This window comes from Candidatus Accumulibacter propinquus, assembly GCF_056856495.1.
In genome coordinates this window covers 114,614-171,149 of the sequence record NZ_JBSEHC010000005.1, presented here as the reverse complement: position 1 = coordinate 171,149, position 56,536 = coordinate 114,614, and the positions used below count along the sequence as shown (strand labels likewise).

Here is a 56,536-nt window from a genome sequence, read left to right as displayed (position 1 = left end):
GGCAAAGGCCTCGTAAAGATACCTGCCGGTCGGATCGACGGTGATGTCGGTCGGCGCACGCAGATTGGTCCAGACGTTGGTGATTTCGGTCAGGTCGCTTTTGGCGCGCCAGACGCGGATGTCATCCTGCCAGAAGATGTAGCCGCCGGCGGCGGTCAGGTGCGTGGCATGCGCGCTGGTCTCAGCGGTTTCGGTGAGGGTGCGCAGGTCGAGCGTGAATAACTGTGTGGGAAAGGCTTCAAAGAGGTAGGTGCCGGTCGGGTCGACGCTGATGTCGGCCGGCGCACGCAGGTTGGTCCAGATGTTGGTGACGCCGCTGAGGTCCTTGTTGGCGCGCCAGATACGGATGTCGTCCTGCCAGAAAACGTGATCGCCTGCGGCCACCAGATGGGTGGCACGCGCGCTGATGACCCCGGTTTCGGTGAGCGCTCCGAGGTCGAGCGAGAACAACTGTGTCGGGAAGGCCTCGTACAGCGTCCCGGCAGGTACAGCCTCGACAGACGTGGCAGTGAGCAGCGAAAAAGCGGCGATGGATGCGATGCGGGCAGAGAAATTCATGGTTTGATCCTTGAGAGGCGGCAAAAATGGAAATGCTTCTGTGCCTGTAGCAGGCGTTGAATTGACGCAAGGCCAACAACTGTGCTGCCAAACCGGGACAATCTCGCAAACCTGTAGCATGTCCGCTGCGCCAAGCACAATTCATACCATTTTCTCCAACTCCATAAATATCCTTGACATTCATGAAAATTCATGGTGTTTTCGCTACACGGCTGTAAAATTTTTCGACATTTCGAGCGCACTTCCCTTGGTTGGAGGAAGGCGCGCTGGCCGACCTGCTGCTGGTGGACGGCGACCCCCTGGCCGACATCCGGCTGATCGAAGACCCGGCGAAGAACTTCGTGCTGATCATGAAGGACGGCAAGGTCTTCAAGAACACCTTGCGCCCCTGAGGCCTGGCCGGCAACCTTCGCGCTCCCGACGATTGCACCGGCCTGCCGCCTGCGGCGGTGAATCAGGGCGGGTCATCGTGGCACCCTTCGCTGGCAGGGGGCGCTTGCAATTCAATTGCCTTTCAGGCGGTCGAGAACAAATTTCGTGACCGGGCCGGCGATGCCGCCGAGAATCGGTGTGGCGAAGGTGCTGAGAACCGAGGCGACGGCGGCGGGTGCCATCGCCGCCAGGCCGTCGATTAGGCGGCCGATGCGGCTGTCGTCGGCTTGCTGGCCCCTGGCGACTTCGGCCTTGAGTTCCTGGACCTGCTGTGCAGCCTCCGCCTGCCTGGCCGGTGGGGCGGCTTGCGCAAGCACCGCCAGCAGTGGCGCGAACAGCGCTTCCAGCTCGCGCGCCGTGACTGCCGAGGTGATCGTCTGGTCACGGCCGGCGAAATGGCCACCACCGGTAGCGACGTTGCCACCGAAATAGTTGCCGCCGCCGGTATGGACGACCTGCTGGCCGCTCCGGTCGCCAAGCACCTTGTCGCCGTGGACGAGGTCGCCGCCGATCTGCGTGCCGGCGTTGATGGTGCGGGTGTTGATGGTGCCGGTGTTGCTGCCGCCGACATGCACGCTGCCGGCGCCGAGGGCTGTCGCACCCAGTGCTTGCGCGATCGCGCCGTCGCCGGTGAGCGTGGCCTGCTGGCCGCTGCCGGCGACCGCGGCGGTAGTGTCCGTAGTGTCTGAAGCAGGTGTGAATTCGATGAAGCCGTTGGCGGCCAGCTTGTCGAGTTGCTCGCTGAAATGCATCTTGAGCTCGGCGGCGTTCCGGTATTCGGTCTGGAAGTGTCCGAGGGTCTGGAGCTTGTCCTGAAACGCCCACAAGGTCTGCAGGTCGGCCCTCGGCGCGGTGTTCGGCGCGCTCTTGAAATAGGTGAATAGGAAGGGCCTGCGGGTGGCCTGAAATGGTCCGAAAGCGGTCTCGAACGCTTCCTCGGTGTAGCGGCCGACCTTGGTGAAGAAGAGCATCACGAAGAGGTCGCACTCGCGGATCGCGCGCTTGTACTCGTCCTGCAGCCGCATCGGCGAAACGGCGTCGAGAAAATCCGCCCAGAGCACGAGTTCGAGAAGGACGCCCTTCTGGACCCAGTCCTTGTTCTGGCGATTGATGAAGATCTCGAACTCGTTGCGGTCCTCCTTGAGTTCCGCGGACGAGGCGAGGAAGATTCTGATGTTGGTGGTCATGACGCGTGCTCCCGGCTCGTGAGGTCGGGCAAAACGTACGCCACGGGGGCAAGAAAATCAAGGGCGTGGACGGCTGCGGCGAGGGAGCGCGGCCCGGATCAGCGTGCTGAGCCGGCGGAAGAACGCCACTTCGCCCCAGACCCGACAAGGTAGACCGGATTGCCGGGGGATCTCCGTTGCGGGCGAGGCGGCCGGGAACCCAACGGTCAGGGTTTGTCGGTCGCGAGGATCCCGATCCGATAGCTGGCCAGCATTGCGTCGGCAGCGGCGGAATGCCGGCGCCCCCTGGTCTTGGTCTCATAGGCCTCGGTCGCCTCCTTGCCGCACCAGGGCAGAACGATGTCGGGTCGCGATGGATGTTCGGGCAGGTAGGCGCCAAGATCATGCACCTGGCCGCGAATCGCCATCCAGCAATCCTCGGCAAGCGCGTGCCGGGCGAGCTCTGCCGTCGAGATCACTCTTTCCGGCGCGTCGGCGACGCCCCCGTCGCTGCGTGGCAGCCAGACGCTGCCGGCCCAGAAGGCCGACACCAGCAGCCAGAAGATCAGGGTAGCGGACAGGTACAGACGGCGCATCACCTGAATCCGAAGTTTTCAAAATGGATGTGGCGCGGCGTGACGCCGCGTTTGCGCAGCGACAGTCTGACGGCGGCGATCATCGCCGGCGGGCCGCACAGATAGCACTCGATTCCGGCCAGCGCGGGTGCCACGGGCAGCAGCGAATCGAGATCCGCTGGCGCACTGCCGGTTGCCAGGGCCTGCAGCGAGAGTTGTGGATCGCCATCGGCCAGCACACGCAGTTCCTCCAGGAAGGCGGCATCGGCCGGTGAGCGGTGGAGATAGACGAGCGTGGTCGGCTGGCTGAGCGGACCAGCTCGCAGCAGTGCCAGGAACGGCGTGATACCGATGCCGCCGGCCAGCCACAGTTGCGCGGCCGCGGGCCGTTCGGCCAGGAAGGTGCCGAACGCGCCATGCACCCGTGCCGGCACGCCCGGTTCGATGCCCTGAAGGCGTCTCGTGCAGTCTCCCAGAGCCTTGACGCCGATCCGGATTTGGCCGTCGGCACCGATCGCACTGACGGTGAACGGATGAAATTCGCCACAACCCCGGAACGTCGGCCCGGCGAAGAACGCCACCAGCACGAACTGTCCGGCCGTCACGGCAATGGGCTCTGCCAGCGGTTTCAGGGTGATCTCGACCATTTCGTCGGCCACCGGCGTGGCCGATTGCACGAGGAACGGTCGCGCTGCCAGTCCGGAATCCTCGCCGATCAGCCGCCATCCCAGGAACAAAACAGCCAGCGCCAGGATCGGCAGCACCGGTTCGTCGATCCCGAGTTGCAGGCTGACCATCCCTGGTGCGAAGGTAGCGCTCGAAAACATACTTGCCGCACACAGTGCATTTGGTCTTGTTGAAACGAGGCGAGACAGCTTGAATCAGCGAGGAACGAACCGAACGGGAAGCGACCCTGCCACGCTTTCTGGCTGAAAGGTGACATGGGCGATTCCCTGTTGACTGGCCACTTCGGTAACCGATTGAAGCATCTGCGGCCAGGCTACGTAATTGTCGACGCGAACCTGCGCAGACAGTGCCAGTCGCTCGGTGGCAATTGGCCCGTTTGAGCTCCAGGCCAGCAACCACCAAGACCGGAGATGAAACAACGAAAACCGTCTGCCACCTAAACGTGCTCGGCTTCGCCGAGCATGTCGGCCGAGAGCAGGATGATCTCGATTTCCTCGGTGATTTCCTCCTGGCGTTGGTTGTTGTAGCGGAGTCTGAGCCGTGCGCTGTCCTCATCGAGCCGCTGCAGGGCGCGATCCATATGCGCCTGCCGTTGCTGGTTCTCGGCCATCAGCGAGCTGTACAGCACTTCGTTCAGTACCGCGTGCAGATAATGCCCGGTCAGCTCGCGCAGGAACTCGATGGGAGGCAGATTCAGTTCCGCCGGGTAAGGATACGTCCGCTCGGGAGCAGGCAGGTCGCGCAAGGGCAGCAAGTGACGCATGCGGATATCGCCAGGGGCATCACCATGATAGAGGGCCGAGAGCCCGTAACCGGCGTACTCCTCACGGGCCAGCAAGCCGCTCAGTTCGCGCGTCAAGCGCAGCAGGACGGCCGGGACTTCGTCGGCGACAATGGCCCCCGGCTGTGCCAAATCGACGCAGTCACATTCGCCGATTCGAGTTGCCAGACGGCTGCCGACGACAAGCCAACGAACCAGCGCCTCCTTGTCCTGACACAGTGCCTGCATGCGCGCCAGCAGCGCTTCGTTGAAATCGCCGCAGAAGCCCTGTTCCGAACCCACCAGTACGCAGAGTTCCCGCCCTGGCAGCGGTTCGTCGACAAACTCGGCGTGTCCGGCCAGAAAATCGGCGGCGGCCGTTTCGATCCCTGACACCATGCGTTGCTGGCTGACGAGGAAATCGCTCAGGATGCGGGTTTCCATCAGTGCCAGGCCTTTCATCGCCGACAAGATGCCGCCGATATCGGACAGGGCGTCCAGCCGCCTGGCGATCTCACGCCGGCGGCTCATCGCCCGCCTCCCGCAACCCTGCACATGTAAAGGGCATCTGCCTTGCCCACTCGCTGCAAAGCTTCCGAAAAGATCGGCTGTGGGCGAATGCCTGCTGCAGGTCCATGCGCGCCGAAAAAGCCGGCTGGTCGGTCGTTTCTCCGTAACTGCCGCCGCACATGCGCGCCGTGATCCACCCCTTGGCGTTGCGCGGACCTTCGGCATCAATCGCTTCAGCAGGCTTGAATGCGAAACCGCGTTGGCCATCGAGCGATTCAGCTGCGGCGATGAACCAGGCCTCGTATTCCCTGTTGGCCAGCACGACCGACACCCGACGGTGTGGAACGTATGCAGTTGCTCGCTCGAGAATCTGTTTCCCCAACTCAGCCGGACAGGCATCATCGGCATCGAGCAGGACGAGAATCCAGCCGCTTTCGCCACACTTTGCGGCTGCCAGCAGCAAGTGCCGGCGGAATTCATCGTCCCGATTCAGGAATCGATCGCGATGAACGCGAATCGGCGGCAGCGCCTGCAAATGGACATCCGGGGTACGCCAGGCGTTGATCCGTCGCAGCAGAATCGGCAGCGCGGCCACCTCGCCGGCGCCCTCGACGATCGCGGCGACGGCAATCATGGCTCGACCTCGCCAAACAGATCAGCCTGTTCCTGTGCCTGGGCCGCAAGTACCGCCCGATCAGGCGCCAGTTGATTCAGCCGCAGGAGCTCTCCAGCCGAAAAAAGCTGGTCGCGCATGGCCATGCGCCCGGCTTCGTCCAGCGGTGCGATGCGCGTTTCCCCGCCCTCGGAAACCACTGCCAGCAAGGTGTCGGCACTCAAGGACAGATCGTCGAGCAGGTCTGGGCTGTGACTCGTGACGATGACCTGGGTGTCTTGCGAGGCGCGCGCAAGCGCCTCGCGCAAGGCCGCGCTGGCGGCCGGGTGCAGCGCCGTTTCGGGTTCCTCGATACCCACCAGCGATGGCGCGTAATCGCGGTTTCCCTGGAACAGCGCAGTCAACACGCCAAGCGCTCGCAGCGTGCCGTCAGACATGTTCTGTGCCGGAAATCGCCACGGATGTTTTGCCCCAGCCATGTCCTGGCGGAACTCCAGGGTTTCCATCGGCCCGATCGGCTTGCGCTCGACGCCGTGAACCATCGGCGCAACCGTCTGAAGGTATTCCTGGATGATCTCCAGCCTGTCGGCGGCGACCCGTTCCAGATGTCCGATCACGCTCGCGATGTTTTCCCCCACGGGCTTGAGCAAGCGCCCCTCCTGCGGCTTCTGCAGCTCGCGCATCAACTTCGGATTCAGGTTGTAGAAACCCATCGCCGTCAGGGCATCGAACACCGGGCGAAAGACCGCCATCCCCGACGCGGCCACCAGCGCCAGACGATCGGCGGTTACCGCTGGAAAGGTCGTCTCGCTGCTCGCCTTGAGGTTGCCGCGTTCGATACGGAAAAACGGACCCTTGCCGACACTGCCCAGTACGCACTCCTCGCTTTGTACCTCGTAGCCGCGTCCCGCCAGCGCGCCGATGTTGAAAGCGTAGTGGCCGGCTTGCCCGTTGCTCAACGCGAACTCCAGTCGGATGCCGAAGTTCGTCGGGTGACCACTGGAGCGCCGCCGGACCTCGTTCAATCCGCCACGTTCGTTCAGGGCATTGTCGAGAGAACCGGCCAGAGCGTCCCGTACCAGGTGCAGGGCGTCCAGAAAGTTGCTCTTGCCCGATCCGTTGGCCCCCACCAGATAGGTGAGCGGGTTGAGGCGGACGTCGCAGTAACCAATGCTCTTGTAGTTGCGCAGGACCACACGCGTGAGAAAAACCGGGTCAATCATTGTCTTGCCCCTTCAAGTTCAGTGCGGGTTGAAGCGAAGCTTCGCTGCGCTCGGCTGATGCCACTCCTAGCTCCCCCCGGTTCCGCACATTGCGGCTGATAATGTATCGGACAGGGCTTCCAGCCTTCTGGTTATCCCACGCCGGTGGCTCATCGCCCTCCGTCCGCAACCGGCCGGTGGCGGCAACCCGCCCTGCTTGCCCACCAGCGGCAAGCAGGGCATCAATCTGGAGACCGTGGGCATGATCTTTGGTCGAGACCCGGGCGTAGCCTATCCTCACGTTCGCCCCTACGGTAGCGCCAAGCCGCGCCCAGCCCCAGGTAGCGCGGTTGCACACCCGAGATTCGTGCTGATGTGGTCAGAAGAGTGGGATTTTGGCAACTCATCAGATAACAACACATACTGCAAGCCATTGATTGCGAGTGAATTGATCGTTAAATCGTCTTTCTTTTCCTGAGCGTGAGAAAACAAACAGCAGATAGACGCGCTTTACGAACGGCATGGGGGGAGAACCTCGAGCGTTTTTCCGTCCCTTCGCCATTGCTCCACGAGCCCGGCGAGAAGGCCTGACGAGTCGACGTGGCCCAGCACAATGCGGCTGGTGTGGCTGGCAATCCTGTGGTTGCGCTTCGTCGCAATCGCCTCCGACAAGCGTTGGCTGGCTGGGGCCATACTTACGACAACGGCGCAGCCTTCGTTCAGGGCGGTGTGCCATGGCAAGGGCAGACGTGCATTGTCCAGAGCTCGCGCCAGCACGATCACCACCGGTGATTTCGCAGCCAGGACAATCTCCAGGACTGATCGTTCCAGTGGAGATTGGAAACCGCCGATCAGCGGCGTCTTCTTGCGGGCCTGCTCCACAGCCCAGTCCATCGTGGCCCGGATGGCGCTTCCGGGACATTTTCGAGAGGCGAAGAAGGCGGTCAGGCGGCGCGAGACCAATGTCTGCTCACCGATCCCTTGCGCTCCATCCTCCAGAAACCAAGTAGTGAATAACGCTTCAGGCATCGTATTGAATTATTAGGAAAATCAATCGTCCGCAGATTTGTTATCCATACCTTCAGATAACAAGTCCGGTTCCTCGACGGGTTTCCTGTACGCCATGTTGCGCTTGGCCCGGTCAGGCAGGGGCACCAGCAAACCCTGCTCTCGCCAGGCAGCAAGCATTTTGGATGCCTTGAGCGTATCCACTTTCGCAATGCGGCAGAGGTCGGCATTGGCAATGGAGCGGTGCCGGTCAAGCCAGTCGCTCACCTCGTCCCAGGCGCTTGGACGTTCCAGGTTCAACAGCGTCACCGTTACGCTCTCCACCGCAGTCCCGGTATTCTGTCGGTACTGCGGTGGGTAGAGCTTGGCGGCGGCCATTTCGGCGAACATCATTTTGACGCCCTCGCCAGCGTCGATGTTCGGAGCTACCGGAAATTCCCGCAGGTTTTGGGCCAGCAACGGGTTGCGCGCTTTCGACCCGGCGCGAGCGATGTTGGCTTCAGTGATATGACCGGGAAAAACGCCGGGGCTTTCGACTTCGATACGGTCGTCGAGGATGCGGATGAAGATGTCGCGATTGAGGCGGTAGTCGCGATGGATGACCGCGTTGACGATGGCCTCTTTCACCACACGCTCTCCGGGTAGACATGTCTGGCCTTGAAACCGCTACCCGAGAGGGTAAGGCCTTGTGCCAGTTCGTCCAGCACCATCCTCACCGCGATGTCAATCTGTTCGATCAAGGGGCCGCGAGCCGTCTTCGGCGCCTTGCGCAGGTTGGGCGTCGCGCCGGGCACGGCGGCCTTGCCGTCGTACACCATGACGCGGATATCAGCGCGGGTATCGTAGGAGGTCAGCAAACCCCCTGGCTCGTCGGCAAACAATAGCACCGCCGCGCGGGTAGGCAAGACCTCGCCGCCGGCGCGCGCGGCCAGGCCGATGCGCATCAATTGATCCGGGAAGTCGCCACTCCTGAGGCCGCGTGCCGCCACGAAGGTACGCCAGGTGTCGGTTTCCAGCAGGTCCAGGGCGATCGGCACCGTTTCGCTCACCGCGCTGCGCACCCCGCGTCGGTAGGCCAGTTCCGCGATTTCGCCGGCATTCAACTCGCGGTTGCTCGCATCCATGCGGGTCCATGTGCCGTCGCCGAGCACCGAATGCACGTGGTCGCTCTTCTCCACGCGCAGCATGACGATGTGGCCGGGGCTACCGTTGTGCAAGGTGCAGGGCAGACGCAACCAGTGCAGGCGCTCGACGGGCGGCAAGAAGCGCTGCATCACCTGGCGGCGGAAATCGTCAAAGGCCTCAGGGTTTTCCTCGATCCCGAACAGGCGCGACGGCGGCTTGGATCCCGGCTTCAGATCCTTGGCGTCCCCCACGCCGATAACCAGCAGACCACCCTCGGAATTGGCGAACGCACACACCGTTTCGATCATGCGGCCATGCCTGGCGCTGATGCGTTTGAAGTCCAGGGTGCGAGTCTCCGGCGTGGACAGCAGGGTGGCGATGCGCGGCGCGGCTTGGGTGGGGGTGAGATCAAGCATCGTCGTCGCCTTGGCCGATGCGGTACTTGATGTCGTAGTTGACCAAAAAATCAAGTTGCTCTTCAGTTAGGCCAAAATGGTAACTTAAAGCACCGTCAATATCATCGATAATAGCCTTTGAATGCTTTGGAATAATGCACTGCACCCGCAAATGATCATGTGCGAATTTCATTGAGCGAAACTCACTATTCGATTTCAGCGATTTGCTTAGGCTGTCGGCAAAGGACAGCCAGCTACCATCCGGCGTCTGAGCAATATCCGTTACAAGCGGGAAGTTGTCTACCTCACGCTTATTGACGTGCCGACAATCAGTAAACACCTGGATATACCAGCGAAATAGAGATGAATTAAGAACGCAAAGTACCAAAGAGGCGATCTCACGGGAAGCAAAACGCAACGGCTTCAATTCGCTTGGTGGTCTTAGTATTCCGTCAGAGCCAGATACCTCTGGGATGAAATCAATAGCTTGCAGGAAATTGTGCACCTTGCGAGAATAATTGACCGAGTACCTTCCGGAAGTAGAAAGACATGTCACCAAGGGGCGTTTCATTTGACTTACTTTCCACCAAATGTCAGCTTCAAGTGCAGATTTGATCTTTGGTATGGTATGCGGTAATGCATGCTCCGGCGGGCGCGAATAAGACATTGTTGCAAAGAGAATTTCTCTCTCAGCTGCCGACCACCTGCGGCAATCAGTCACCCATATCTGTGGCGTGGCAACAACATTGTTGTCCAACAGGTGAATAGTAAGCTGGATGTGTTCAAGGCCATCAAAAAGACGCGATGGGCGATCATCAAATGAACTCAAATGCCCATTCCGCATAAACACTAGAGCTTGCAGCGATTTATACCCTTCCGTTGATATCGACGAAACAGGAACGATCAGCCCAATCCTTGATTTCTGACCGCCAATTTTCAAGGAGCGTTCAAAACACAGTGGGTAGAGGTTTTTTGTTCCAATGGTCGTGTACCCGCGCGTGTCTTCAGCGCCACCGCTTTTTAAGTCCTTGTAAGGCGGATTCCCAATCACCACATCAAACCCACCCGCCGCCATCAGCGGATAGAAATCAACGAACCAGTGAAACGGTTTGTGGCTGGCTTTCCAGGTGTCGTACCCTTTCGTCTTGTTCGGGTCTACCCCGTATTCGCGGGCCAGGTGGTAGTTCAGGGTCTCTTCCAGCTCATATAGCGTGTCGGTCAAAGCCTGCTTGTCCTGGGCGGTGATGTGGCCACCCTTTTGAACCTGCTGAATCTGGAAATTGTTGTACTGCTGTTCCACGGCGCACAACCGGATGCGAATGTCTTCCCAGGCATCGTTGAACAGATTGCCTTGGGTCTTGCCCATGACCGCGCGCTCGGTTTCGTCGGCGCTGGCGTAACCCACCAGCGTGTTGCCGTGGCGGATGTTGAAGTCGATGTCCGGCAGGGGTTCGATAGCGTCGCCCGGTTCCAGTAGAGCCACCAGTTTCAGGAACAGGCGGAGCTTGGCGATTTCGGTGGCTTGTTCCTCGATATCTACGCCGTAGAGATTGTGCACGATGATGTGCTTGATGACCGCGTAGTCCTGTTCCCGGTCGATGCGCGTGGTGGCGAAGCGAGTGAGGATTTCGTCCACCTCGGCCCATTTTTCCGGGTGGGTCTTTTCACCAGCGATCAGGGCGTCGCTACGCACCGCATGCAGGGTCCGCAGGGTGGCGTCGTAGAGTGGCTTCAGGATATTCAGCGCGGCGAATAGGAAGGCGCCCGAGCCGCAGGTCGGGTCGAGTACCGAGAGGCCATGGCGGAATTTCTCGTGACTCTTGCGCGGCAGTCGCCCGGCCAGGGTGAACCAGAAACTCTTGAGCAGGGCCGCGTCGGTGCAGCGCTCGATGAGGTCCTGGGCGAACTGGCGGATATCGAGGTTCCAGGTGATCAGGTCACTGACATCGCGCAGTTCGCCGGCGGTGATCCTGGCGCGAATCTCGCGTGTCCGCTGGTGGCGGGTGATGGTTTCGCGCCAGATTTCGGTCGGCAGGCTGGCGGCGTCGTTGGCGCGCTTGTTCCAGGGATTGCGACGGGTCAGCAGATCTGGGGCCTGGGTGTCCAGACCGGCGGCGATTTCCGAGGGGTAAGGCAGATCGACGCCCTTGAGCATGGCGGGGTAGAGGTAGGCATCGCCGCTTTCCTGGAGCAGTGGCCAGGCCAGGGCGTCGAAGGCGCCCTGATGTTCGGCGCGTACCTTGGCCAGCACGCTGGGAATGATGGTGTTCTTGCCAATGTACTCGGTGATATCTTCCTTGGTGTAGTAGGCCCCCATCTGTTTCTGGTTGACGAACTTTTCGAAGATGTAGCCGAGCACGTCGGGATTGATCGGGTCGCGCTTATCCGCTTTGCCTGCCTTCTTTTCAAGCGGACGGTCGTCCAGGTGCCAATCCCACTGGGCGAAGAAGGCAAACAGCTTTTCAAAAGCGGCGTCGGCGACGTCCAGGGCCGCGCAGTGGCGTTGCTCCAGTTCGTGCCGGGCGAAAAGGCCACCGTTGAGAAAGGGCACGTCGCCAAACTCGGCCCGGATGGTGGCACGGTTGGCCTCCGTGCGCTCCTCGGCGAAGCCACGGAAAAACAGTGGGCAGAGGAAACGTCGGTAGAAGCTGATGGCGTGTTGTGCGTTCACGTGGTCCATCAGGCGCTGTTGCAGGTAATCCTTCTTGTCATCCAGAAAACGCTTTTCCTGCAAGAACCAGAGGAACATGAGGCGGTCGATGAGTACGGCGGTATACCAGCGCAGGTCTTCTCCAGTGTCCGGGATCCCCGCGATGAACTCGGCGAAGGACTTGCGCTGTTTCTCGAACTCCCCGTAAAACTTCTTGGTGACCTTGTCGCGGTCGAAGCCGGCTTGCAGCCGCGCCGCAATGCCCAGCACCGAGAGAGTTTCCTCCTCGCCCAGCGTGAAGGTGATGGCGGACAGTTTCTGGCGCAGCAATTCGGTGGATTCGCCGACACGCCAGTGCACCTCTCGGTATTGATTGGGTCGCCCTGGCGCACGGGAAACCCATTGCCAAATTTGCGTGCTGTGCTCCGCATCGGTGAAGACGATGAGGTGTTCGCGTGCCTGGGCAGTGATCTTGCGTTCGATCTTCTGGCGAGTGGCGTAGGGCGGGATGTGGCCCGCGTGGTCCGGCAAGGCGTGCAGGATTTGGACGCCGCGCTTGTGCGCGACCACGGCTAGAGCATGGAGTTGCCCGTCCAGTTCGACCTGATAGGGCTCGCCCTGGCCGGGATAGTCCCAGCCCATGTCGACGAAGAGTGCCTGGAAACTGAACTGGCGCAGGAGTTGAATGTTTATATCGGGCATGACTTATTGATCCGCTTCTTGGCCCGGTATGAGCCCCAGCGAACACACCACGCGCGGCTCGCGTAACTGTGCATCTTCTTCCGTGTAGGTTAGGCGGCCTTCCTCGCGCAAGGTCTTCACTGCCCCGGCAAGTTCCTCGTCGTTGACGCCACCGCGCATGAGTCGATTGAGAAGGTCGGAGGCAGTTTCCAGCAGGGGACGGGCGTAGAGGTCGTCGAGCGCACGTTCCAGTTCTTCGTCGCGAAACAGGGTGTGCCTCTGGGCTTCGGCATAGCGTTTGAGGCGCTCGTAGGCACGGCGGCGTGGGCTGGAGGGCCGACCCAGGCCACCGCCGATCGCCCTGTCCTGGCGCACCGCCAGTTTCAACCCCTCGGCGACCAGTTCGTGGTGGTTTTCGGCACGGGGCACGGCGGGGGTGTCTGGCGCGCATTCAGCCACGCGCAGGATGGCGAACTGGGATTCGGTGACGGTCTTGCCATCCGGGCTGATCCAGGCGAGGTGGTCGTTGCCTTCGGGTGACTTCACATACACCAGCGTGCCACCACACGCGGCATCGCCGCCGAGTGAGGACAACGCAGTCTCGTCGAACGCGAAGGCGCGCGCCGAGTACACCACCGGCGGCATGGACTCGACGGCGTGCGCGAGTTCAGGCTTGTCTTGCGTCGCTTGTTTCCAGATCTGCCAGGCGTAGGAAGCAAGATCGACGTCGTCGTCACTATCGTCAAGGACACCGGATTTCTCCGTGTAGAGGTCGCGGATGGTGTTGGCGTCGTCGTCCTCGAAAAAGGCTTCGTCGGTACCCACGACTTCGGCGTTTTCCAGCAGGCGCTGCTGGATGCGGGCACGCAAGTTGATGAGACGTTCGACGCCTTCGGCGGGCAAGAAAGAGTAGCAGTGGATTTCCTCTGCGCGCTGGCCGATGCGGTCCACCCGGCCGGCGCGCTGAATCAGCCGGATGATCGCCCACGGCAGGTCGAAGTTGACGACCACATTGCTGTCTTGCAGGTTCTGGCCTTCTGAAAGCACGTCGGTACAGATGAGAACTCGCACCTCGTCGGACTTGCTGACGCTCTTGTTATTCGACTTGGGCGAGAAGCGACACGCCAGCGCATAGGGGTCGGCGCTGGCCCCGGTGGCGACTTCGACCTGAGCAATGCCGGCGCGGCGCACTTCCCGTGCCAGGTAGCGCGCCGTGTCGGCAAACTGGGTAAAGATCAGCACCTTGTCCTTGGCGTGCGTACGTTCGACAAGACGCTGCAGCGCGATCAACTTCTGGTCATGTTGTGGATCCCATCGTCCGTGCGCGCGCAGCAGATCAAGGAGGGCTTGCGTGTCCGCAGCCAGATGTTCGGAAAGCGACCGTTTGAACAGTGTGGGGCGTATCCACTTGAAGCGCTTCTTGTATTCACAAGTATATTGCTGATAGACGATCCTGGCGCGCGCCAGACCGTCGGGTGCGGCGTCCGCCTCGGCCACGGGTTCAACCAAGCCGTCGAGCAGATCTTCGGGGTCGCCTTCCAGGCCTTCAGCGTCTTCGTCCACCCGACCCAGGTCGAGCAAACCGGCGTCGAGCACACCTACCGGCAGGTCCAGCGCGTTTTCGATGGCATAAAGGTAAATCTGGTTGCGCAGAATGTGCCGGTCGATCGATTGCAGGAATGAAAAGCCGTTGGATTCCAGGCGCTTGAAGAGGTTGGTGCGGCAGAACCCCATCAGCCGCTTGCCAGCGCGGCCCAGGTTGTCGATCAGCTTGCGCTCCGCGGCCGTGGCGGTCTTTTCCGCCAGCGGGTCGACATACAAACCCATGCCGTAGCGGGGCACATGCAGGGCATTGATCTGATCGACCATTTCGGCCGAGTAGAGCCTCGCATAGCGGTCATCCGGGTCTGCCTCGTCGACGGCGAATTTCAGCGAAATGGGCATGCGTTTCGGGAAGTAACGTTTCTCGCCATCGTTGTCGGCGATGTAACGGCGGCCGTTGTCATCTTCCGCCGTGTAGTGCTCGATAATGAAGCTGCGCGTGCGTCGAACCATGTACAGGCGGATCAGCTCGCGCCAGTCGTCAAACTCTTCGCTCTTTTCAATGGCGAGAATCGAATTGGCTTTGCACTGGTGCCGGCGCTCGAACTCGGGTTCGCTGATGCCATGTTTTCGCATGTGCCGCTCGGGTCGAATGCCGATGTTGGCCTTTTCGTCGATAAACAGCCGTAGCTGGCTCGACAGGTCGGTCTTGGTCTTGTTGTAGGGAGTGGCGGTGAGCAGAATTGCTTTCGCATCGCAACTGCGGATGTAATCGGCAATCGCTTTGTAGCGTCGCCCCTCTCGGTTGCGCAGATTATGGCTTTCGTCGATGAGCACCAGACGATAGCGCTTGAGGCTGGGCAGTCGTTTGGAGACTTGGCTGATCGGCACGACCATGCCGCGCAGGCCGTATTCAGTGCGGTAGCGTTCCCACATCGGTTCCAGGTTTTTCGGGCAAATGATTAGGGTCTCGTAGCCGAGATCGTCTTCAAACATACGCGCCAACGCGGTTGCCATCATGGTCTTGCCCAGACCGACGACGTCACCGATCATCACCCCGCCGCGCCGATGCAGATGGCGCGCGGCAATCTTCACCGCGCTTTTCTGAAAATCGAATAGTTCCTGCTCAAAGCGTGCCGGCAAACGGAACTGGCTGAGACCGGCGCGCGCCTCGGTGCTGAGGTGATAGGCGATGTTGAGGTAGATCTGATACGGGGGAATGCTGGCTTCGCGCGCCCAACTCGATTCGATGATGGCTGCGAGGTCTTGCGAGACGTCGATGGCCCAGCGGTCTTTCCATCGCTCTTCGAACCATTCCGACAAGCGCTGGGCGGCATGATGTTCCAGCACATCGACGTTCAGTTCGCCCTGCTTGGAGAGCCCTTGCAGCGTGAGATTGCTGCTGCCGACGAAGCCGGTGATAGGGTTGTTCACGTCGTCGCGAAATAGCAGATAGAGCTTGGCGTGCAGTGGATACGGCAGAAATAGTTTGACGATGGCCTGGCCCGCTCGCAATTGCCGGGCGAGTCGACGCAGGCCGGCCTCATCCTTGCCAGAGGGAATGCCCAAGGTGATCTGTTCGCGCAAGTGGGCCCCGAACTGGGTCTTGAGCCGGGCCGCCGTGCCTTGGTCAATCAGGTTGTCCGCTGCGACTGCGCGGTAGAGATCCCGAACCTCCTCGTGAGGCGGGCGTTGCATGCCCACCAATACACGGCAAACCTGGCCGTTAGCCGGTTGCCAGGGCTGTATCAGGTCATCGATGGCCTGCCAGCCGCGCAGATTGAGGTAGCCCACACAAAAATCGGCCCGGTTCGAGACTTGCAGCGTGGCTCGTAAGGCTTCGAGCAGTTCTTGTTGGATGTTGTCGAAGATGCGAGGCATGGACGGGAAATTCCTACTTTGATTCGCCGACGGAAGGTAGCACGAAAAATGTCACGGCCGACCAAGGATCCGCCGTGACAGGGCGCATTCCACGTCACGCCGGCGGCTCATCGCCCGCCTCCTGCAACCAGCCGGCGACGGCATCCCGCCATATGTCCCGGCCTGCAGCCAGCCCGGGACACCCTGCCGACGCCTTGTGCAGCAGACTCGCCAGCCGTGTCTGGATCGCCACGCCCGCCAGTGCGTCGAATGCGCCCTCGTTGTAGGCCACCAACCAGGCTAGCTGCTGTTCCGGCGACAGGGGTGCGAGGCGTTCCTGCTTGAGTAGTTCCCGCAGCAAGCGGCCGCGCCGGATCTTGGCGTCGACGCCGGCTTCCAGCCGCGAGCCGAAACGGGTGAATACCTCCAGTTCGAGAAACTGCAGGAAATCCAGCTTCATGCGCCCGGCCTCGGCCTTGATGGCCGGCAACTGGGCCTTGCCGCCGATCCGCGAAACCGACCGGGTGATGTCGATGGCGGGCAGAAAGCCACGCGCGTAGAGTGCCGGGTCGAGGTAGATCTGGCCGTCGGTGATCGAGATCAGGTTGGTGGGAATATAGGCGGCGATCTCGCCCTGTTCGGTTTCGACGATCGGCAGGGCAGTCATGCTACCGCTACCGTAGCGCGCCGCCAGGCAGGTCGAGCGTTCGAGCAGGCGCGCGTGCAGGTAGAAGATATCGCCGGGGTAGGCCTCTCGCCCCGGCGGGCGACGCAGTAGCAGCGAAAGCTCGCGATAGGCTCGCGCATGGGTGGTGAGGTCGTCGTACACCACCAGCACGTCGCGGCCGCTCCACATCCATTCTTCCGCCAGGGCGCAGCCGGCGAAGGGCGCGAGGAACTTGAGCCCGGGGGTGGTGGTAGCCTCTGCGACGACGACGCAGCTGATGTCGAGAACGTGGGCCCGGCGCAGGGTCTCGATGGTGCTCACTACCGCCGAGCGCTTCTGGCTGATCAGCACATAGACGCAGAGAACATCGCTCCCTTTCTGGGCGATGATCGTGTCCATGGCCAGCGAACTCTTGCCGGTGCCCGCGTCGCCGATGATCAGTTGCCGCTGGCCTTTACCAATCGGGATCATGGTATCGACCATCTTGCTGCCACTCAGCAATGGGCGCCTGACGAAATCGCGGGCGGTGATCGGTGGCGAGGAGACTTCGAGGGGGCGTCGGCGGCTGAATTGCGGTTGCGCACCGCCATCGAGGGGATTCCCCAGCGGGTCCACCACGCGGCCGAGAAAGCCGTCACCGACGCCAATATCCAGTCGCCGTCCGGTCAGGTGGGCCGCCGCGCCGGCGGCGAGGCCATCCTCCTGACCGAGCAGGATGCCGCCGATGCGCCTGCTGCCGAGGTGAAACACCAGCGCCTCGCTGCCATTCTCGAAACGCAGGATCTGGTCCATCGCCGCCGAGGGCAGCCCCTCGATCCAGGCGATGCCGTCGCCGATCGCTGCCAGCTTGCCGATTTCGCTGATCCGCAATCGTGGCTGGTAGTCGGCCAGCCACTGGCTGCGCCGGCCACCAGGGTTTGGGGCAGAAGGCTCAGTGATCAAGCCCGCCTGCCTCCGCGAAAACGCCCAGTTCGCCGGCCAGACTGAGATCCAGTTGCCAGGCCCCGAGCGATAGCCGGACGCCGGCCAGCAACTCGCTGTCCTCGACGAAATCGAGGTCGACGAGCTTTCCCAGCCGGGCATCGACGGCACCGGAGATCTGCCGGCGTTGTTCCTCCGAGAGCGGGTGGGCGCTGCTCAACACCCCTTGTCCATGACCATTCTGGCCCGCCCGCAAAGGCTCCAGACGTTCTTCGGGTAGAGCCGAGAGTTCCTCGACGAAGATTTCTACCAGCAGTGCTTCGATCTCCGGTCCGGCCAGCCGGGCCAGCAGTGCACTGGCGAACTGTCGGGCGAGTGCGCCGGACTGGCTGGCGAGTTCGCGCTGCAGGGTCTCCTGCCGGTGTGCTTCGCGGGCGGCGCTACGTTGCCGCTCGGCAGCCAGATCCCGGTCCAGCGCCTCCATCTGTCGCGCGTACTCTGCCGCCATCTGGGCATCGAACTGGCTGCGGGCTGCCGCCTTTTCTCGCTCCCAGTCCGCCAGACGGTTTTCAAACTGGCGCTGCAGGGCCGCGGCCCGTGCTTCCGTCGCGCGTGCTTCGTTGAGAGAGCCCTCGATGCCAGCGCGACGCTCAGCCAGGGTCGCCAGCACCGGGCGGTAGAGAAAGCGCTTGAGGATCCAGATCAGCGCCAGGAAATTGATGATTTCGAGGGCAAAGGTGGTCCAGTCCAGACCCATCGCCGCCTCCTACTTCAAGAGGTATTCAAGCAGCGGATTGCGGAAGAGGATGATCAGCACGATCACCAGGACGTAGATGGCCAGCGACTCGATCATCGCCAGGCCGATGAACAGGGTGCGGGTGATCGACTTCTCCGCCTCAGGTTGCCGCGACAGCGCTTCAAGCGCCTGCGTGATCGCCCGGCCCATGGCAATGGCCGGGAAGATGATGCCGATCGCGATGGCCAGCGCTGCTGCCACGGTGGAGACCAGGACAAACCAGTGCATGTCGCTCATAGGGTGCTTCCTTTCGTGTCGTTCGATGAGGGCTCTTCGCAGTGCTCCGCAGCGGCGTGGGATTGCATGCCGCCGGCGATGTAGATCAGGGCCAGCGTGCCGAAGATGTAGGCCTGGACCAAGGCTTCGACGATGTGCAGCATAAGCACCGGGACCGGCACCAGCAGCCCCGCAACCAGGAGGACCAGCAGCGCGGCCATTTCGAGGCTCATGATGTTGCCGAACAAGCGCATCGCCAGCGCGATGGTGCGGGAAAACTCGCCGAGCAGATGAAACGGCAGGAGGATCGGGCTGGGGACCAGGTAGTGGCGCAGATAATTCTTCAGGCCTTCGCTGCGGATGCCGAACCAGTGCACCGAGACAAAGACCAGACAGGCCAGCGCGGCGGTGGTCGACAGGTTGCCGGTAGGCGCATGCAGACCGGGCACGATTCCCGTCAGATTGGCGACAGCGACGAACAGCCAGAGGGTGCCGACGAAAGGCAGCAGCAGGCCGGCCCGACCCGGTAGCACGCCTTCGATGGCCGCCTCGATCGACTGGACGACACCTTCCAGCGCGGTTTGCACAAGACCGGGGTGGTCGACCGAGAGTCGTCTGGTCGCCAACCAGCAGGACATTCCGAAGGCCATCAGGATGCCCCAGGTGGTGACCACTGTCGAGGTGATCCGCAAGCCTCCCAGACTGAAAACAACGCTTGCCGCTTCCATTACCAGTATTTTCGGATGAAGAGATAGACGTTGAAGACGCCGATCGCGAGGCCGATGAGGATCAGATTCACCGTCCACCGCACCGTGTACCCCTCACCCAGGCTATCCAGCCAGCGCCCGAGATAAGCGCCTGCCAGCAAGGGCGCCAGGAACAGCACCGACAGACTGCCGAGGAAGACAGCCTGTGCGAGCAGCGAGCGCCGACTCCGTTCGGCCTCCTTGAGTCTTTCGCTGTCGCGGGAAACCTCACGACGCCATCTTTCGTCGTTCATAACGACTTGCAACAATGGTCGTTCACAATGACTTGCGGTGATGGTCGTTCATCACGGCCACCGATCCAGGGTGCGCAAGCGCCGGAAAAGCTCCTGCTCCAGCTTCTGCAGATTGTCCTTGACGCTCCGGAGTTTTTCTTCTTCCTGTGCCAGTTGCCCCGCCAGCAGATCCGAGATCCGCTCGTAGTCCTCGTCATAAAGGTAACGCCGGGTGTTGACAGTCAGTTGATCGTCGGCAAAGCGCAATACGGCGCCGGGGCAGGCGAGATACTGCCACGCACCCTGCGTGCTGCGAAAACGCGACAGTCCATAGTCGAGGATCGTCATGAAGCGGGCGCGTCCCGGCTGAATGCCGAAGCTGCCGCTGGCATCGCTGCCGACAAAGCTCTGCACCTTGTCGATGCGCTCGCAGCGCAGCGCGCTCTGCAGATGCAGGGTAATCGCGCCGCTCACCGCACGCCCTCCATGCCGGCGCGCATGTAGCAGCGATCCTCGGGCAGGTCGTCGTAGGTTCCCTGGATAAAATCTTCGCAATCGGTGAGGGTCGTAGCCAGAGGGACCGAGGCCCCGGCGATGCCGGTATGGTCGGCAACGACAAAGAACGGCTGCGTGAGATAGCGTTCGAGCAGGCGCGCCCGCAGCACGGTGCACCGGTCGGCTTCCGACAGGGCCTCGACGCCCAGCATGGAGATGATGTCCTCCAGTTCGCGGTAGCGCGCGAGATGCTCGCGCACCGTTTGCGCGACCCGATAGTGACGGTCGCCGAGGGTGACGCGATCCATCATGCGACTGCCCGACGACAGTGGGTCGACCGCCGGGTATATCCCCTTGGCCGCCTGGTTGCGCGAGAGGATGACGGTGGTGTCGAGGTGGGCGAGGATCGCCCCGACTGCCGGGTCGGTCATGTCATCAGCCGGTACATAGACGGCCTCGACAGCGGTGATATTGCCGCTGCGCGTGGAAGAAATGCGCTCCTGCAGTTCCGCCACTTCGGAGAGTAGTGTCGGCTGGTAGCCGACCGTCGCCGGCATGCGCCCGAGCAGCCCGGACAGCTCGCTGCCCGCCTGCACGAAGCGGAAAGCGTTGTCCATCAGGAACAACACTTCCTTGGCGACATGGTCGCGCAGGTATTCGGCGTAGGTCAGTGCCGACAGCCCGATGCGGAAGCGGACTCCCGGCGATTCATCCATCTGGCCGAACACCATCAGCGAGCGCGGCATGACGCCGGCGTCCTGCATGTCGTGCCACAACTCATGTCCCTCGCGAATTCGCTCACCGACCCCGGCGAAGACCGATACCCCCTGGTGCAGACGGACGATGGCGTTCATGAATTCCATGATCAGCACCGTTTTGCCAACGCCTGCGCCACCGAACAAGCCGGTCTTGCCGCCGCGCACAAAAGGGCACAGGAGGTCGATCACCTTGATGCCGGTCGGCAGGATTTCTCCCATGCCCATTGCTTCCGAGAGCGGTGCCGGGGCAGCGACGATGGGGCGAAATTCCGTCGACGCGAGCGCCGGGCCGCCATCCAGAGGGTGGCCGAATAGGTCGAGCAGCCGGCCCAGGCAATCAGGGGTCACCGGTATCTGCAGCGGCCCACCACTGTCGAAGACCGGCAGCAGCCGGCGCAGACCGGCCGTGCGATGCAGGGCGATCGCTCGTGCCCGCGATTCGTCGAGATGGCGATGCACCTCGAAGGTGTAGCGCTCGCCATCGAGGCAGACATACACCGCCTGATGTAGCGGTGGCAGGCGGCTGCACAGGATGTCGATGACCGGTCCGTGCACCTCCTCGATCACCCCAAGCGGCGCCTGCTCGGGGATGGGACAGGGTGACCTTGCCGTTTCGATGGCAGAAGGCAAAGCCAGCAGCCCTTCCGTCATGGCTTGTTGGCGGCCAGAATGCCGATCCGATACTTGGCCAGCAACTCGTCCGCATAGGCGGAATGCGGACGTCCTTTGGTCTTCGTGTCATAGGCCTCGGTTGCTTCCTTGCCGCACCAGGGCAGAACGAGCTCGGGGGGCGACGGATGCCGGGGCAGATAGGCGCTCAGATCATAGACCGTACCGCGAATCGCCATCCAGCAGTTGTCCGGCAGTGCGTGTTTGGCGAGTTCGGTCCGGGAAATGACCTTTTCGGCCGCTACCGCAACGCTTTCATCGGCCGGCGGCAACCACAGGCTGCTTGCCCAGAAGGCTGACACCAGCAGCCAGAAAATGATGGTGGTGGATAGGTAGAGTCGGCGCATTATCGGAATCCGAAGTTTTCAAAATGGATATGGCGAGGCTTGATGCCACGCTCGTGGAGGGACTGTCTGACCGCGGCCAGCATGCCCGGCGGCCCGCACAGATAGCACTCGTGCCCGGCGAGCTCGCGGGTAGCGGGAAGGAATGAATCAACATTCGGCGGCTGGTTACCGGTGGCCAGAGCTTGCAGCGACAGTTGCGGATCCTGCGCAGCGAGCGCGCGCAATTCTTGCAGAAAGGCAGCATCGGCCTCGGCGCGATAGAGATAGACGAGTGTCGTCTCCTGACTGACCGGGCCCGTCCGCAGCAGCGCCAGGAAAGGCGTGATACCAATACCGCCGGCCAGCCACAGTTGCGGCGCTGCGGGTCGCTCGGCCAGGAAGGTGCCGAATGCGCCATGCACCCGCGCCAGGACACCCGGTTCGATGCCCTGGATGCGTCGGGTGCAATCGCCCAGCGCCTTCACGCCGACGCGGATTTCACGGTCGGCACCCATCGAACTGACGGTGAACGGGTGAAACTCGCCGCAACCCCTGAACGTCGGCCCGGCGAACAAAGCAACCAGGACGAACTGCCCTGCCGTCACGGCAATCGGCTCTGCCAGCGGTTTGAGAGTGATCTCGACCATGGCGTCGGCAACTGGCGCAGCCGACTGCACGATGTACGGCCGGGCAGCCAGGCCGCTATCGTCCCGCAGGATTCGCCAGCCGAGGAACAGAGCGGCCAGCGCCAGGATCGGCAATACCGGTTCCTCGATACCGAGCTGCAGCAGATGCCACAGACCGACCAGCACGCCGACCCCCAGCGAGACATGCAGCCAGCGCCAGCTTCGATAGGGTATGCGCGTGGCGAAAGTGGTGGCGAGTCCGAGCATCAGCAGCAGCAGCGACAGCCAGCCCAGCCGGACCGGCCAGCCCTGGCTAAACGGTGAAAGCGTCTGCCACGCCAGAGTGGGAGACGCCGGCCAGGCATCGGCAGCAAGCGCCAGCGGATGTGCCAGCAGCAGGACGTAAGCGGCCATGCCTACGTGGTGATGCCATTGGTACATCCTCTCCAGCCCCCCCAACCAGCGGGACAGCCAGGTTTCCCGCAGCATCAGCAGCAGGCTGGCGAGCAACAGGCCGCAGCCTGTCCAGCCCAGGACAATGCCCAGACTGCGTGCGGGCGACAGGCCCTCCGGAAAGGCCCAAAAAACGGGGCCTGCGGTAGAAACCAGTACGAGTAGCGGAATCGATAGCCAGCGAAGGAGGAACATGGTGGGCTCGCGCAGGAATCAACTGGAGGGCTGGCGAGAGTCGCTTGCCGGCTGCAGGTGCTCACAGATGTCACGTCCTCCCTGCGGCATCGCCATGCCGCGCGCTCTGGCGCGTTCTTCCATGAGTTGGTGATGCGCGACCTGGTAGCTGCGGCACTCCTCGTACGTCCTGAAGCCACGAATTTTCGATTGATGTTCGATCCGTTCCTCCGGTGTCATCAACTGCCAGCCGCGAGTATTCGCCTCGCTGGCCCGCACGGGGCCGCGCGCCTGCGCGGTTGCGGCGACAGACAGCAGCAGCGTGATGATCAAGACTCTATTATTCATTGTTTCCACTCAGCACAGGCTTCCTCAGCCAATGGATCAGCCCGGAAAGGCCGATCGAGCCAACCAGCAGGACCAGCGCCACGCGCAGGTCGTTGAGTGCCGCCGGGGCGGCGATCAGTAGAATGCCCAGTCCCAGCATCATGGCCCCCGAAGCCAGTTTGAGCAAACGTCCCTCGGTCTCCGACAGCTTTCGCGAGCCGATGGTGTAGGTGAAGACCACGGTGATGACCAGCAGCGGGATGACGTAGACAACGTTGTAGAAGGCCAGATAGGCGTAGTGTTGCCACGGCGGCAGCTCTGAAAGGGTCAGCAGCCGCGTATAGATCATGGGGAATCCGGCCGTACATAGGAGTTCGTAGGAATTGGCGGCGATCGCCAGGGCGATGGTTCCCAGCGTCAAGGCCGGCATGCTATCCGCTCGCAGAAGGCCGCGCACGCGCTGGTAGAGACCGGGCTTGGCGGCATCCGGGATACTCAGGGAAATCCCTTTTTTGAACCAGAAGTAATCCTTGATGTTGATCAGCGCGATGACGATCGCCAGACCTCCGGCCGCGGTGGTGACCAGAGTGATTTCGCCGAGCCAGCGGAAAACGTTGAGCCAAGCGGCCATGAACAGGAAGTAGATAAGGCCCGAGAAAAACAGGAAGACGCTGCCGATGAACAGCATGCGCGCGCGACTGCGGGCATGGATCAGCAGCGAGAGCAGAAACAGGAGAACGAAAAAGGCACAGGGATTGAAGGCATCCAGCCCGGCGATGACCGCGGTGAACACCGGTAGCGAGAGTTGGTCGGGCGCCATTGTGCCGAGTAGCGGGAGATCGAGTCCGGGAGCCGGGCGAGTTCCCGCAGCAGGCCCCCCAAGCGCCTTTCCCCCGGATTCACGGCAGAACTGCAAGGCTTTTTCCAGTGCCTGCCCGGTCGTTTCCGGCCGATCGAAACCGACTTCGAGCTGTCCGCAGAACAGGAAAGCCGGCACGCTGCTGGCTTCCTGGCCGAGGGATTCGGCCATCGAAACGTAGGCGTCGGCGGCGTTCTGATCCGCAGTGAGGTTGCGGCTGTGCAGCACCAGCCAGGGATGGCGTGCCGGCAGCGCTTCGACAAAAGGCCGGGCAGCCTGGCAATGCGGACAGGTGCTGGTCCAGAAGAAGTACAGATGAACCCGCCGTTCGCTGGCAGCATTGTTGTCGATCCACACCGGCGGCTCCATCGCGGCGGCAGAGGACAAAACGGCGGCGAGCGCGAGGAAGCAGATCAGGCGGAATACTCTGGTCAGATCCAGGAAATGTTGGGTCATCGCTAACTCCATTCCGTGCCTGGTAGCGGATTCGATCTCCAAACAGATGATCGTTTTCCGGCCCCGCTACGAAGCGGCGGGGTGGAGCGATAGTTGCAGCCCTACTTGAAGAAACCGCGTGCCTGCATACGATCGCAAGCGTTTTGCCGTGGTGCCATCAAGGTCGTGCCTTTTTCCTTGGCGCGTGCCTCCATGGCCTGATGGTGCTCAACCTGGATCGCCTTGCATTCGTCTAGGGTCTTGGCGGCGAGCATCTTGTCGTGGTAGGCGGTACGCTCCTCGGTCGTCATCAGCGACCAGCCGCGGGTGTTGTCCTGATCGAAGGCGAAGCGCATTCCCTGACCCTGCCCTTGGCCACCCCCCGGTCCCATGCCACTCATACCTCCCGGCCCTCCTCCCATGCCGGGGCCGGGTTGTGCGAAGGACGGTACGCCCAGCGAGGCGCCAAGAAGGGCAAACAGCGTGAAGTGGGAGAGTTTCATCGTCTTTCCTTTCAGGTTTATTGAAAGAATCTGATCAACGGCTGGCGCCGGACCTGGGGCCATGCCGCTGGCGTGGGTTGAGAAGTGAAACGATCAACGCGCTGGGCGACCATCGCTCCCTGTTTGTGAAGACGAGGAAGCCGCAAAAAGGAGGCAGGCGTCAAGGCACCGACCGTCCCCGATTTCCAATGGACCGAGTGGAATGGATGGCTATGCAAAAAAACAACTGACCAGGTAGTTGCGGGCGGCACTGAGAGCGCTTGTCCAAGCCGACCTTGCCTTGCTCACCGATGCCCCAGGAAGAAGGCGCTACAACGGCGGTCGCGGTGTAAAGCTACAGACCTTTCCGTCTTCGTCGAAGCGCACCTGACACGCGCTTGTCATTCGTTCCTTCAGGCGCCGACGGGCACGCTGAATCCGCGACTTGGCTGCGGAGAGCGAGATGCCGAGACGGTCGGCGAGTTCCTGTTGCGAGTGGCCCTCGAGGTCGCACAGGGTAATCGCCAGTCGATCGTCTGCGGAGAGTTCGCAGAGCACCCGGGACAGGCAGGCGCTCAGGTCATCGACCACCGGGGCCAGTTCGTTCTCGGGGGAAACCAGGTCGTCCGGCAGGGGGACGTGTTCACGCGACACGCGCAGGCGATCGGCCAGCGCATTGCGCGCCACCTGGAACAGCCATGCCCGTCGGTTATCGATCGCGCAAAAGTTGCTTCCCTGCCGCAAGGCCTTGATGAACACCTCCTGCAGTACTTCGTCTGCATCGTCGATCTGGCCGATCCGATGACGAAGATAGCCACGCAACTGCGCTTCGCACATCGACCAGGCCGCCAGCAAGCAGGGAGTGCTCATGCCTTGGCACTTTCAGAGGCGAAGTAGCGCTTCTGGAACCACAGCGAAACACTCACCAGGCCGATCATCACCGGTACCTCGACCAGAGGACCGATGACGGCAGCGAAGGCGGCGCCGGAGTTGATGCCATAGACAGCGACGGCGACAGCAATCGCCAACTCGAAGTTGTTGCTGGCGGCGGTAAACGACAGGGTGGCGCATTTCCCGTAGCCGGCGCCCACCTTTTTGCTCATGTAGAACGAAATCAGAAACATCAGCACAAAGTAGATCAGCAGGGGAATAGCGATGCGCACGACGTCCAGCGGGATGGTGACGATCAGCTTGCCCTTGAGGCTGAACATGACGACGATGGTAAACAGCAGGGCGACGAGGGTGATCGGGCCGATCCTGGGCACGAACTGTTCGTGATACCACTGCTTCGAGACAAAGCGCAGCAGGATCACCCGCGTCAGCACACCGGCTACGCAGGGAATGCCCAGGTAGATGAAGACGCTCTCGGCAATCTGCCCGATCGAGACATCGACCACGGCACCCGAGAGACCGAACAGTGGCGGCAGCACGGTCACGAACAGCCAGGCGTAGACGCTGTAGAACAGCACCTGGAAGATCGAGTTGAAGGCTACCAGGCCGGCGGCGTACTCGGTCGAACCTTTGGCGATCTCGTTCCAGACGATCACCATGGCGATGCAGCGGGCCAGACCAATCAGGATCAGGCCGACCATGTACTCGGGCTTGTCCGGCAGGAAGAGGATCGCCAGCGCGAACATCAGGATCGGCCCGACGACCCAGTTCTGCAGCAGCGACAGAACGAGCACCTTCCTGTCGACGAAGACGTCGGGCAGTTCCTCGTAGCGGACCTTGGCGAAGGGCGGGTACATCATCAGGATCAGGCCCAGCGCGATCGGCAGGTTGGTCGTGCCGACCTGGAAGGAATTGATCAGATCCTCGATGCCCGGAACGAAGAAACCCAGGCCCACACCCAGAGCCATCGCGGCGAAAATCCAGACAGTCAGATATCTGTCGAGGAAGGACAGTTTTCCGGTAACGGCGCTCATGGCAGACCTCTGTTCCGACGGTTCGATGTTGCAGGGCCCCGCTTGTCGCCGTGCGTCGCCGTCTGACGCAGATCAATGTCACGAGTGGGGGTTTACAGAATTTCAAGATTCTAGCAATATAAAAGCGTTTCGCAAAGCAACGCCGTGGGCGGCGTTCAATTCTTTGGCTCGCCGGGTGTCCAGCCGGGCAGCACTCACAGGAGGAACAGCAAATGACGGTCAGGGTTGGCATCAACGGTTTCGGTCGCATCGGCAGGCTGGCGCTACGCGCGGCCTGGAACACCCCGGAACTCGAGTTCGTGCACATCAACGAAGCTAACGGTCCGGTCGAGTCGGCGGCACACCTGCTCGAATTCGATTCGGTGCACGGTCGCTGGCCGCATGCCATCGGAGTCAGCAACGGGCGCCTGCTGGTGGACGGCAAGTCGATCAGCTACAGCACCGCCAGGGACGTGGCCGGCGGGCCTTGGCGCGACGCCGGGGTGGACATTGTTCTCGAAGCCAGCGGCAAGTGGCGCACGGTCGACGAGTTGTCGCCGTACCTGGCGGCGGGGGTCAGGAAGGTGATCGTTGCCGCGCCGGTCAAGGGGGGCGACACGCTGAATATCGTCATGGGGGTGAACGACCAGCTCTACGACCCGGCGCGCGACCACATCGTTACCGCCGCGTCGTGCACCACCAACTGCCTGGCGCCGGTGGTCAAGGTCGTGCATGAGGCGATCGGTATCTCGCACGGCATGATCACCACCATCCACAGTTCGACCAACACCCAGAGCGTGCATGACCAGATGCACAAGGACCTGCGTCGCGCGCGCGCGTCGAGCCTGTCGCTGGTGCCGACGACCACCGGCTCGGCGACGGCGATCGCGCTGATCTTCCCGGAACTGAAGGGCAAGCTCGACGGCCACGCTGTGCGCGTGCCGCTGCTCAACGCCTCGCTCACCGACTGCGTCTTCGAGATGCAGCGTCCGACCAGCGTCGAAGAGGTCAACGGCCTGCTCAAGGCGGCCGCAGAAGGGGCACTCAAGGGAATCCTGGGGTTCGAGGAACGGCCGCTGGTGTCGATGGACTACTGTGGCGATCCGCGTTCGTCGATCGTCGACGCCGCGCACACGCGGGTGATCAACGGCACGCTGGTCAAGATCTACGCCTGGTACGACAACGAGTGGGGCTACGCCAACCGCTACGTCGAACTGGCGCGCAAGCTTGCCGCGTCGCTATAGCCGCGCGCTTCCCGACATCGCCAGCGGGGCCGGCGCTGCCGTGCCGGCCCCGGTGAACCGGAACCTTTCAGGAGAAGCCGCATGAGCGATCCATCCCCGGCCAGGAGCGACGCCGCGCGCGCGGGCCTGCGCAATTACATTTTGGTCACCGCCGCCTACTGGTCGGACACGGTGACCGACGGCGCCACGCGCATGCTGGTATTGTTCTATTTCTACAACCTCGGGTACACGCCTTTTGCCGTCGCTTCGCTGTTCATCTTTTACGAAGTCTTCGGGATTCTGACCAATCTCTTCGGTGGCTACGTCGGAGCCCGTTTCGGCCTCAAGACCACGTTGTTCATCGGGCTCGGTACGCAACTCGCGGCGCTGTCGATGCTCGCCTTCGCGCCGCAGGGGTGGCTGGTCGTCGCCTGGGTAATGGTTTCGCAGGCCCTGAGCGGGATCGCCAAGGACATGACCAAGATGAGTTCGAAGAGCGCGGTCAAGCTGATCGTCCCCGAGGATTCGTCGGCGACGCTGTACCGCTGGGTGTCGATCCTCACCGGATCGAAGAACGCCCTGAAGGGCGTCGGCTTCTTCCTGGGGGGACTGCTGCTGACCGTGCTCGATTTCCAGACCGCGCTCAAGTGGCTCGTCGCGCTGGTCGGGGTCACCCTGATCCTCGCGGCCCTGCTGATGCGCGGCGGTCTCGGTGAGGCCAACCGGAAGGCGAAGTTCGGGCAGATGTTCTCGCGAAACGGCGCGGTCAACAAGCTCGCTGCGGCGCGCATCTTTCTCTTCGGCGCGCGTGACGTCTGGTTCGTCGTCGGTCTGCCGGTGTTCCTGTCGAGCGTGCTCGGGTGGACCTTCTGGCAGTCCGGCGGTTTTCTGGCGGTCTGGGTGATCGGTTACGGAATCGTCCAGGCGGCGACGCCCGGCGTGTTGCGCAGTCGCGTCGAGGGGCAGCACGAACCCGACGGGCGGACGGCGACGATCCTCGCCTTCGTCCTTGCCGTGTTGCCGGCCGGCATTGCCCTGGGGCTTGGCGCCGGCGTGGCGCCGAGTACGGTGGTCGTCAGTGGATTGATCGTCTTCGGAGCAGTGTTTGCCCTGAACTCGGCGGTGCACTCGTACCTGATCCTGGCCTATACCGATAGCGACAAGGTGGCGATGAACGTCGGGTTCTACTACATGGCCAACGCCGCCGGTCGCCTGGCCGGCACGGTCCTGTCGGGCGCGCTCTACCAGTGGGGACTGCAGAGCGGGCCGAGCAACGGCCTGATCGCCTGCCTGTGGGCCTCGTCGGCGTTCGTGCTGGTGGCCGGCCTGCTGTCGCTGCTACTGCCACGTCACCTCGGCCCGCGCTCGAAACCGATCAAGCTCGGCGATCTCGGCGAATAGCGTGGCGCGTTCGCCCTGGCCGCGCTGAACAAGCGGGCAGAACCAGCCTCTGCCGTCGGCTGGCCTCCTGGCCATCGTCGGAGCCACTCCGGCGATGGCTTGAAGCCTTGCGGATTTGCATGCACACTCGGCGATTCCTGCATTGCAGTTCGGCCACGTGAGTCCCTCCTCCTGCCCCATGCGATCGCCAGCACCAGCCGCAACCGGATTTCTTGCGGGGACTCCCCGTGCATTGCGCGTCGCCGCGACCAACCTCGCCCTGTTCCTGGCGTTCTGTTCGCCAGCGGCTGCCACGCAACCGCAGAACATCCTGGTGATCTATTCCTTCGGCCGTTTCCTGCCGGTCAACATCGCCGTTGACCAGGGGCTCCGCGCCGCGATCCAGAGCCCCACTGCCGAGCCGGTCATCGTCTTCGACGAGTTCCTCGACGTACCCCGTTTCGCCGGAGAGAAATATCTCGACAGCCTCGCTGCCTTCATCCGGGAAAAGTACCGCGAACAACAGCCGGCGGTGATCGTTGCCGTCGGGGAAAAGGCGCTGGATTTCGTGGTTGACCGCCGCGCCGCGCTTTTCCCGCAGGCCCCCGTCGTGCATCTCGCCGTATATCGGACCCGGGCCGGCAGCCGACCGCTGCCGGCCGATGTTGTCGGCTCGTGGGTCGCCTTCGATTACGACCGCACCATCGATCAGGCGCTGCGCTGGCACCCGCAGGTCCGCCGACTGCTGATCGTCATCGGGACGCGCACGCCCGACCGCCGCTACGATGATGATCTGAAGGCCGCGGCGCAGCGATTTGCCGGACGCCTGGCCATCGAGATCCTCGAAGGACTACCCAACGTGGAACTGTCGAAACGCCTGCGCGAAGTCGAAGACGACGCGGTGGTATTGACCAATGGCTTCTATCTCGACGAAGACGAGCCGCGCGGATCTCCACGCGAATCCGCCCGCAGAATGGCGGCCGCGACCCGTGCGCCGGTCTACGGCCCCTACGAAACCTGGCTGGGAAACGGCATCGTCGGCGGCTACATGACCGACATTGCGGCTGTCACGGAGACCGCCGGTAAAGCGATCAGCCAATTACTGGCCGGCGCCGCGCCGGCCACGCTCAGCTTCCCCGCCATCGCCGCCACCCGGCTGAATGTTGACTGGCGCCAGTTGCGGCGCTTCGGGATCGCCGCTGAAGCCATTCCATACGACGCCGTGGTGCACTTCGGCGACCGCTCCGTGCTGGAGGAATACCGGCCCGTGGTCATCGCCACGGCCCTGGTCATGGCCCTCCAGGCCGGACTGATCCTGCTGCTGATGTACGAGCGCCGGGCACGTCGCCGCGCGGAATCGGCGATGCAGACCCAGCGTGCGCAACTCGCCCATGCCGCCCGGCTGGCGGTGGCCGGGGAACTGACCGGGGCGATCGCCCACGAGATCAACCAGCCGCTGGCCGCCATCCTGAGCAATGCGGAAGCCGCGGAACTGATGCTTGAGTCCGGCCCTGGCCGGCCGGACGAACTGCGAGCCATTCTTGCCGACATCCGGCGCGACGATCTTCGGGCCAGCGAGGTGATCCGCCGGCTGCGGGCGTTGCTGGCGCGCCAGGCCGGGCCCCCGTTACCGTTCGAACTCAACGAGGCACTGCGCGACGCGGTCTCGATGCTGGGCAGCGAGGCGCGACGCCGCGAAACGCCGCTGGATTTTCGGCCAGCGGAAACGGATATCGTGCTGTCCGGCGACAAGGTTCAACTCCAGCAGGTAGTCATCAACCTGCTGCTCAATGCAACGGATGCCGTCGCCGACCTGCCGCCGGATGAGCGACGCATCATCCTCGAAGCGCGACGGGTCGGGAAAGAAGCGGAGATTGTCGTGCGCGACAACGGCCACGGCATCTCGCCAGAGGCTCTTGGACTGCTCTTCGACTCCTTCTATACGACCAAGGCGCAGGGCATGGGTCTGGGTCTGTCGATCGCGCGCACACTTGTCGAAGCGCATGGCGGGCGCATCTCGGCCGAGAGCCATCCCCGCAAAGGGGCCAGGTTCCTGGTCCGTTTGCCGCTGGGCGACAAGAACAGTGGCGAGGCAACGTGCGGGGCACCGGATCCGCGATGAACGCGAAGCCGCTCATTCATGTCGTCGATGATGACGAATCGCTGCGTGCCGCGCTGCTCCGGTTGCTCGCCGCGGCCCGTATCGACGCACGCGGCTATGCGTCGGCCGGCGAATTCCTGCTCAACCCGCCGGAGGATCGGCCCGGCTGCCTGTTGCTGGACCTGAAGATGCCGGGACCGTCGGGAATGGCGTTGCATGCCGCGCTGCCGTCGCTCGGCATCACCCTGCCGGTCGTCTTTCTGACCGGCCATGGCGATGTACACACCGGTGTACGGGCAATGAAGGGCGGCGCCGTCGACTTTCTCACCAAGCCGGTCGAGCGTGAGACCCTGCTCATCGCGCTGCAGCGTGCGGTCGAGCGCGACATTGCTCAGCGCGCTGCCCGCGACGAAGCCAGGAAGCTTGCCGCGCGCTTTGCCGTACTCAGCGAACGCGAACGCCTGGTCTTCGATCGGATCGTCGACGGGCTGCTCAACAAGCAGATCGCCGACTACCTCGGCGTCAGCGAGCGGACCGTCAAGGCCGATCGCGCGCAGGTGATGGCCAAGCTGGGGGTCAGCTCGACGGCCGAACTCGGCCGCATCGCCGAACGCCTCAAGCGATCGGCAGCCGATGGCTGCTTGCGACTGATGCAAAGAAACGTCACGCCGGAACGGGATTGAGCTGATTGCCGGTTTCCGCCCCGGTGGTCGGCCGCCAGTGAAGATCGTTCACCGTCGGCGCGGCCCCTGCGGGCAAGCGGTTCGCAACCCGCCAACGCTGCCTGCCGGGCGGCAGCGTTGGCCTCCCGCCCCGATCAGCGAGTCACTGCACCGGCACCACGCCCGGCGGGCCCTGGAAGTTACGGAAGTCCCTGGACAACGCCTCCGCGACTGCGGGGGCCGGAGCGTAATTGCGGAAGATCAGATAGAACGGCCCCTTCGCTGACGGCAGCCAGTTCTGCTCCTTGTCGGCACCGGGATTGTCGGCCTGCAGATAGAGCGTGATGGAGCCGTCTGCATCCTTCTTCAGCTTGTCGTAACTGGCCAGGTGATAACGGTTGATCGGATTCGGCGTGGTATAACCCGTCGCCTTGTCGTACATGGTCACCGACCAGAAGCCCGGCGGCACCGGCTGGGCGTAGGCCATCGGCGGCTTCAGCGTCAGGGTGTATTTCTTCTCGCCGGTCATCGGCTGATTGTTGGCATCGACCACGCCGGAGTAGTAGATCGCCTGCGGCACGGTATTGGCCGTCAGGCCGAATACTGCGACGTCGAGGCGCGACAGGTAGTCGGTCCCGCCAAATCCAGTGTTCGCCGGCGGAATCACCCAGCCATCCTTCAGGGCACCGGCCAGCGGCATGGTCCCCAGGGCCAGCTTGCCGATCTGGGCCGACGCCTTCTTCATTTGCTCGAGAATCAGTGGATTCACGCTTGCCGGCTTCCATTGCTTGCCAAGCTCGATACCCAGATACTTGTACTGTGGCAATACTGCCCTGATTTCGTCTGCCGGCGGGGGGTTTTCATTCAGGGCCGCCGAGAAGATCGACCAGAACTGCAGCGGATCATCAAACTGCATGTGACTGGTGGCCACGCCAGCCTTCATTTTCGGGACTTCGTAGTTGTAGCTGACCGGCTTTGGCGCAGCGCCGCCGAGGTACTGCGAAAGGGGTTGCAGGGTGATGGCTTCCATGACCTTGCGTGCGGCTGGCAGATCGGAGTCGCCCTTGACGTTGACGCGAGGCTGCAATTCGACCCAGCGCGTCGGGCTGTCGATGCGCTTCACGCCAGCCGGCAGCTTGCCTTTCCAGCCCGGGCCGACCAGCGCAAACCGGCCTCCCTTGTAGCCAGAAGCGCCCCCCGCCGGATAGGCAAAGGCGTTGGTCCACATATCGACGATCTCGATCATGTAGTAGCGGCCTTGGGAATCAGGCGCCGTCAGGATGATCGGCTCGGCGTTGAGATCGGCAAACCCGAAGCCGTAGATCACGTCGAGGTTGGGCGACACATAGCCTGACTCCGCCGCCAGCTTGGGCGTGGAAATGTCTACCATCTTCCAGACGGTGTTGGGTTTCGCCTTCGGGTCCGGGCCCACGGATACCGTGGAGCGCAAGTTGTACATCGCGACGAGCGGCGCACCGTAAGTCGCGGCCTGCAGAGCCAGCGAGTAGGTCCAGTTTTCAATGGCTTCGATCTGTTCCGGGGAAGCCTGCGGACGCGGGCTGTCTGCCCAGAGCGGGCCGGCACACAGCGCGATAGCGATGGATGCCGCGATCAGCCGCACACGGTTCTGTTTCATGCTTTTTTCTCCTGTTCCGGAAATAACGCAAGGCAATCTATTACTACCAATCTCTCCAACTGGTGAACACAGGCTAGCACATTGGAACTGGAAGTCTTCTGCCCCTTCGGGCAAAACGGACTACCCGAACCGCCACTGGCCGTCCAGCCTGGAACGGTGCAGAATGCCAGCCGACAGGATTGGACCAGTAGCCGTCGCATGGCGATTCGTGCTTCCCACTGAACCATCGACCGGGTAGCTGTCCGGCGTGGGTGCCGGGGACTGTCGGCCCGGAGGAACTGCCCGGCGCAGTCGCCATGGTTCTCCTGGCCCCAAAGGCGCCGCCAGGACCACTTTTCACAGGAGTCGCAAGTGACCATTCGTACCACAGCAACAATACACGCTCTGGCGGTGGCGGCCACCGCACTGCTCGCCGCAGCGCCCGCCCATGCCGAACTGAGCGCCGAGGAGTTGGCCAAACTCGCGCAGAACCCGGTCGGCAACCTGATCAGCGTGCCGTTCCAGAACAACAGCAATCTGAATTCAGGTCCGGACAAGCGGACGCAGAACATCCTCAACATCCAGCCGGTGATCCCGATTTCGGTCAGCGACGAGTGGAACATCATCACCCGCACCATCGTGCCGGTCATCTCGCAGCCGCTCCCGGATGGCGAACGCAGCAACGGCATCGGCGATACGGTGCTGACGGCCTTCCTGTCGCCGGCCAAGCCCGGCAAGTGGATCTGGGGTGCCGGGCCGGTGCTGCAGATCCCGACCAACAGCAATTCGGATCTGGGTAACCGGAATTGGGGCCTCGGCCCATCGGTGGTGGTGCTGCATCTCGACAAGGGCGATCCCTGGGTTTACGGCGTGCTGGCCAACAACATCTGGTCGCTCTCCGACAGTGGAAGCGGCGGTTCCTACAACAATGGCCTGATCCAGCCGTTTGTCAATTACAACTTCCCGGGCGGCTTCTACGTGACGAGCGCGCCGATCATCACCGTCAACTGGAAGGCCGACAGCAGCCAGCGCTGGACGGTGCCGCTGGGCGGCGGCGTGGGGAAGATCTTCCACCTCGGTCGGCTGCCGGTGAATACGCAGCTATCGGCCTACTACAACGTCGTCACCCCGGATGACGGACCGAACTGGCAGATTCGCGCCCAGGTGCAGTTCATGTTCCCGAAGTAGTTCGCCTCTGAAAGCACAGCATGTGGTTCATGCTGATGTTCTTCGCGGGGCTGGAGATCGACCTGCCGCTGTTTCGGCAGAAGATCTATCGCTCGCTCGCTTTCGGCGTGGTCACTCGCTGCCCTTGCTGCTGGGAACGCTGGTCGCGTTCTGGCTCGGCTATGAGCTGTTGCCGGCCATCGTCGTCGGATCGCTGCTCGCCTCGCACACCATCCTTGGATCGACCATCATCGCCAGATTGGGGGCGACGAGTCTCGAACCCGTGGTCGTGACGATCGGCGCGACGATGGTTTCCGATACCCTGTCGCTGCTCGTCTTCGCCGTCTGCGTGCCCTTGTACGCGAGCGGTTTTTCCGTATCCGGGATCGCCATTCAGGTGATCGAAATCGTCGTCTTCATCCCGCTCGTATTGCTCGGCTTGGGCCGTGCCGGGGCCTGGCTGTTGCGGCGCGTGGAGAACGAGGAAGAGACCTATTTCGTCCTGATGTTCGGCATCCTCGCGGTCACCGCACTGCTGGCGCAACTGATCAACCTACCAGGAATCGTCGGCACCTTCCTCGCCGGCCTGGCGGTGAACGCCTCCGTCAAGGACAAACCAGCCAAGGGCAAGCTGGAGTTCATCGGCAACACCGTGTTCCTCCCGATCTTCTTCATCGTCACCAGCTTCCTGATTGACCCGATGGCGCTGATCGCCAGCATCAGTGAAGATTTTTTCCTGGCGGCGGGAATTATCGTGGCGCTCCTCATCGGCAAATGGATCGCCGCCGAGTCCTGTGGCCGCGCGTTTGGCTATCCTGCGGCTGCGCGTCGAACGGTATGGTCACTGACGTTACCGCAGGTCGCGGCGACACTGGTCGCCTACAAGACGTTCAATGCTGCCGGCCAGGCACTGCTCGACAGTCGCATGCTCAACGCCGTGCTGATCATGGTGCTGGTCACGGCGATCCTCGGGCCGATACTGACCCAATACTACGCGCCACGGATGCTGGGAGAGGTCGCGAAGGAACCCGTCGGCGGCCGCTGAGAGGGCGTACTTTCGCGCAGACCAAACGACATGGCGGTGTCGCTGCTCTGCAGACCGTGCGTCGTGTTGCCACCTCAGCCCCACTGATTCTTCAGTTCTTCGAGCTGTTCACGCCATCGGCCAGAACGCCGTACAGCTGACCCATGGCTTCCAGCGAGTAGTCGGCGCTGGTCATCAGGATCGCATATTCTCCGGCCACACCTTCCCGCCGACGTACGCCCCCGTCCGCGTGAATCACTCCCTGCAGGGCGGATTCATCCCGGCCTGCCAGCAGGCTCATTCAGCGCCATGCTGATGGCTTCAAACCTGTTGTACCGGGCAGCTGCTGACAATTCTCTGCAAAAGCGCCAACAAAGTTTCGCCATGCGGCCGCGTGGAGGCTCGGTGGGAAACGTGTAAAGCGGCCAAATCGCGGCCAAAGCAGAAACTGGGCACTTTGTGCTGAAACGATGGACCGACGCAGCCGGTCAGGGTAAACTATTCGGTTGGAGTATCGCGCACAGTGCCTTTTGAGGGAAGGATCGTCATGCAAATCAATGTGGAAGCCAAGCCACCTGCATCCGCCGCCTACGACACGAGAAAAAAGCGGCTCGTTGAAACGATTGACCGGCTGTATCTGCGCGACGCCAAGGGCTCACTGCAGAAAATGATCTCGCGCATCCACCCGGCGGACATGGCGGCAATTCTCGACGACTTGCCTCCGGCACACATTGTGGATGTGTTTTACGCGATTGCCGACAGCGCGATGGCGGCCGATGTTTTCAACCAGTTGTCACCCGGTCTACGTACCCAGGTAATGACCGAATCGCCGATCGAGAAGCTGGCGGGCGTACTGGAACATCTGCCTCCGGATGACCTCGCCGACCTCATCGGCGATCTTCCCGAGGACCAGCGGGCCGAACTGATGGCATTGCTCGGCCGCGAGAGCAAGGATGAAGTCGAGAGTCTGCTGCAGTACGACCCGAACAGCGCCGGCGGGATCATGACCACCGACTTCTTCTCGCTGTCGCACACCCTGACCATCGAAGAAGCGATTGAGAACATTCGTAACCGCGAAGACGTGGAGATGGTTTTCTACCTGTACCTCACCGACGAGGCCGGGCGCCTGGTGGGTGTCGTGTCCTTGCGACAGTTGCTGCTGACCCGCTCCGGCACGCCGCTGCACAAGGTCATGAACCGGCGCGTGATGAAGGTCACGACCGACGCCGACCAGACAACTGTCGCCATGCTGGTCGACAAGTATCGCCTGCTCGCCATCCCGGTGGTGGACGAGGACAATGTGCTGGTCGGCATGGTCACGGTCGATGACGTCATCGATGTCATCGAAGAGGAAACGACCCGCGACATGCTGAAGATGGCGGGCACCAGCGAGTCGGAAACGCTCACCCACTCTGCGTTCAAGATCGCCGGAATCCGTCTGCCCTGGCTGCTGGCAGCGTTCGTCGGCGGTCTGGCGGCGACGGCGGTGATCGGTCAATACGAAGCAATTCTCGGCGAAGTCCTGGTGCTCAGTGCTTTCCTGCCGGTGGTCATGGGCATGGCCGGCAACGTCGGCGTGCAATCGGCCACGGTCGCCGTGCGCGGTTTGGCCACGGGCGCGATCGACGTCAGGGATACCGTACCGCTGGTACTCAAGGAGTTGCGCGTCGGCTTGGTTCTGGGCAGTTTCTACGGCGTGATCCTGGCCATCTACGGCTACCTGGTTCACCACAGCCTCCAGCTCGGCCAGGTTGTCGGGCTGACCATCCTCGGCAACATGACTGGCGCCGCATTACTCGCGGTGCTGCTGCCGATGATCTTTCAACGCATGAAGGTAGACCCGGCGGTCGCCACAGGACCGTTCGTGACTACCGCCATCGACATCCTTGGCGTCCTGAACTACTTTGTAATCGCCAGTTGGATTTACAAGTTGTAACCGTGTCGCCGCCGGGCCTGGACAGCCAGCGGCGACACGTTCAGCGCACACCGCGGCCAACGAGCGTAACCAGCGGATACCGTCCAAGCAATCTTACGCCACCTGCCAAGGCTCTCGCTGCTGCTGGAAATCATTCAACGCCCTGCTGAATTCAGGCAGCAAGGACTCGGTCTGTGCTGCCAGCCAGCCTGCTAGCCGTTTACCCTTCCTGCCGGGCAAGGCCTCCGCAATAAGCTGCTCGGCAACCGCCAGGTCGTTCAGACGGCCCAACAGGTCCTGCAGACAGCTTGCCGAGTGATGGTAGTTGGACAACACGGGTCCTTCAAGGATCGGGGTAAAAAACTCAAGCGCGTAGCGCAGTTGCTTGAAGGCCACGCGCAAGCGGTGACGGGCGGCAACGCCAGCGCCCAGCGCGTCCGCAGCGCGCTCCTTGACCCGCTTCGCAGTTTTCTTCAGGCAGCGCGGGACGAACTTTCCGAGCGGCCCGCCACCAGCTTCCGGCAAGGCCAGGAGCGCGGTGGAGAAGTCGATCAGCAACCGCGAGTAGTCTGCCATGCCAAGCGCTTTCCCGGTGGCCCTGCGGCTGCTCGCCGAGCGGCGACGGGCGTAGGTGGACAGCCGTTCGACCTCGCCGCCGCCTGCAAATGCCTTGTCCAGCACCGGCAAGGTTTCCGCAAGAAAAACATCCCAGTTACGAGTATCACCAAGTTGTCTGGCGAGTCCCTGCCAAAGCGGATCGAAGCGTGCGACGAAGTGCTCCGGCAGCAGCGGCTCCCACAGACGAATGGCCGACCGTAGTCGGCGGATTGCAACCCGCGCCTGATGCACGAACTCCGGCAGGTCGCTCCGGCCAACACTCTTTTCGTTGCCTTGCAGGTGGTATAGACACGACAACGCAATCATGCGAAAAGCGCCGATGCAAGACATGCCCGCCTCGGTCGCGATGGGTGGCGCCTTCACCGCCGCCAGCGGCGCATCCGCCAACAGGCGATAGGCCCGTTCCGACTTGCTGCTGACCTCCGGGTGCAGCGGCAGGCTGTCCTGCAACTGCCCGGCCAGCGCGAACAGGTCACCAAGTTCGCCGGAGAGCAGTTCCAGTTCAACCTCGCGGATGGTCTGGCGTTGACCGCGTGCGTCGATCCAGCCGCGGTCGAGAGCCAATTCGATGCGCACGCCGTGGCGTGGCTCCAGCAGCCAGATATGGCGTCGGAAGTGGGTGGTGAACAGCGGCTGCAATTCGTCCCGAAGAGATTCCAGCAGGTCGCGCAGACTATCGCTATCGACATGCGAAAAATCGAACGCTCCCGGCCGAGCTGGAACCTCCCATTCGCTGCGCTGGGCCAGACCAGCCGTGAGTTGCGGGGCCGTCTTGACGGTCAGCAACCACTGGCTCCCCTTCTGCCGGTAGCGGACGACAATTCGCTCGCGCCTGAGGCGCAGGTCAGGCGTGTCGTAATAGGTGTTGATCAGCAATTGCCGCTGCGGTTCGACGCCGGCCAACAGGGCCTGTTTGGCCACCTGACTGGCGGCGTGCGCTGGCAGCGACAACTTGATTTCGGTTTCTGTAGCCACGGCAAACCCTCCTGGAGGGAAAAGCGATGCATACCCCGGATTAGTATCCTGCTTCACCTGACGCCGGTTGCCGTCAGGACATCTTCTCGATCAGGTGTGCCTTGAGCTGGGCACGCCCAGACGGATTGGCCAAGGCGATGATCGTGCTACCGGCATGGATGATGTCATCGACCTTGGGATTGAAGACCCATGCGCCATCCTGCTCGCGCACGGCCAGCAGAATGTAATCGGGACTGCGCAGGCGCAGGTCGCCCACCCGGGTTGGTGGGAAATTGGCAGGTACCGGTACCTCCTCGACGCGCACGTTCTTGTCCGACCGGATCATCTCGTCGAGAAAGCCGACGACATGCGGCCTGACCATCGCCGACGCCAGGCGGATGCCGCCGGTGAAATCAGGGGAAATCACCGCGTCTGCACCGGCCTTGCGCATCTTTTCGACATTCCGCAACTCCTGCGCGCGCGCCACGATCCGCAAACCGGGATTGAGTTGCCTGGCGGTGATGATGATCATCAGATTCCGCGAATCGTCACCGGTGACGGCGAACAGTCCTCTGGCGTCTTCGATATCAGCCGCTTCCATCAGATCGTCGTCCGAGGCATCGCCCTGCAGATAGAGCAACGCCGGAAACTTTTCGAGATTCTCCTCGAAACGCTCCTCCTCGGTATCGATGGCGACGAAGTGGCGTCCCGTATTCAGCAGTTCCCGCCCGACACTGCGACCGACACGCCCGAAACCGCAAATGATGAAATGCTGCCGCAGCTTCTGGATGCGCTTTTCCATCCGTCTTCTCCGAAGGGAATAATCAAGGTCCTTCTCGAGGAAGAACACTGACAGACTGGTAAACAAAAAGGTCAGCGCGCCCAGACCGGCAATGGCAATGAATCCGGCAAAGAGGCGATCCTGAAGGGAATGGAGAGGGACAATCTCGCCGTAACCCACGGTCGAAATGCTGATCAGAGTCATGTACAGCGCGTCGGACCAGTTCCCGTTATCGCCGGCAATATGATAAAAGCCCAGCGTTCCGACGCCGATCAGCACCAGCACCGTCATCCCGGCCCAAACGATGCGCAGGATGATGCGCTGCAACTGCGCGGCCACCCGGACTTCGGATTCACCGAGCCGTCGCATGCGGCGAAGTCGCCGACGAGCCAGCAGCGCGTTATCGGCCATGCGGAAGAAGATTCTCTATCTGGGCTCTGGAGGTCATCGGCAAGACAAGGGCGAGCAAAGGTCCGGGCAGGAAGCAAACAGCTCGCGCCGCATATGCTGAGCGGGCGAGATTCGCACATTCCCAGGGGATTGTCCACGATTCCCGTGGCCCTGGCCGACACCAGGCGGCAGTTCGATGGCAGGGGGTTGCCAACGGCGAAAGTTGCTTTACCATCGCCGGCAGGACCTGCCAGAATCGCCACTGTACACCAACCGGCCAGGCTACTACCGATGCGGCTCCATTCCGACGAACTCGAACAAATTTCCGCCCACACGCTGGCCCACTATGACCAACGTGCCGAAGAGTTCCGCGCAGGCACGCGCAGCCACGATGTCAGTCAGAACATCGCCGCCCTGTTGCGACATATTCATGGCCACCCGCCGTTTGCGATCCTCGACTTCGGCTGCGGGCCCGGCCGTGACCTGAAGGCCTTTGCCAGTCTCGGTCATTGCGCCATCGGACTGGACGGGGCGCGGAGCTTCGTGGACATGGCGTGTGCCGATACCGGCTGTGAGGTCTGGCATCAGGACTTTCTCAAGCTCGATCTTCCGCCCGGACGTTTTGACGGGGTCTTCGCCAATGCCTCGCTGTTTCATGTGCCTGTTCAGGAGTTGCCACGCGTGCTGCGGCAACTGCGCGATACCCTGAGGATGAACGGCGTGCTGTTCTGCTCAAACCCGCGCGGCGACAATGAGGAGGGCTGGAGCAACGGGCGTTACGGTGCCTACCACGCCCTCGCGGCATGGCGTTCGCGGATGTCCGATGCGGGCTTCGACGAACTCGAACACTATTACCGCCCTCCCGGTCTGCCACGCGCTCAACAGCCGTGGCTCGCCAGTGTGTGGCGCAAAGCCGGACAGGATGAAGCACGGATCCACCCTTGACAGCACCGTGTTCGACCCCATTTCATTCCTTCACTGCCACCATTACGCTCGCCATCATGTCAGACAAACGCTTTGCCAAGCGCCGCACGGGATTCAGGGCCAGTCAACGAATCGCCGAGACAATTCTCGACTATGTCGGCCAGACCCCGGCGACCACTGAAGACTGGAACCGGAAACCCGCAGCACGCGCACGTGCGATTGCCCGCCGGGCAGCCGGACAGGCTGCGGTCACCGCCGGCAGCCTGACTCTGCCACCCGGTCCGCTCGGCTGGCTGACCCTCCTCCCCGAACTGCGGGCATTGTGGAAACTGCAGACACAAATGGTCGCCGACATCGCGGGTTGCCATGGCAAGACCGCGGTTCTGGGCCGCGAAGAGATGCTCTACTGCCTGTTCCGGCACACCGACCCGCAGGCGGTCCGCGATCTTGTCAGCCAGATCGGCAATCGCTTTGTCGTCCAGCGCGCCGCACGTCCGGAGATCCAGTCAGTCGTACTGAAGATCGGGCTGCACATCTCGCAACGTCTCATCGGCAAGGGGCTTTCACGCTGGATCCCGGTGTTCGGCGCGCTGGGCGCCGGCGCGTACGCCTATTACGACACCGCACGGGTCGCCCACACGGCAATCGATTTCTTCGCCGGCGTTATTGACGAGCAAGCCGAGGAAACACCGCACGTTGACCGTTGACCACAACCAGGCAGCGAACGCAGGACGGGGCCCGGCGCTATGCTGATTTGCGATCGGTCGCCGGCGAGGAACGCCTGTTAGAATGGTCCCCACAGAACATTGGAAGAGGCGCACGGGACCATGAGGGTGACCATCAGGGATCTTGAAGACTGGGTAAGACCCCGGACGGTCACTACCCTCACGCTCATCTTGCTGGCCGCGATCTGGTCGGTAGTCATTGCCTCTGCGGTCACGGGGCGGCAGGCCAGCATCGCCTCTACCGGCGAACTTCTACAACGCACCGGACGGGCCGTAGAGGAGCAGACCCTCCAGCAACTGCGTCTGACCGACGTTCTGCTGGCTACCGCTGCGCATTGGCTTCAGGCAAATCCAGGTCGCGACCCCCGCAGCGATCCCGCCTTCCGGAAATTGCTGGAGGGCTTTCGCGCCAGAACTGGCGACTCGATCGACATCCAACTGCTGACCGTGGATGGCAGCGTCTTCGACGTTCTGGGCAAGAGCCCGCGACCACTGGCGAAAGTCGCCGACAGCGAGTACTTCAAGGGTGCCCTGGCCAGCAAGGCGCTGTTCATTGGCCGCCCCGAGAGTATCCAGCGCAGCGGCGGCTACGGCTTGCCGATCGCCCTTGCGTTGCCCAGCCCGATACATGGCATCCAGATGATCGTCGCGATCGTCGACCTGCCGATACTGATCGGGAGATACGAAGGCCAGCGTCAACAAGCCGGCGGCGCGATCACCCTGCTCCGAAACGACGGGGTGGTGCTCGCCAGGGCGCCGGAGGATGCACCACTGCCAGGCCAGTCCATCGCCGAAGGGCGGCTTTTCGGCGAGCGCCTGAGGCAACCGCCGCGGACCTTGCTGTTACTCGATGAAACCCGTGCCGGCGAGAAAAAGGAATTCGTCAGCTATTCTCCAGTGGGCGATTTCCCGCTGCTGATCGCCGTCTCCGAGGATTACGACGAAGCGCTATTGCCGTGGCTGAAACAGACGCTGTGGATCGTTCTCCTGGCCCTCGGCGTCACCGTGCCGCTCACCATAGTCGCCTTTCGTTCCTTGCGTCTGCTGCGGGCGCTGGCCAATCGGAATGCCGAATTGCAGCAGCTGGTGACTACCGACCCGCTGACCGGCAGCAGCAACCGCCGGCACTTCGTCGAGACCCTGGAAGACGAACTGGGCCGGGCACAGCGCCAGAAAACTCCCCTGAGTCTCCTGTTGCTGGCGGTCGACTTCTTCAAGCAGATCAACGATGGCTACGGTCATGCCATCGGCGATCAGGTATTGATCGCCTGCGCGCAGGCCGCGACGGGCTGTCTGCGTTCAAGGGACTTGATCGGCAGGCTCGGAGGCGGTGAATTCTCCATTCTGCTACCCAACACCGAGACCAGGGAAGCCGTCATGGTCGCCGAGCGGGTGCGCACTGCAATCGCCCGGATCTCGATCCCGACCGACAACGGCACCGTCGAGTTCGCGGCCAGCGTCGGCGCGAGCCAGGCCAGGACGGAGGACCGCTCGATCGACGATCTGCTGAAGCGCGTCGCGACCGCCCTGCACAACGCCAAGGCGGGAGGACACGATCGCGTAGCGGTGGTCTGAGGCGGGCCACCAAGCCACCTCAGCCCCCCCCAACACGATACGCACGGGCGGCCCAGCCGCGCGCACAGTGTCTCAGTACAGCAAGCTACGTCACTAGCGGCCCGACCACACGGGCGCCCGTTTGCCGATGAAGGCATCGATGCCCTCGCCGGCGTCGGCGGTCATCATGTTGCACGCCATCACTTCGGAGGCGTACTGGTAGGCCGCTTCCAACCCCATTTCGAGCTGCTTGTAGAACATCTGCTTGCCCATGCCAATGGCCACCGACGACTTGGCAATGATCGAGCGGGCCAGCTGCTCGACTTCGACGTCGAGCGCATCGCTGGCGACGACGCGATTGACCAGGCCTTGCTGCAAGGCCGTCTGCGCGTCGATGAAATCGCCGGTGAGCAGCATCTCCAGTGCCTGTTTGCGCCCCAGATTGCGCGACAGTCCGACGCCTGGCGTCGCGCAGAACAGTCCGACGTTGATGCCGGAGGTGGCAAAACGCGCGGAGTCCACCGCCACCGCCAGGTCACACATCGACACCAGTTGGCAACCGGCTGCCGTGGCGATGCCGTGCACCCTTGCGATGACCGGTTGCGGCATCTGCGTCAGGGTCATCATCATCCTGCCGCAGCGCCTGAACAGGTCCTGCATGAAAGCCTTGTCATGGTTGGCGCGCATCTCCTTGAGATCGTGTCCGGCGCAGAACGCCTTGCCGGCACCGGCAATGACCACGACGCGAACCGCCGCATCCGCACTGACGGCGTCCAGGTGCCCCTGCAAGGCACCAATCATCGCCTGCGACAGGGCATTGAACTGCTTGGCGCGGTTCAGGATCAGCGTGGCAACGCCACCCTGATCCGTGCGAACAACGTAGGGCTCATCCTCGCCGGGCATCCGGGTATTCATATCGTTTTCTCCTCAAGACTTGTCATCGACGGGTCCTGCAGACCCTCGCCCGGTCACAGCGCGGCGAAGGTCTGGTGGACCCCGGGGAATATGATCGAGACCGACCGATGCGGCTCACTCGATCGCGGCAGAAGACTTGGCCTGCTCGCGCAACACGTACTTCTGGATCTTGCCGGTCGAGGTCTTCGGCAGCGTACAGAAGATGACCCGCTTGGGAATCTTGAAGCGCGCCATGTGCTGTCGACAGAAGTCGATGATTTCCTGCTCGCTCGGTGTTGCCCCGTCGCGCAACTCGATGAAGGCGCAGGGGACTTCGCCCCAGGTGGCATCGGGCGTGGCCACGACGGCCACAGCGATCACGGCCGGATGTCGGTAGAGCACGTCTTCCACTTCGATCGACGAGATGTTCTCCCCACCCGAGATGATCACGTCCTTCGAGCGATCCTTGATCTTCACATAGCCATCCGGATGCATGACCGCAAGATCGCCGGTGTGGTACCAGCCACCGGCAAACGACTCCTCGGTCGCCTTCGGATTCTTGAGATAGCCTTTCATGACCAGATTGCCGCGGAACATGATCTCGCCCATCGTCTCTTTATCCCAGGGCACCTGCTCCATGCTCGCCGAATCGAGCACGGTGATCGCTTCCTGTGCGTGGTAACGCACGCCCTGCCTGCCGTTCAGGTCGACCTGCTCGGCGAGCGGCAGATCGGCCCAGTGGCTGTGCTTGGCACAAACTGCTGCCGGCCCATAGGTTTCGGTCAGTCCATACACATGCGTGAGATCGACGCCGATATTCGCCATCTGTTCGATGACCGCCGCCGGCGGAGGAGCGGCGGCGATCAGGCCGGCAACCTTCTGCGAGATTCCCGCACGCAACTCGGCGGGAGCGTTGGCCATCAGGCTGTGCACGATCGGCGCGCCGCAGTAGTGGGTGACCCGGTGCTCGCGGATGGCCTCGAAAATCAGCTTCGGATCGACCCGGCGCAGACAGACGTTGGTTCCCGCGTTGGCGGCCATGGTCCACACGAAGCACCAGCCGTTGCAGTGAAACATGGGCAACGTCCACAGGTATACCGAATGCGGAGCCATGCCCCAGCTGACGATGTTGCTCATCGAGTTGAGGTAGGCGCCGCGATGGTGATAGACCACGCCCTTCGGATTGCCGGTAGTTCCCGAGGTGTAATTGAGCGAGATCGCATCCCATTCGTCGCTCGGACCGCCCCACGGAAAGTCCGGGCTGCCAGCGGCGATGAACGACTCGTACTCCTGCGTGCCCAGGCGTTGGCCAGGGCCGCTGTATTCGGAGTCGTCGACGTCGATGACCAGAATCTGGCGCTGGGTAGCGGCCAGCGCCTTCCTGACGGTGGGCGAATATTCGCGGTCGGTAATCAGCACCTTGGCTTCGCCATGTTCGAGCATGAAGGCAATCGTTTCGGCATCCAGACGCGTGTTGAGTGTATTCAGGACGGCACCGGTAGCCGGCACGCCAAAATGGCATTCGACCATCTCGGGGGTATTGTTGAGCATCGCCGCCACGGTATCGCCGACGCCAACGCCGTGGTCCACCAGTGCCGAAGCGAGGCGACGGGCGCGCCGGAAGGTCTCCCCCCAGGTATACCGGCGCTGCCCGTGAATCACCGCGGTGCGATCCGGATAGATGTAAGCGGTGCGGGCAATGAAGGTCAGCGGCGTCAGTGGCGTGTAGTTGGCCGTGTTCTTGTCGAGACCCTGTTGATAAATATTCTGCATTCAGCTCCCCCTCGAAAGTGTGTCAATTGTCATGGGTAGTGCGCCGCCGTTACCCGGCAGCCTTTTAGCGTGCCACGTTTCTCCTGATCGTTCAACCAGGCAGCGAGCTGCCGCCCGAGTTCGTCGCTGACGGAAACCAGCGCCACGACGCCGCCACGAGCGTCTGGCGTCGTGGCCGCCTGCTCGATGTCGATCAACCGGTCAACGACTACCCGGCGCCCCCTGTCGAGCAGGCTGGCCCTGCCCTGCAGCAAGGCGCGGCTACGCTCGGGCGTATCGAACACCTGCGAGAACTCCTGCAGTTCGAGGCGCAACAGGCAAGTCACCGCGCCATGTCCACTGACGCCAACGAACCCAAGCTGTTGCCGCAGGCGCTGCGACAGCAGCAATCCCGGTGCTCCCACCCAACGACTGCCCGCGTAACTGCGCAGCTTGAGCGGGTTCTCGTAGAGCAGACGATACTCGATTCCCGGTGAGTCGAACCATGACGGCACACTCACCTCCAGGGCCACACTCGACCAGCGCCCGTCATCGTCGGGCAGGTGTCGGGGTGGCAGCCCGAAGTCGTAGGCTTCGATGAGCGACGCGTTGCGAGCGCTGCCGGCGCACGCCGCGAGACAGCAGACAGCCAGACACATCAGCAAGCTCTTCATGGTGACCCCTTGCTACTTGACGGAACAACAAAGCCGGCCTCGCCAGGTCCCGGGAGCGGCGATACAGGCCCGAAAATGAGGCTCTGCGGCGATTCTTCGAGCACCTGCAATACCCTGTCAAGCTGGCGCGAGTTGCGCGCAAGACCGCTGCCCACTTCATTGAAGCGTGCGACCAGGGCGCCAATTCCGCCTGGTGACGGCTCGCCGAGCAGCAGGTCGAGCTTGTCGCTGACGAGTTGCAGGCGAGTCATCAACTGGCGCGATTCGACCAGCAGCGGGCCCGCTTCGGCGGCCGCCTGCTCGGTATGGACAAGCGTCGCATTCAGCAAGCGCTGGTTGTCCGCCGCCAACACCCGCTTCAACTCACGTGCGACGGCGTTGGTATTGGCAGTGGTGGCTTCGAGGTTGGCGAGAATCGTGGCCAGATGCTGACGATTCTCGCTGTCGATCATCTGGTTGGCGTTGGCCAGGAAATCCCGCGCCTGGCGCAGGGTGGCCCCACCGGCGTCCGACAACTCCTCGATCAGCGACGAGTGCATCGCGATGCGCGCCGGTTCACCGTCGACGCTACGCAGCGGCACCTGATCGGCACCGCTGTCCTCAAGCAGGATGTGTGCGATGCCGGTGACACCCTGATAGCCCAGCTTGGCCGTCGTACCGCGGGTTACCGGCACCGCGCTGCCCACACTGATGCGTATCAGGATGTTGCGTACGTCCCTGGGGTCCAGTTCAATGGCCTGCACCTTGCCCACCCGGATCCCCCGATAACGTACCTGCCCTTGCAGGCTAAGTCCGGTGACATTCTGCCGGGTCACCACCGTGTAGTCCGTCGTCGCTTCGTGCTTGCCGCCAAACCACCAGATCGAGCACACCACCGCAAGACCGAGAAAGAGCGTGAAAAGCCCTGCCAGCAGGGCGTGCGAACGGTTCTCCATACTTAACAGGCCCCTTGCCTGACGGCCGCTGCAGCGCGTCCGGAACTAAAGAAATTGCGAATGAACGGGTGCTCGACGGCACACACTTCTGCGGCCGTACCGCAGGCGACGATGCGCTGATCGGCAAGCACGGCCAGGCGGGTAGCCAGCCCGGCCAGCGTCTCGGGGTCGTGCGTCACCATCACCACGGTAAAACCAAGGGCCTTCTGCAGCATCTTGATCAGATTGACGAAGTTTTCGCTGCGATCCGGGTCGAGGCCGGCGGTGGGCTCGTCGAGCACCAGCAACTCGGGCTCCAGCGACAGGGCGCGTGCCAGAGCGACACGCTTGACCATCCCGCCGGACAACTCGGCGGGCATCAGACGGCCGTGACGCGCCTCCAGTTCGACCATCCCCAGCTTGAGCAGCACCAGATCAGCAATCATGCCCTCGTCGAGCAGGCGCAGCTCGCGCAACGGGAAGGCGATATTGTCAAAAACCGAGAGCGCCGAAAAAAGCGCCCCCTGCTGAAAGAGCATGCCGAAGCGGCGGCGAAGCTGGCGACGCAGTTCCGGATCCGGATCGAGCACGGCCTGCCCGAAGAGTTTGACAGACCCCTTGCTCGGCGCCAGCAGGCCGACAATCTCGCGCAGCAGGGTCGTCTTGCCGCTGCCCGAACCGCCGACCAGACCCAGCATCTGCCCGGCCTCGACATCGAGATCGATGTCGCGGTGGATGACGACATCGCCAAACTGCGTGCACAGGCCGCGGATTTCGATCGCCGGCGGTGTTCGCCGGCCACAGTCCGAGCGTGCGCTCATCAGGGCAACCCCACGCCACGGGTCAGCACCGCGAAGACGGCATCGACCAGAATTGCCACCGTGATCGAAGTCACCACCGACGTGGTCGTCCGCGACGACAGACTTTCGGTATTCGGCTTGACCCTGAGGCCAAAGTGGCAGGCGATGAGCGCGATCAGCACGCCGAAGACAGCGCCCTTGCCCAGGCCGATCCAGACATTGGCGACCGGGACCACCTTGGGCAACGTGTCGATGAAGAAGCCAAAAGACAGATCCATCTGCAGTTTGGCCGCGACCATGCCGCCGACGATCCCGGCCGCCGAGCACCAGATGACCAGCAACGGCATGGCCAATGCCAGCGCCAGAACCTTCGGCAACACCAGGCGCAGGCTACGGGAAACGCCCATCGTGGCCAGCGCGTCGATTTCTTCGGTCACCCGCATGACGCCGATCTGGGCGGTCATCGCCGACCCCGAACGTCCTGCGACCAGCACCGCGACCAGCACCGGGCCGAGTTCGCGGACAATGCTGATGCCCAGCAGGTTGACGATGAAGACGTCGGCGCCAAAGGTCGCCAGTTGCAGAGCGGACAGGTAGGAGAGAACGATGCCGATCAGAAAACCGATCAATGCCGTCACCGGCAAGGCCTGCGCACCGCTCTTGTAAAGATTGGCCGAGAACTCGCGCCAGGGAATGTCGCCAGGGTGCGCGCAAAGATGCGCAACATCCAGAAGCATTTGGCCAATCAGGGCGAGCATCGCGGCAAGATGGTCGATGGCTGCCAAAGTTCCGCCGCCAAGCAGGCGAATCCAGGCCCAGGATGCGCTCGGCCGCTCCGGTTCGACGTCGGCGCGGATGGCCTCGACACGTTCGAGCAGCGAGCGGTGCGCACGGGAAACCGCCAGCGAGGCCGGCCATTGCCTACCCCAGGCACGCCAGAGGAGGATCGCACCGGCGCTGTCCATGCGCTCGATCGCCTGCAGATCCCAGTACGCATTGCCGGCAGCCAGATCGCACAGACGAAGCTCAAGCCCGGAAATCGGTGGCGGCAGGGTGACCAGAGTCCAGTCGCCGGAAAGCCGGACCTGCACCCCGTCCGCCTGACTCACTGCTTCTATGGTCGCCACCGTCATCGCAGCTCGCAGGATCCGTGCAGAGCACCGCCGCACGACTGCCCTGCCTTGCTGCTCATTCGCTGACTCCTGGCCGGTCCAGTCGGTACGCCGGGTGGCTCGCCGCCGTCGGCCCGCTCAGGCTGCGTGCGCAACGCGATACCGGCTGGCGAGCGACTGGGCGACGCTCGCCGCCAGCCTGTGACACGATGGTCACCCCTCAATCGGCACCGCCGCTTCACTGGGCATCGGCCTGACCCGCACCTTGAGGCCAATCCGACGCCAGAGCAGCGCCTCATCGGTCAACGCCGCGGCAGTCATCGGGTTATCGTCCAGCCAGACGGCCGGCACCTCCAACTGGAAACCGACGGGCGATTCCTTGACCGACACTTGCGACACCGGCTGGTCCTCGCGCGAGCGATGCAGAAGGGCTGCCAGGCGAAGACAGAACACCAGGCGCCAGTTCGGATCGCCTGCCGGCATCGAAGCCAGCTTCTGGAGCTTGCCGTGCTGGCCGAGCACCAGCAACGCCAGACGTGCCTGATCGCGCTTCGAAAAGCCGGGCATGTCAGCATGCGCCAGAATATAGGCACCGTGTTTGTGGAATTCACTGTGCGCCACTGAAACACCGATTTCATGCAGGGAGACCGCCCAGCGCAGGAAGTGGACGTGGTTCTCGTGCTCGGGCGAATCGAGCTTGATCATCTGGCCGAGCAGCAACAGCGCAGTACGCTCGACGCGCCGCACCTGCGTCTCATCGACCTGATAGCGACGCATGAACTGGGCCACCGTTTCGTCGCGCGTGTCGTGGTGTTCGAAGCGCCCAAGCAGATCGTAGAGGACCCCCAGGGGCAGCGCACCGTCGGAATACGTCATATGCGCCATCCCCAATTCGGAGAACACCGCCGACATGATGGCAATGGCACCGGGAAGGATCACCAGGCGGTCGCCGCGCATGCCTTTGAGATCCAGCGCCTCCGCTGACCCGGCACGGATAATCAACTGGCGTAGCCTGGCCAGGCCTTCCCGACTGATGCCGCTGCCGCCATCGGGATTCAGGTCGTTCATTTCGAGAATGTTGGCGATTTCCTGCGCCGCGCCTGAGGAACCCACGGCCTCCTGCCAACCGAAACGCTGGTAGTCGACGGCGATGGCTTCTATTTCGCGCGCGGCCGACACTTCCGCCGCATAAAAGCGCTTCTTGTCGACCTTGCCTTCCGGAAAAAAGCGCTGCCGATAGCTGATGCCACCCATGAACAGCGACTCCATCAACAACGGTTCGGTACGCTCTCCGATGATGAACTCGGTCGAACCGCCGCCGATATCGACCACCAGACGCCGGAAATTGGCCGCTGGCAGGGCGTTCGAGGCGCCGATGAAGATCAGGCGCGCCTCTTCGCGGCCACCGATGATCTCGATCGGAAAGCCCAGCGCCGCCTCGGCCTGGGGCAGGACCATGCGCGCATTCCTGGCCACCCGCATGGCGTCGGTGGTCACGGCACGCACGGTTTCCAGATCAAAGCCGCGCAGGCGTTCGCCGAAACGACGCAATGCCTCGAACGCACGCTGCTGCGAGGCATGGTCGAGCAGCTTCTCACGGGTCAGTCCGGAACCGAGCCGGACCGTTTCCTTGAGGGTCTCGAGTGGGTGGATCTGATCACCAACAATTCGCCCGATCTGCAAGCGAAAGCTGTTGGAACCCAGGTCCACACCGGCGATTAATTCGTAGCTCATGATTATTCTTTTTCGGGCGTATGGTCAAGCCTGTTTGCGGATCGGACATTTTACCACCGCCGCCCGGACCACCATGGCGCCGTGCGAGGGCCGGCGTGCCGGTGCATCCACAAAACCGCCCGGCAATCGACCAGTAACGCGCCGATGGTTGTAATATGCTCGTTTTCAAATCTACCTGTCCGATCCATCCCTTCCGACGGAATGAACCCATGAACATCGTCGCCACGACCACCGAAACACCGCCCATCCAGGCCACCTCCGGCTTCCCGCCGGAATATTTCCTCAATCGCGAGATTGGTCTGCTCGCCTTCAACCGACGCGTACTTTGGCAGGCCAGAAATCCGCGCACGCCGTTGCTTGAGCGCCTGCGTTTTCTGTGCATCGTCAGCAGCAACCTCGACGAGTTCTTCGAGATTCGGGTGGCCGGAGTCAAGGAACAGCTCAAGCTCAACTCGGTGGCGATCACCACCGACGGCAAGACCGCCCGGGAGGTGTATCGTCTGGTCAGCGAGGAGACGCATGCCCTCGTCAAGGAGCAGTACCAGTTGCTCAATGAAGAGATCCTGCCGCAGCTCGCCACCGAAGGCATCCGCTTCGTCAAGCGCTCCGAATGGAACGACGCTCAGCGTGAATGGATCAATGGCTTCTTTTTCCGCGAAGTGATGCCGGTGATTACCCCGATCGGCCTCGATCCCTCGCATCCTTTTCCGCGCGTACTCAACAAGAGCCTCAATTTCGCCGTCGAACTCGAGGGTCGCGATGCCTTCGGTCGCAGCTCCGGAGCCGCGATCGTGCAGGCACCGCGAGTCCTGCCCCGCGTGATCCGGCTACCCCGCGAACTTGGCGATGTCGAGTACGCCTTCGTCTTCCTGTCCTCGATCCTGCACGAGTTTGTGCACGAGTTGTTCTCCGGAATGAAGGTCCTCGGGTGCTACCAGTTCCGTGTCACGCGCAACAGCGACCTGTTCGTCGATGAGGAGGAAGTGAAGAATCTGCGCGCCAAGATCCAGGGCGAATTGCCGCAACGGCATTTCGGAGACGCCGTACGACTGGAAATCGCCAACAACTGTTCGGAAGCGATGACCCAGTTCCTGCTCGGGCAATTCAACCTCACCGAAAGCGACCTCTATCGCGTCACCGGCCCGGTCAATCTGGTTCGCCTGATGCAGGTTCCGGACTGGGTGCTGCGCAACGATCTGAAGTTCGTGCCGTTCACTCCCGGAACGCCGAAGGCGCTGCAGAAATGCCATAGTGTCTTCGACAGCATCCGCGGCGGCGACATCCTGCTGCACCATCCGTATCAGAGCTTCAACCCGGTGATCGAACTGCTCGACCAGGCGGCGACCGACCCGCAGGTGGTGGCAATCCGGATGACCGTATACCGCACCGGTACCGACTCGGTATTGATGCAATCGCTGCTGCGCGCGGCTCAAAACGGCAAGGAAGTCACGGTGGTCGTGGAATTGATGGCCCGCTTCGACGAGGAAGCCAACATCGGCTGGGCGACCAAGCTGGAAGAAGTGGGCGCACACGTCGTCTACGGCGTCGTCGGCTACAAGACCCACGCCAAGATGCTGATGATCGTCCGTCGTGAGGAAGGCAAGGCCGGCAGCAGCATCCTGCGCCGCTACGTGCACCTGGGTACCGGCAACTACCACCCGAAAACCGCACGCCTCTACTCCGATTTCGGCCTGCTGACCTGCAACGAGGAGATCGGCGCCGATACCAACGAGGTCTTCAAGCAGCTCACCGGCCTGGGACGCGCACAGACGCTGACGCACCTCTGGCAGGCGCCCTTCTCTCTGCAACCGAATGTCGTCGCCGCGATTCGCGCCGAAGCCGAGGCTGCCCGTGCCGGCAAGCGCGCGCGCATCATCGCCAAGATGAATTCGCTGCTCGAACCGGAAACCATCGCCACGCTGTACGAAGCCTCGCAGGCCGGTGTCAAGATCGATCTGATCGTCCGCGGCGTCTGTGGCTTGCGCGCGGGCGTCAAGGACCTGTCCGAGAACATCAGCGTGCGATCGATCATCGGTCGGCAACTGGAGCACCATCGGATCTTCTATTTCTATGCCGGTGGCGAGGAAAAGGTCTACCTGTCGAGTGCCGACTGGATGGAACGTAACTTCTTCCGGCGCATCGAGTTGGCATTTCCGGTCCTCGACCGCAAACTGAAGCGCCGGGTAATCGCCGAAGGCCTGCAGATCTATCTCACCGACAACACCCTCGCCTGGGAACTCGGACCCGATGGCACTTACCACCAGCGGCGCGGCTCACGCACCAGCCCACACTCGTCGCAAGCCGAGTTGATCGAGTTGCTGCAGGCTTCCTGATCGGCAGCAGGGGGGCGCGCCGCCGCCCCCCTTTCCTTATAGCGCCGTGCTCTATAGCGCCGTGTTGCTGTCGGTCTGGCAGGCGCCCGTCAGGCCCGGCGCGCGCCGACCACGCCCTCGACCTGATGCAACAACGCCAGGGTACGATTGAGCTGTGGGATGTTGCCGACTTCGGCGGTGAAGCTCATATGCGCGTGGCCTTCCCTGGACTGCGTATTGACTGCGATCACGTTGATCTTCTCGCGTGCCAGAACGTCCGACACATCGCGTAGCAGGCCCTGCCGGTCGTGCGCATCGATCACGATATCGACCGCGAAGACGCCGTCGGTTCGTCCGCCCCAGGTCGTTTCGATGACCCGCTCGGGATGCATCGTGCGCATGTTGGAGAAGTTGCTGCAATCGGCGCGATGCACCGAAACCCCCTTGCCGCGCGTGACGAAACCCACCACGGGATCGGGCGGAGCGGGCTTGCAGCAGCCTGCGAGCTGGGTCAACAAGCGGTCGATACCGACGATCAGGATACCTTTCTCTGAGGCATCGCTGTCCCGCTGCCGGCGCACCGTCAGTTCGTCCGGCACGCGGTCCTCGACCAGCGTCTCGCTGCCACGCACCGCCACCTGCAACTGGCGCATGTTCAGCTTGGCCCGGGCCACGGCAATGAACAAGTCGTCGCTTCTGGCAAAACCCAGCTTGGCCGCAAGATCGTCCAGGTTGACCCCGGCCTGCCCCATTCGCTGCAATTCGCGAATCACGACCGCACGTCCCTCGGCCAGGGTGTCTTCGAGAGCCAGGCTGGCAAACCATTGCCTGACCTTGAGGCGTGCGCGATGCGTAAACAGATACGTCAGCGAGGGGTTCAGCCAGTCGCGCGACGGCCCCCCGTGCTTGGCAAGAATGATCTCGACACGCTGTCCGGTGGCCAATGGCGTGTTCAGCGGCACCAGCGCGCCATCAACCTTGGCACCGCGGCAGCGGTGGCCGAGATCGGTGTGCACACGGTACGCGAAATCGACCGGCGTCGCGCCGCGCGGCAGATCGACGACCCGGCCTTGCGGGGTCAGGATGTAGACCGTCTCGTCAAAGGCCGCCTGCTTGTATTGCCGGACCCAGTCCGAGGAGTCGGCCACTTCATCACGCCAGGTCAGCAACTGGCGCAGCCAGGCGATCTTTTCGTCGTAGCTGTCTTCGGGCCTGGCCTTGCTGCCCTCCTTGTAGCGCCAGTGCGCAGCAACACCCAGTTCCGCGTGGCTATGCATCTCGCGAGTACGGATCTGCACTTCGAGCGAGCGCCCATCGGGGCAGTGCACGGCCGTATGCAGCGAGCGGTAGTCATTGCCTTTCGGGTGCGAAATGTAATCGTCGAACTCCTTGGCAATCGGCGACCAGATGTGGTGCACGATGCCCAGAGCGGTATAGCAGGCCTGCACATCGTCGACGATGACCCGTACGGCACGAACATCGTAGACTTCGGAAAACGCCACGTCCTTCTTGCGCATCTTGTTCCAGATGCTGTAGATGTGTTTTGGCCGGCCGTAGATCTCGGCGTTGGCCACGCCGGCGCTCAACAGTTCGGCCCGCAGCCGTTCGCTGGCTTCGGTGATGAACTGCTCGCGCTCGGTTCGCTTCTCGTCGAGATGTTGCGCAATCTCCTTGTAGATCGCCGGATGCAGAAAGCGGAAAGAGAGGTCCTCGAGTTCCCACTTCAATTCCCAGACGCCAAGCCGGTTGGCCAGCGGTGAATACAGCGCCAGCGTTTCGCGCGCCACCGGGACCCGCAACTCGTCGGGCTCTTCGGCGTAATAACGCAGGGTCTGTGTGCGCGAGGCCAGACGCAGGAGGACGACGCGGATATCCTCGACCATCGCCAGCAGCATCTTGCGCAGAACCTCGATCTGCGCAAGATGCTGTTGCGGATTCTTCTCGCTGCTCTCGGCGGACGCAGCGGCAAAACCGCGCGTGATCGGTCGCAGGCGGTTCAGGCGCGAAATCCCGTCGACCAGTTGCGTGACGCCGACCCCAAAATCCTTCTGAATGTGGGCCAGACCGTTTTCCTGCAATGCCGGCACGGCAAAAAGCAGTGCCGCCAGCCGCGAATCGATATCGAGCTTGAGCCCGGCCACGATCAGCGCCATTCCCAGCGCATGACCCCAGACGTGCTCGCCGCTGCCGAGTCGGCGATCGCCATAGATCGAGCGGGCAAAATCGACGGCCAGCGGAACCCGCGCGACCTCGGTGCCATGCAGCCCCTCGGCCAGCATGTGCTGGTATTGTTCGAAGTCGCTCTGCGCGGCGACCGAGTGAATGACCGAAACCATGGACGCATTATAAGGGCTCGCCGGAGCATCAGGCATAATGCGCGATTGCCTGCCACCTGCCGCCGATGCTCTCCCGCCTGCGCCACCCCTACCTGCTGCTCGTGCTGACCACCCTGTTCTGGTC

Annotated in this window: 50 protein-coding genes and 1 pseudogene (2 of these 51 cut by a window edge); 13 read left to right on the top strand and 38 right to left on the bottom strand. The window is 62.5% G+C overall.

The features are described 5' to 3' along the window. Positions 1–558, bottom strand: partial view of a lactonase family protein gene (locus tag AC15MQ_RS18430; RefSeq protein WP_483080925.1) — the 5' portion only. 300 nt of this gene lie to the left of the window's left edge; 558 of the gene's 858 nt are visible here — the first part of the coding sequence; the start codon lies at positions 556–558; the stop codon falls past the left edge of the window. A gap of 251 nt (positions 559–809) precedes the next feature. Here AC15MQ_RS18430 and AC15MQ_RS18425 point away from each other — a divergent pair. Further along, positions 810–950, top strand: a pseudogene (locus AC15MQ_RS18425) (amidohydrolase family protein); the annotation flags it as partial. A gap of 111 nt (positions 951–1,061) precedes the next feature. Here the strand turns inward: AC15MQ_RS18425 and AC15MQ_RS18420 are convergent. From AC15MQ_RS18420 to arsB, 25 genes are all read right to left on the bottom strand, one after another. Then, on the bottom strand, positions 1,062–2,177 hold the full coding sequence (locus tag AC15MQ_RS18420) for a hypothetical protein (protein WP_483080924.1): 1,116 nt from the start codon (positions 2,175–2,177) through the stop codon (positions 1,062–1,064). 206 nt (positions 2,178–2,383) lie between these two features. Continuing rightward, the gene (locus tag AC15MQ_RS18415; RefSeq protein ID WP_332335650.1) at positions 2,384–2,752 is read right to left on the bottom strand and encodes a cytochrome b5-like heme/steroid binding domain-containing protein; all 369 of its coding nucleotides are present in this window, start codon (positions 2,750–2,752) and stop codon (positions 2,384–2,386) included. Further along, the gene (locus AC15MQ_RS18410; RefSeq protein WP_483080923.1) at positions 2,752–3,558 is read right to left on the bottom strand and encodes a ferric reductase-like transmembrane domain-containing protein; all 807 of its coding nucleotides are present in this window, start codon (positions 3,556–3,558) and stop codon (positions 2,752–2,754) included. Before AC15MQ_RS18410 ends, AC15MQ_RS18415 begins: the two co-directional genes overlap by 1 nt. A 296-nt stretch (positions 3,559–3,854) precedes the next feature. Continuing rightward, positions 3,855–4,709 carry a F0F1 ATP synthase subunit gamma gene (locus AC15MQ_RS18405; protein WP_287655685.1) on the bottom strand — a complete coding sequence of 285 codons (855 nt, stop codon included), beginning with the start codon at positions 4,707–4,709 and terminating at the stop codon, positions 3,855–3,857. Next, positions 4,693–5,322 carry a DUF4276 family protein gene (locus tag AC15MQ_RS18400; protein ID WP_287665066.1) on the bottom strand — a complete coding sequence of 210 codons (630 nt, stop codon included), beginning with the start codon at positions 5,320–5,322 and terminating at the stop codon, positions 4,693–4,695. The genes AC15MQ_RS18405 and AC15MQ_RS18400 overlap by 17 nt, the downstream gene beginning before the upstream one ends. Then, positions 5,319–6,524, bottom strand: a complete 1,206-nt coding sequence (locus AC15MQ_RS18395; RefSeq protein WP_287655616.1) for an AAA family ATPase — start codon at positions 6,522–6,524, stop codon at positions 5,319–5,321. The genes AC15MQ_RS18400 and AC15MQ_RS18395 overlap by 4 nt, the downstream gene beginning before the upstream one ends. A 489-nt stretch (positions 6,525–7,013) precedes the next feature. Next, positions 7,014–7,532 carry a hypothetical protein gene (locus tag AC15MQ_RS18390; protein WP_483080922.1) on the bottom strand — a complete coding sequence of 173 codons (519 nt, stop codon included), beginning with the start codon at positions 7,530–7,532 and terminating at the stop codon, positions 7,014–7,016. A gap of 21 nt (positions 7,533–7,553) precedes the next feature. Next, positions 7,554–8,138: an ATP-binding protein gene (locus AC15MQ_RS18385; protein WP_483080921.1), complete on the bottom strand. Its 585-nt coding sequence runs from the start codon at positions 8,136–8,138 to the stop codon at positions 7,554–7,556. After that, positions 8,135–9,052: an AlbA family DNA-binding domain-containing protein gene (locus AC15MQ_RS18380; RefSeq protein ID WP_483080920.1), complete on the bottom strand. Its 918-nt coding sequence runs from the start codon at positions 9,050–9,052 to the stop codon at positions 8,135–8,137. Before AC15MQ_RS18380 ends, AC15MQ_RS18385 begins: the two co-directional genes overlap by 4 nt. After that, complete coding sequence (locus AC15MQ_RS18375) at positions 9,045–12,383, bottom strand: Eco57I restriction-modification methylase domain-containing protein (protein ID WP_483080919.1); 3,339 nt, start codon at positions 12,381–12,383, stop codon at positions 9,045–9,047. Before AC15MQ_RS18375 ends, AC15MQ_RS18380 begins: the two co-directional genes overlap by 8 nt. A gap of 3 nt (positions 12,384–12,386) precedes the next feature. Beyond that, positions 12,387–15,785, bottom strand: a complete 3,399-nt coding sequence (locus tag AC15MQ_RS18370) for a helicase-related protein (protein ID WP_483080918.1) — start codon at positions 15,783–15,785, stop codon at positions 12,387–12,389. A gap of 94 nt (positions 15,786–15,879) precedes the next feature. Continuing rightward, a complete protein-coding gene (locus AC15MQ_RS18365) occupies positions 15,880–17,373 on the bottom strand; it encodes a F0F1 ATP synthase subunit alpha (RefSeq protein ID WP_483080917.1) in 1,494 nt (497 codons plus the stop codon). Next, positions 17,363–18,109 (bottom strand): F0F1 ATP synthase subunit delta, encoded by a 747-nt coding sequence (locus AC15MQ_RS18360; protein ID WP_483080916.1) that lies wholly within the window; start codon positions 18,107–18,109, stop codon positions 17,363–17,365. Before AC15MQ_RS18360 ends, AC15MQ_RS18365 begins: the two co-directional genes overlap by 11 nt. Positions 18,110–18,118: 9 nt before the next feature. After that, entirely contained in the window at positions 18,119–18,385 is a 267-nt protein-coding gene (locus AC15MQ_RS18355; RefSeq protein ID WP_015767151.1) for an ATP synthase subunit c family protein, read from the bottom strand. After that, entirely contained in the window at positions 18,382–19,092 is a 711-nt protein-coding gene (locus tag AC15MQ_RS18350) for a F0F1 ATP synthase subunit A (RefSeq protein ID WP_287668093.1), read from the bottom strand. The genes AC15MQ_RS18355 and AC15MQ_RS18350 overlap by 4 nt, the downstream gene beginning before the upstream one ends. Then, positions 19,092–19,364: an AtpZ/AtpI family protein gene (locus AC15MQ_RS18345; protein WP_287668095.1), complete on the bottom strand. Its 273-nt coding sequence runs from the start codon at positions 19,362–19,364 to the stop codon at positions 19,092–19,094. Before AC15MQ_RS18345 ends, AC15MQ_RS18350 begins: the two co-directional genes overlap by 1 nt. Positions 19,365–19,415: 51 nt before the next feature. Further along, positions 19,416–19,817 carry a F0F1 ATP synthase subunit delta/epsilon gene (locus tag AC15MQ_RS18340; protein WP_287654853.1) on the bottom strand — a complete coding sequence of 134 codons (402 nt, stop codon included), beginning with the start codon at positions 19,815–19,817 and terminating at the stop codon, positions 19,416–19,418. Continuing rightward, a complete protein-coding gene (gene atpD / locus AC15MQ_RS18335; RefSeq protein WP_483080915.1) occupies positions 19,814–21,247 on the bottom strand; it encodes a F0F1 ATP synthase subunit beta in 1,434 nt (477 codons plus the stop codon). The genes AC15MQ_RS18340 and atpD overlap by 4 nt, the downstream gene beginning before the upstream one ends. Further along, positions 21,244–21,612: a cytochrome b5 domain-containing protein gene (locus AC15MQ_RS18330; RefSeq protein ID WP_287654851.1), complete on the bottom strand. Its 369-nt coding sequence runs from the start codon at positions 21,610–21,612 to the stop codon at positions 21,244–21,246. Before AC15MQ_RS18330 ends, atpD begins: the two co-directional genes overlap by 4 nt. Then, positions 21,612–22,865 (bottom strand): ferric reductase-like transmembrane domain-containing protein, encoded by a 1,254-nt coding sequence (locus AC15MQ_RS18325; RefSeq protein WP_483080914.1) that lies wholly within the window; start codon positions 22,863–22,865, stop codon positions 21,612–21,614. Before AC15MQ_RS18325 ends, AC15MQ_RS18330 begins: the two co-directional genes overlap by 1 nt. Positions 22,866–22,883: 18 nt before the next feature. Continuing rightward, positions 22,884–23,192, bottom strand: coding sequence for a hypothetical protein (locus AC15MQ_RS18320; protein ID WP_287654849.1), 309 nt, complete (start codon positions 23,190–23,192; stop codon positions 22,884–22,886). Next, positions 23,185–24,486 (bottom strand): thioredoxin family protein, encoded by a 1,302-nt coding sequence (locus AC15MQ_RS18315; protein ID WP_483080913.1) that lies wholly within the window; start codon positions 24,484–24,486, stop codon positions 23,185–23,187. The genes AC15MQ_RS18320 and AC15MQ_RS18315 overlap by 8 nt, the downstream gene beginning before the upstream one ends. 101 nt (positions 24,487–24,587) lie before the next feature. Then, entirely contained in the window at positions 24,588–24,968 is a 381-nt protein-coding gene (locus tag AC15MQ_RS18310; RefSeq protein ID WP_287654847.1) for a hypothetical protein, read from the bottom strand. A gap of 309 nt (positions 24,969–25,277) precedes the next feature. Further along, positions 25,278–25,817, bottom strand: a complete 540-nt coding sequence (sigZ, locus tag AC15MQ_RS18305; protein WP_287668100.1) for an RNA polymerase sigma factor SigZ — start codon at positions 25,815–25,817, stop codon at positions 25,278–25,280. Further along, positions 25,814–26,872 carry an ACR3 family arsenite efflux transporter gene (arsB, locus tag AC15MQ_RS18300; RefSeq protein ID WP_483080912.1) on the bottom strand — a complete coding sequence of 353 codons (1,059 nt, stop codon included), beginning with the start codon at positions 26,870–26,872 and terminating at the stop codon, positions 25,814–25,816. Before arsB ends, sigZ begins: the two co-directional genes overlap by 4 nt. 212 nt (positions 26,873–27,084) lie before the next feature. On the opposite strand from arsB, the gene AC15MQ_RS18295 reads away from it, so the two are divergent. The 4 genes from AC15MQ_RS18295 to AC15MQ_RS18280 all read left to right on the top strand — a co-directional run bounded on the left by AC15MQ_RS18295 (position 27,085) and on the right by AC15MQ_RS18280 (position 32,238). After that, positions 27,085–28,095 (top strand): ArsJ-associated glyceraldehyde-3-phosphate dehydrogenase, encoded by a 1,011-nt coding sequence (locus AC15MQ_RS18295; protein WP_483080911.1) that lies wholly within the window; start codon positions 27,085–27,087, stop codon positions 28,093–28,095. 81 nt (positions 28,096–28,176) lie between these two features. Next, positions 28,177–29,475, top strand: a complete 1,299-nt coding sequence (arsJ, locus tag AC15MQ_RS18290; protein ID WP_483080910.1) for an organoarsenical effux MFS transporter ArsJ — start codon at positions 28,177–28,179, stop codon at positions 29,473–29,475. Positions 29,476–29,707: 232 nt separating this feature from the next. Further along, entirely contained in the window at positions 29,708–31,576 is a 1,869-nt protein-coding gene (locus AC15MQ_RS18285; RefSeq protein WP_483080909.1) for a sensor histidine kinase, read from the top strand. Next, entirely contained in the window at positions 31,573–32,238 is a 666-nt protein-coding gene (locus AC15MQ_RS18280) for a response regulator transcription factor (RefSeq protein ID WP_483080908.1), read from the top strand. The genes AC15MQ_RS18285 and AC15MQ_RS18280 overlap by 4 nt, the downstream gene beginning before the upstream one ends. A gap of 142 nt (positions 32,239–32,380) precedes the next feature. Here AC15MQ_RS18280 and AC15MQ_RS18275 read toward each other — a convergent pair whose 3' ends face one another. Continuing rightward, positions 32,381–33,853, bottom strand: a complete 1,473-nt coding sequence (locus AC15MQ_RS18275) for a DUF1254 domain-containing protein (protein ID WP_483080907.1) — start codon at positions 33,851–33,853, stop codon at positions 32,381–32,383. 351 nt (positions 33,854–34,204) lie between these two features. Between AC15MQ_RS18275 and AC15MQ_RS18270 the strand changes: the two genes are divergently transcribed. Together AC15MQ_RS18270 and AC15MQ_RS18265 are read left to right on the top strand one after the other, a co-directional pair. Next, the gene (locus tag AC15MQ_RS18270) at positions 34,205–35,020 is read left to right on the top strand and encodes a neuromedin U (protein ID WP_350496135.1); all 816 of its coding nucleotides are present in this window, start codon (positions 34,205–34,207) and stop codon (positions 35,018–35,020) included. Positions 35,021–35,144: 124 nt separating this feature from the next. Then, the gene (locus tag AC15MQ_RS18265; protein ID WP_483080906.1) at positions 35,145–36,044 is read left to right on the top strand and encodes a cation:proton antiporter; all 900 of its coding nucleotides are present in this window, start codon (positions 35,145–35,147) and stop codon (positions 36,042–36,044) included. A 91-nt stretch (positions 36,045–36,135) separates the two neighbouring features. Here AC15MQ_RS18265 and AC15MQ_RS18260 read toward each other — a convergent pair whose 3' ends face one another. Next, positions 36,136–36,324: a hypothetical protein gene (locus AC15MQ_RS18260; RefSeq protein ID WP_483080905.1), complete on the bottom strand. Its 189-nt coding sequence runs from the start codon at positions 36,322–36,324 to the stop codon at positions 36,136–36,138. 246 nt (positions 36,325–36,570) lie between these two features. On the opposite strand from AC15MQ_RS18260, the gene mgtE reads away from it, so the two are divergent. Then, a complete protein-coding gene (gene mgtE, locus AC15MQ_RS18255; RefSeq protein WP_287668124.1) occupies positions 36,571–37,959 on the top strand; it encodes a magnesium transporter in 1,389 nt (462 codons plus the stop codon). Between the two features lie 93 nt (positions 37,960–38,052). Here the strand turns inward: mgtE and AC15MQ_RS18250 are convergent, their stop codons facing one another. Together AC15MQ_RS18250 and AC15MQ_RS18245 are read right to left on the bottom strand one after the other, a co-directional pair. After that, positions 38,053–39,531, bottom strand: a complete 1,479-nt coding sequence (locus AC15MQ_RS18250) for a CYTH and CHAD domain-containing protein (RefSeq protein ID WP_483080904.1) — start codon at positions 39,529–39,531, stop codon at positions 38,053–38,055. A gap of 73 nt (positions 39,532–39,604) precedes the next feature. Beyond that, complete coding sequence (locus tag AC15MQ_RS18245; RefSeq protein ID WP_287654832.1) at positions 39,605–40,702, bottom strand: potassium channel family protein; 1,098 nt, start codon at positions 40,700–40,702, stop codon at positions 39,605–39,607. A gap of 270 nt (positions 40,703–40,972) precedes the next feature. On the opposite strand from AC15MQ_RS18245, the gene AC15MQ_RS18240 reads away from it, so the two are divergent. The 3 genes from AC15MQ_RS18240 (at position 40,973) to AC15MQ_RS18230 (ending at position 43,905) form a co-directional block, all read left to right on the top strand. After that, complete coding sequence (locus AC15MQ_RS18240) at positions 40,973–41,626, top strand: class I SAM-dependent methyltransferase (RefSeq protein WP_483080903.1); 654 nt, start codon at positions 40,973–40,975, stop codon at positions 41,624–41,626. 56 nt (positions 41,627–41,682) lie between these two features. Then, a complete protein-coding gene (locus AC15MQ_RS18235) occupies positions 41,683–42,312 on the top strand; it encodes a hypothetical protein (RefSeq protein WP_483080902.1) in 630 nt (209 codons plus the stop codon). A 120-nt stretch (positions 42,313–42,432) separates the two neighbouring features. Continuing rightward, positions 42,433–43,905 (top strand): sensor domain-containing diguanylate cyclase, encoded by a 1,473-nt coding sequence (locus tag AC15MQ_RS18230; RefSeq protein WP_483080901.1) that lies wholly within the window; start codon positions 42,433–42,435, stop codon positions 43,903–43,905. Positions 43,906–43,998: 93 nt separating this feature from the next. Here AC15MQ_RS18230 and AC15MQ_RS18225 read toward each other — a convergent pair whose 3' ends face one another. From AC15MQ_RS18225 to AC15MQ_RS18195, 7 genes are all read right to left on the bottom strand, one after another. Continuing rightward, complete coding sequence (locus AC15MQ_RS18225) at positions 43,999–44,799, bottom strand: enoyl-CoA hydratase (RefSeq protein WP_483080900.1); 801 nt, start codon at positions 44,797–44,799, stop codon at positions 43,999–44,001. Positions 44,800–44,913: 114 nt separating this feature from the next. Further along, positions 44,914–46,551, bottom strand: a complete 1,638-nt coding sequence (locus AC15MQ_RS18220; protein ID WP_287654826.1) for an acyl-CoA synthetase — start codon at positions 46,549–46,551, stop codon at positions 44,914–44,916. 29 nt (positions 46,552–46,580) lie between these two features. Beyond that, positions 46,581–47,204 (bottom strand): ABC-type transport auxiliary lipoprotein family protein, encoded by a 624-nt coding sequence (locus tag AC15MQ_RS18215; RefSeq protein WP_287668135.1) that lies wholly within the window; start codon positions 47,202–47,204, stop codon positions 46,581–46,583. Then, positions 47,201–48,139, bottom strand: coding sequence for an MlaD family protein (locus AC15MQ_RS18210; RefSeq protein ID WP_483080899.1), 939 nt, complete (start codon positions 48,137–48,139; stop codon positions 47,201–47,203). The genes AC15MQ_RS18215 and AC15MQ_RS18210 overlap by 4 nt, the downstream gene beginning before the upstream one ends. A gap of 2 nt (positions 48,140–48,141) precedes the next feature. Further along, complete coding sequence (locus AC15MQ_RS18205; protein WP_287668138.1) at positions 48,142–48,939, bottom strand: ABC transporter ATP-binding protein; 798 nt, start codon at positions 48,937–48,939, stop codon at positions 48,142–48,144. After that, complete coding sequence (locus AC15MQ_RS18200; RefSeq protein ID WP_483080898.1) at positions 48,939–50,051, bottom strand: ABC transporter permease; 1,113 nt, start codon at positions 50,049–50,051, stop codon at positions 48,939–48,941. The genes AC15MQ_RS18205 and AC15MQ_RS18200 overlap by 1 nt, the downstream gene beginning before the upstream one ends. Before the next feature lie 192 nt (positions 50,052–50,243). Beyond that, complete coding sequence (locus tag AC15MQ_RS18195; RefSeq protein WP_287654821.1) at positions 50,244–51,764, bottom strand: Ppx/GppA phosphatase family protein; 1,521 nt, start codon at positions 51,762–51,764, stop codon at positions 50,244–50,246. A gap of 209 nt (positions 51,765–51,973) precedes the next feature. Here AC15MQ_RS18195 and ppk1 point away from each other — a divergent pair, with 209 nt between their 5' ends. Then, on the top strand, positions 51,974–54,097 hold the full coding sequence (gene ppk1, locus AC15MQ_RS18190; protein WP_287654820.1) for a polyphosphate kinase 1: 2,124 nt from the start codon (positions 51,974–51,976) through the stop codon (positions 54,095–54,097). Between the two features lie 89 nt (positions 54,098–54,186). On the opposite strand, the gene AC15MQ_RS18185 is transcribed toward ppk1, so the two are convergent. After that, a complete protein-coding gene (locus AC15MQ_RS18185) occupies positions 54,187–56,412 on the bottom strand; it encodes a RelA/SpoT family protein (protein WP_287654819.1) in 2,226 nt (741 codons plus the stop codon). A 65-nt stretch (positions 56,413–56,477) separates the two neighbouring features. On the opposite strand from AC15MQ_RS18185, the gene AC15MQ_RS18180 reads away from it, so the two are divergent. Next, positions 56,478–56,536, top strand: the start of a protein-coding gene (locus AC15MQ_RS18180) for a DMT family transporter (RefSeq protein ID WP_483080897.1). Its footprint extends 847 nt past the window's final position; only the first 59 of its 906 coding nucleotides appear in the window; its start codon is at positions 56,478–56,480; the stop codon falls past the right edge of the window.

What these genes read in the sequence shown, in the direction of transcription:
- AC15MQ_RS18420 (WP_483080924.1), bottom strand. Translation starts at nt 2,177, where the DNA reads ATGACCACCAACATCAGAATCTTCCTCGCCTCGTCCGCGGAACTCAAG.
- AC15MQ_RS18415 (WP_332335650.1), bottom strand. Translation starts at nt 2,752, where the DNA reads ATGCGCCGTCTGTACCTGTCCGCTACCCTGATCTTCTGGCTGCTGGTG.
- AC15MQ_RS18410 (WP_483080923.1), bottom strand. Translation starts at nt 3,558, where the DNA reads ATGTTTTCGAGCGCTACCTTCGCACCAGGGATGGTCAGCCTGCAACTC.
- AC15MQ_RS18405 (WP_287655685.1), bottom strand. Translation starts at nt 4,709, where the DNA reads ATGAGCCGCCGGCGTGAGATCGCCAGGCGGCTGGACGCCCTGTCCGAT.
- AC15MQ_RS18400 (WP_287665066.1), bottom strand. Translation starts at nt 5,322, where the DNA reads ATGATTGCCGTCGCCGCGATCGTCGAGGGCGCCGGCGAGGTGGCCGCG.
- AC15MQ_RS18395 (WP_287655616.1), bottom strand. Translation starts at nt 6,524, where the DNA reads ATGATTGACCCGGTTTTTCTCACGCGTGTGGTCCTGCGCAACTACAAG.
- AC15MQ_RS18390 (WP_483080922.1), bottom strand. Translation starts at nt 7,532, where the DNA reads ATGCCTGAAGCGTTATTCACTACTTGGTTTCTGGAGGATGGAGCGCAA.
- AC15MQ_RS18380 (WP_483080920.1), bottom strand. Translation starts at nt 9,052, where the DNA reads ATGCTTGATCTCACCCCCACCCAAGCCGCGCCGCGCATCGCCACCCTG.
- AC15MQ_RS18375 (WP_483080919.1), bottom strand. Translation starts at nt 12,383, where the DNA reads ATGCCCGATATAAACATTCAACTCCTGCGCCAGTTCAGTTTCCAGGCA.
- AC15MQ_RS18370 (WP_483080918.1), bottom strand. Translation starts at nt 15,785, where the DNA reads ATGCCTCGCATCTTCGACAACATCCAACAAGAACTGCTCGAAGCCTTA.
- AC15MQ_RS18360 (WP_483080916.1), bottom strand. Translation starts at nt 18,109, where the DNA reads ATGGGTCTGGACTGGACCACCTTTGCCCTCGAAATCATCAATTTCCTG.
- AC15MQ_RS18355 (WP_015767151.1), bottom strand. Translation starts at nt 18,385, where the DNA reads ATGAGCGACATGCACTGGTTTGTCCTGGTCTCCACCGTGGCAGCAGCG.
- AC15MQ_RS18350 (WP_287668093.1), bottom strand. Translation starts at nt 19,092, where the DNA reads ATGGAAGCGGCAAGCGTTGTTTTCAGTCTGGGAGGCTTGCGGATCACC.
- AC15MQ_RS18345 (WP_287668095.1), bottom strand. Translation starts at nt 19,364, where the DNA reads ATGAACGACGAAAGATGGCGTCGTGAGGTTTCCCGCGACAGCGAAAGA.
- atpD (WP_483080915.1), bottom strand. Translation starts at nt 21,247, where the DNA reads ATGACGGAAGGGCTGCTGGCTTTGCCTTCTGCCATCGAAACGGCAAGG.
- AC15MQ_RS18330 (WP_287654851.1), bottom strand. Translation starts at nt 21,612, where the DNA reads ATGCGCCGACTCTACCTATCCACCACCATCATTTTCTGGCTGCTGGTG.
- AC15MQ_RS18325 (WP_483080914.1), bottom strand. Translation starts at nt 22,865, where the DNA reads ATGTTCCTCCTTCGCTGGCTATCGATTCCGCTACTCGTACTGGTTTCT.
- AC15MQ_RS18320 (WP_287654849.1), bottom strand. Translation starts at nt 23,192, where the DNA reads ATGAATAATAGAGTCTTGATCATCACGCTGCTGCTGTCTGTCGCCGCA.
- AC15MQ_RS18315 (WP_483080913.1), bottom strand. Translation starts at nt 24,486, where the DNA reads ATGACCCAACATTTCCTGGATCTGACCAGAGTATTCCGCCTGATCTGC.
- AC15MQ_RS18310 (WP_287654847.1), bottom strand. Translation starts at nt 24,968, where the DNA reads ATGAAACTCTCCCACTTCACGCTGTTTGCCCTTCTTGGCGCCTCGCTG.
- sigZ (WP_287668100.1), bottom strand. Translation starts at nt 25,817, where the DNA reads ATGAGCACTCCCTGCTTGCTGGCGGCCTGGTCGATGTGCGAAGCGCAG.
- arsB (WP_483080912.1), bottom strand. Translation starts at nt 26,872, where the DNA reads ATGAGCGCCGTTACCGGAAAACTGTCCTTCCTCGACAGATATCTGACT.
- AC15MQ_RS18295 (WP_483080911.1), top strand. Translation starts at nt 27,085, where the DNA reads ATGACGGTCAGGGTTGGCATCAACGGTTTCGGTCGCATCGGCAGGCTG.
- arsJ (WP_483080910.1), top strand. Translation starts at nt 28,177, where the DNA reads ATGAGCGATCCATCCCCGGCCAGGAGCGACGCCGCGCGCGCGGGCCTG.
- AC15MQ_RS18280 (WP_483080908.1), top strand. Translation starts at nt 31,573, where the DNA reads ATGAACGCGAAGCCGCTCATTCATGTCGTCGATGATGACGAATCGCTG.
- AC15MQ_RS18275 (WP_483080907.1), bottom strand. Translation starts at nt 33,853, where the DNA reads ATGAAACAGAACCGTGTGCGGCTGATCGCGGCATCCATCGCTATCGCG.
- AC15MQ_RS18260 (WP_483080905.1), bottom strand. Translation starts at nt 36,324, where the DNA reads ATGAGCCTGCTGGCAGGCCGGGATGAATCCGCCCTGCAGGGAGTGATT.
- mgtE (WP_287668124.1), top strand. Translation starts at nt 36,571, where the DNA reads ATGCAAATCAATGTGGAAGCCAAGCCACCTGCATCCGCCGCCTACGAC.
- AC15MQ_RS18245 (WP_287654832.1), bottom strand. Translation starts at nt 40,702, where the DNA reads ATGGCCGATAACGCGCTGCTGGCTCGTCGGCGACTTCGCCGCATGCGA.
- AC15MQ_RS18240 (WP_483080903.1), top strand. Translation starts at nt 40,973, where the DNA reads ATGCGGCTCCATTCCGACGAACTCGAACAAATTTCCGCCCACACGCTG.
- AC15MQ_RS18235 (WP_483080902.1), top strand. Translation starts at nt 41,683, where the DNA reads ATGTCAGACAAACGCTTTGCCAAGCGCCGCACGGGATTCAGGGCCAGT.
- AC15MQ_RS18230 (WP_483080901.1), top strand. Translation starts at nt 42,433, where the DNA reads ATGAGGGTGACCATCAGGGATCTTGAAGACTGGGTAAGACCCCGGACG.
- AC15MQ_RS18225 (WP_483080900.1), bottom strand. Translation starts at nt 44,799, where the DNA reads ATGAATACCCGGATGCCCGGCGAGGATGAGCCCTACGTTGTTCGCACG.
- AC15MQ_RS18220 (WP_287654826.1), bottom strand. Translation starts at nt 46,551, where the DNA reads ATGCAGAATATTTATCAACAGGGTCTCGACAAGAACACGGCCAACTAC.
- AC15MQ_RS18215 (WP_287668135.1), bottom strand. Translation starts at nt 47,204, where the DNA reads ATGAAGAGCTTGCTGATGTGTCTGGCTGTCTGCTGTCTCGCGGCGTGC.
- AC15MQ_RS18210 (WP_483080899.1), bottom strand. Translation starts at nt 48,139, where the DNA reads ATGGAGAACCGTTCGCACGCCCTGCTGGCAGGGCTTTTCACGCTCTTT.
- AC15MQ_RS18205 (WP_287668138.1), bottom strand. Translation starts at nt 48,939, where the DNA reads ATGAGCGCACGCTCGGACTGTGGCCGGCGAACACCGCCGGCGATCGAA.
- AC15MQ_RS18200 (WP_483080898.1), bottom strand. Translation starts at nt 50,051, where the DNA reads ATGACGGTGGCGACCATAGAAGCAGTGAGTCAGGCGGACGGGGTGCAG.
- AC15MQ_RS18195 (WP_287654821.1), bottom strand. Translation starts at nt 51,764, where the DNA reads ATGAGCTACGAATTAATCGCCGGTGTGGACCTGGGTTCCAACAGCTTT.
- ppk1 (WP_287654820.1), top strand. Translation starts at nt 51,974, where the DNA reads ATGAACATCGTCGCCACGACCACCGAAACACCGCCCATCCAGGCCACC.
- AC15MQ_RS18185 (WP_287654819.1), bottom strand. Translation starts at nt 56,412, where the DNA reads ATGGTTTCGGTCATTCACTCGGTCGCCGCGCAGAGCGACTTCGAACAA.